The sequence below is a fragment of the Levilactobacillus tujiorum genome (assembly GCF_012641185.1).
Classification (GTDB): domain Bacteria; phylum Bacillota; class Bacilli; order Lactobacillales; family Lactobacillaceae; genus Levilactobacillus; species Levilactobacillus tujiorum.
In genome coordinates, this window is record NZ_JAAXLK010000024.1 from 1 (window position 1) to 41,324 (window position 41,324).

The following is a 41,324-nucleotide window of genomic DNA, read 5'->3' on the forward strand; positions in this document are numbered from 1 at the left end:
ACCAGAGCTGAGGCTCTTTTTCTGCACTTAAAAGGTGAAAACGTAAAATTCCCATCAAGCACTTGAATCATGTGTTTGATGGGGATTTTGGAGTTTCTGGTGAATAATTCAGGCTAATAATCAAATGATAAGTCCAGTAAAAGTGTCAGTATTTTTACGAGTAAAAGGTTGTGGGAAGGCACATTGATCGTCACAAATAAATTGGTACTGACCAGCTGATTATTATACAATGAAAACGGATTCTAAATTGGAGGAAAGCAATCATGGAAATTACGCAAGAAGTTGCTGGGACTATCGCAGAACAACCCGTCACCAAGTACCTGTTAACTAATCAACAAGGGACGCGAGTGAGCGTTTTGACTTGGGGGGCCACTCTGCAAGAATTCAGTGTTGTTGAAGGCGATCGGCGCCAACAATTAGTGGTCGGTGAGTCGGATATTGCCGCTTACGACCACAATGGATACTGCTTGTGCCAAGCTTTAGGCCGGGGCGCTGGTCGAATTGCCGGTGCGCAGTTTGATCTCGATGGTCAGACGGTTCAGTTGGAAGCCAACGAGGGCAAGAATGCCATTCACGGGGGTTCCCACGGCTTTAGAAACGTGAACTGGTCCGGTGAAACCAAAAAGACGGCTGACACGGCTAGCGTTGTTCTGACCCATACGGTGACGCCAGCTGAGGATCGTTACCCGGGGACGTTAACCACCAGCATCACCTACACCTTGACGGCCGATAATCGGCTAGAAATCAGTTTTACGGGGAATAGTGATGCGGACACGCTGTTTAACCCGACGATTCACACCTACTTTAACGTGACCGATGATCAACGCAGTATTGATCAACAATGGTTGTTGCTGAGTGGCAATCAACGGCTGGAACTTAATGCGGATAAAACACCTAGCGGTAAAAAGTTGCCAACGGCTGGCACGGGTTATGACTTCAGCCAACCACGGACGATTGCGGATGGGTTAGCACAACTCAAGAAAGACGGTAAAGTCGAATACGATGACGCCTTTGTGGTCAAGCCAAGTGCCACCACGCCAATTGCCGCTATCGGGGATGCCGCGGGTCACCGCCGGGTTGCGGTATACTCTGATCGTGACGGCTTGGTCGTCTTCACGGCTAACCCCACGGATACTAAACGCGCAGAGGTCCGGGATTACAATGCGTTAGCCTTGGAGGCCCAAGCGTTGCCAGATGCAATTCATCACGCTGACTTCGGCGACATTGTTCTGCCCGCCAATCGCCCAGTCACCCACACGATTGCTTATCAATATTTGGCGGATAACAAGGATTAAATCAAGGCTTGGCGTCGTCCGTAGTGTGGCGCGATAATCGTTAAAGAAGACCCGGAATTTAGCGAGTAGCTGGGTTAAACTTCGGTCTGTCTGGTATAAAGTTTGCGTCGTTGCTGGTATAGTAGTGATGTTGATTCTTAATTTCCAGTTCACATCGGGGAGTGGCTCAAATGATGTGCTAACTGGCGATGGTGTCTGGGTTCACGCTAAGCTGCCTAGTGAGGCAGTATCATAGCCACCCAGATAAAACGTTAAGTAAAAAGGAGAGGTTTAGATGAGTTGGCAAGATAATTATCGAGTTTGGCAACAACAACCCACGATGATTCCTTACATCAAGCGGGAATTAGACGCAATCGCGGATGATCCTAAGGCATTGGAGGCGGCTTTTAGTGGTCCCATGAGCTTTGGAACCGCTGGGATGCGTGGCGTCATGGGCCCTGGAATTGGGCAGATGAACGTGTACACGGTACGGCAAGCAACTGAAGGGGTTGCCCGTTATCTGGATACCTTGGATGAAGCAACCAAGCAACGCGGGGTTGCCATTAGTTTTGATTCCCGGTACCATTCAACGGAGTTTGCCCATGAAGCGGCTCACGTTTTGGGAGCACACAATATCCCTAGCTTTGTGTTTGATGATCTCCGGCCTACGCCAGAATTGTCGTTTGCCGTTCGGCATTTACATACAGCGATGGGCATCATGATTACCGCGAGCCACAATCCGAAGCAATACAACGGCTATAAAATCTACGGGCCAGATGGCGGGCAAATGCCACCTAAGGCGTCCGACATGATCACGGATTTTGTCCGATCAGCTAAGGATGTCTTTGACATTAAAGTAGCCGACGAACAACAGCTGCGAGCTGACAAGACGATGCAGATCATTGGTGAAAACGTCGATCAACCTTACCTGAAAAACGTCGAAAGCGTGACGATCAACCCCGATTTAATTCAATCCGTGGGGAAAACGATGAAACTGATCTACACGCCACTTCATGGGACGGGGAAAGTCATCGGCGAACGGGCTTTACGGGGCGCCGGGTTTGAGAACTTCACCATGGTTCCAGAACAAGCCATTGCCGATCCTGAATTTCCAACGGTGCCATTCCCTAATCCGGAATTTGCCCAAGCCTTTGACATGGCGATTGCGTTGGGGAAAAAGGAAGGCGCTGACCTCTTGGTTGCGACCGACCCCGATGCAGACCGGTTAGGGGCCGCGGTACGGGAACCTAGTGGTGATTACCAATTGTTGACCGGGAACCAAATCGCCTCAATCTTACTGGCCTACATCCTAAAGGCACGCAAGGCGGCGGGGCAGTTGCCAGCCAACTCACGGGTCGTGAAGTCGATTGTATCAACTGAACTGGCCACGAAGATTGCGGCGGCTTATGGCGTTGAGATGAAGAATGTTCTGACGGGCTTCAAGTTTATCGCCGAACAGATTCATCAGTATGAGACCAACCATGACCACACCTTCCTATTTGGTTTTGAAGAAAGTTACGGTTACCTGATCAAGCCATTCGTCCGGGATAAGGATGCTATTCAATCCACCGTTCTATTGGCAGAAGTCGCCGCTGACTACAAGCAACGGGGGATGACCCTGTACGATGGAATTCAGGAACTGTACGCGACCTACGGCTACTTTGCTGAGAAGACCACGTTTGAAGAGTTCCCTGGTGTCGATGGCGCCGATCAAATGGCCCACTTGATGAGTGAATTCCGCGAAAATGCACCGAAGTCCTTCGGTGACAGCGCGATCACGACGGTTGAAGACTTCTCGACTAGCACCAAGACTGAAGTAGATGGCACGACCAGCAAGATTGATCTGCCACAGTCCAACGTCTTGAAGTACTGGCTAGACGACGGCACTTGGATTTGCATTCGGCCTTCTGGGACGGAACCTAAAGTTAAGTTCTATATTGGAACCAGCGATCAGACCGATAAAGCAGCGCAAAAGCGGCTTGCCGGCTACGAAGCGGCATTGAAGCAGTACGTCGATTCAGTGAAGTAGGTCATCACAGTTGGTCTAAAACTGTGTTTTCTTCGCCTTACCGGTCGGCAGATATGGGCTGGAACGGTGCGAACACAACTTGAAGCCTCGAAAATACCGAGTCTCCAAGCTTGGTTTTCTACTAGCCAGTAAGCAATTCACTTACTGACTAAGTAGAACGACGCGCCTGAGCCCATATCTGCCGACCTCTCGGCTGACACAGTGTTTTCAGACGACTGAGATACAACTATCATGTTCGTTATCGAGTGAAGCGAGATTAGTAAGTTCTAAACATGAGAGCAGTTAGTCCGTTGGGGCTAGCTGTTTTTTATTCCAGAAAAGTTGGTGATTTTTGGGCAAACGGTTGTTGATCAGCCACACCAGCCTTTCACTTGCTTTCATCGGATTAAAAAGAGTTTCAGCGAGCATCGACCATAAGTAAGCGCTTTACTAATTGCTTTACTAAAGTTTTTATCAAAATTAGACAACCGGTTGCAACTGGTCAACGTTGCTCAATCACACGATACTATGAATATTTTTCACAATAAAAGTGGTTGCATTAAGCCCCCTAAGTGCCTAGAATAAGGACCGTAAAGCGCTTTCATTTTAGTTAAATGCAAGTGTCTCTTTTACCGCTAGAATTAGTCTCATATATTTTGGAAAATAGAGGTGTGTCAAGATGGCTAAGAATGACAAGATTACGTTGAATCCAGAGAAGTTTGCTGCGGCTGTTTTGGGCGGGAATACCCAGTATCCAGATGAAGAAAATAAGCTGTACATTAAGCGACAGCTGACCCTTTACCTGGAAGCCACGTTACTCGCGCAAGACTTTAACAAGTTGGAAGAAACTCGATTTGATATGGCTAAAGCACAGCAACGGGAAGATGTTTTGTCAAAGATCATTGAACATCGGTATCACTAAGCTAGTGCGGCCGTTGGTGATTAGAAATAAGTCGATCGTTGAAAGGTGAGGAAAGAGCAATGGTTAAGCAATATCTCTCATATGCTTTAGGGGCGTTTGGACACGATGCCTTCTACGCAACACTTAATACTTATTTTGCTATCTTTGTAACCAGTGCCTTGTTTGTTGGAAAAGGTTCCGCTGCTGAAGCCGGTATTGTGACGACGATGGTGGTGGTCATTCGGTTAATTGAAATTGCTTTTGACCCTATGATCGGTGGGATGGTTGATAATACCGACACCAAAATAGGGAAATTCAAGCCATGGCTGTTAGCCGGGGCCATTGTCAGTTCAGTGGGACTGATTCTGATGTTCTCCAGTCTGTTTGGCTTGGCGGATTCGAATACCTCGCTTTACTTTCTGGTATTCGGGATTGTCTTTGTGATCATGGATATCTTCTACTCATTCAAAGACATTTCGTTCTGGTCCATGTTGCCTGCCTTGAGTGTGGATACTAAGATTCGTAACCGGTTTGGGACAGTTGGCCGTTTCGGGTCGACCTTAGGTTCCCAAGGGGTCATTATTGTAATTATGCCGCTGGTTATTTACTTTTCACAGAAGTTCTCCGGCACGCATGGTGATACGCAGACCCGTGCTGGTTGGTTAGGTTTTGCCATCGTTATTGGCCTGGTTTCACTGTTAGGGGCCTTGGCTACCTTCTTTGGGACGAAAGAGACCAAGAGCTTAATTCGGCAGAATACGGAACGGACGCGTTTCCGGGACGTCTTCAAAGTGATTGGTGAAAATGACCAATTGATGTGGTTAGGCTTTTCTTACCTGCTCTTCGCATTGAGCTACGTGGTCACGAATTCACTGTTGATCTACTACTTCCGTTATGTCATTGGCAATTCAAATGCTTATAGTGTCATCGGCGGTGTGACGGCTATCTTAGGAATCGTTTCCGTTCCCCTGTTTCCAATCATCGTTGCCAAGATCACGCGGCGTGGGGTTTACGTCGGCGGTATCTGCATGATGTTAGTGGGCTACCTGCTGTTCAACTTTGCCGGCACTAGTGCGATCATGATGTACATTGCGGATGCGATCTTCTTCTTCCCATACCCAATGATCTTCTTAGCAGCGCTAATGACCATTACCGATAGTGTGGAATATGGACAATGGAAGAATGGGACGCGGAACGAATCCGTAACGTTGTCCGTGCGGCCTTTGATTGATAAGTTAGCCGGGGCCTTCTCGACGGGAATTGTAGTTATCGCTGCGGTTCAAGCAGGGATGACGGGTAATACCAAGCCCAGTGAAATTACGGCTCACGGCATGTTCATCTTCCATTCCTTTATCTTCTACATGCCAATGATTTTATTGGTGGTATCGGCATTGATCTACCAGTTCAAGGTCACCTTATCCGAAAAGAAGCATGCGGAAATCGTGAAGAAGTTGGAAAAGAAAATTAAGACTGAAAATGCTGAAGAAGCGGCTGATAAGAAAGCTGAATTGAATAATTAGTTAAAATGTGGAGAACCTCAGAATAAGTATCTGGGGTTTTTCTGTAGAACTATGAAGGTAAGATGATTGGCATATTGATTGAGGGGCCAATGCCAAGCCATTCGTGGTTAGTGTTAACAAAAAAAAGAAAGCGCTTTAAAAATTAATTGACAATGTTATTAAAAGCGACTATGCTAATAACAGTAAAGTTTTACTAAAAATTTATAAGGAGTTAATCGCCATGGATTTCACCAGCTTAGCAACTGAATACCAAGAAAAGTTTAACGTCGCACCACAGCGGGTGTTCTTCTCTCCCGGCCGTATCAATTTGATCGGTGAATACACTGATTTCAACGGGGGACACGTTTTCCCAGCTGCGATCAGTATGGGAACCTACGCTGCTTACTCCGATCGAGATGATCGACAGTTCCGGGTTTATTCAGCTAACGTGCCGGACGCGGGGATGCTGACTTTCTCCCTCGACAATTTAGCGTTTGATAAGGCTGACAATTGGGCCAACTACCTGAAAGGGATGTTGTTCGAGTTAGCTAAGCAAAATTTGACGATTGACCACGGATTTGATTTGTTTGTCCACGGTAATTTGCCAGATGCTTCGGGCCTATCATCGTCCGCGTCAATGGAAATGTTGATGGGGGAGATCCTGCACGCCGCTTATGGCATGAAGTTGGATGAAGTTGAAATGGTCAAGGTGGGCCAACAAGTTGAAAATGACTACTTTGGCTTAAACACCGGGATCATGGATCAATTTGCCATCGGGATGGGGAAGAAGGATCAAGCCATCCTGCTGGATACCAATACGATGGCCTACGAATATGCGCCCCTCAACTTGGGTGACAACGTCGTGGTGATCATGAACACGAAGAAGCGTCGGGAGTTGACGGATTCTAAGTACAACGAACGCCGGGCGCAGTGTGAAGAAGCCTTGCGCCGGTTGCAAACTAAGTTAGATATTAAGACGTTAGGCGACTTGGACGAAGATCAATTTGACCAAAATGCTTATCTGATTAACGATGACACGTTGATTAAACGGGCCCGGCATGCGGTGTTTGAAAATCAACGGACCCTGAAGGCCTTTAAGGCGTTGCAAGACAATGACCTGGTGAGCTTCGGCCACTTGATTAATGCCTCGCACGTTTCCCTTAATTACGACTTTGCCGTAACCGGGAAGGAACTGGACACGTTGGTTGAGACCGCTTGGCAACAACCTGGCGTCTTGGGTGCGCGGATGACGGGTGCCGGCTTCGGCGGTTGTGCGATTGCCATCGTCAAGAAAGCCAACGTCAAGGACTTTGAGGCTAAAGTCGGCCAAGTCTACGAAGCAACGATCGGTCATCCAGCCGAATTCTACGTCGCAGAGATTGCGGATGGTCCTAAGGAATTGCAAAAGTAAACAGGAATCTTTGGCGATTGGACTTAATTAAAATTGAGAGTCAGGTTAAAATAAAGTTAGCTAACGACAGACATAATTGAGGAGGAATTGATCAATGACAGTTTTAGTTTTAGGTGGCGCCGGTTACATCGGGTCACACGCCGTAGATCGTTTAGTAGAAAAAGGTTACGATGTTGCTGTTGTCGATAATTTGGTAACGGGACACCGGGCCGCAGTTAACCCCCAAGCTCGGTTCTACGAAGGGGACGTGCGGGACCAAAAGTTCCTGAATGATGTGTTCGATAAGGAAGATATCGAAGGCGTCATGCACTTTGCCGCGTTCTCAATCGTTCCGGAATCTATGGAAAAGCCGTTGAAGTACTTTGATAACAACACGACGGGGATGGTTTCCTTACTTGAAGTGATGCACCGGCATAACGTTAAACGCATTATCTTCTCCTCGACGGCGGCGACTTATGGTGAACCTAAGCAGATTCCAATTAAGGAAACGGACCCACAAGTGCCAACCAATCCATATGGTGAAAGTAAGCTAATGATGGAAAAGATTATGCGGTGGGCTGACGAAGCTTACGGCATCAAGTTCATCGCGCTGCGGTACTTCAACGTGGCTGGTGCCAAGGAAGACGGGAGCATTGGTGAAGATCACCATCCCGAAACCCACTTAATCCCTATCATTCTGCAAGTCGCTGCGGGCGAACGCAAAGAATTGTCGATCTTCGGTGGCGATTACCCTACTAAAGACGGGACTAACATCCGCGACTATGTTCACGTCGTTGATTTAGTTGATGCGCATATTTTAGCGCTGGAATATCTCAAGGCAGGTCACGACAGCGATGCCTTTAACTTGGGCTCTTCTACTGGCTTCTCCAACAAAGAAATGCTGGAAGCGGCACGTAAAGTTACCGGGAAGGAAATTCCTGCCAAGATGGCCCCACGGCGGGCTGGTGATCCTAGCACGTTGATCGCTGCGAGTGATAAGGCGCGGAAGATCTTGAATTGGCAACCACAATTTGACAACGTTGAAGACATCATCCGGACGGCTTGGAATTGGAAGCAGAAGCATCCAGCTGGCTATGATGATCAAAACGAGGCGGTTAAGTAATGGCACAGGATACAATTCAAACGTTTATTGACGCAATCGTGAGTTCACCAGCGCCCTATACAGAGCTAGATCGGCAGTACGTGACCAACCGGATCTTTGCCTTGATTGGTGACGGGACAGCGCGAGCGGCAGTGAGTGCCGATCCCATTGATTTGGTCGCCGCGATGGTTGATACGGCCGTGGCGAATGGCAAGATTGAAGATGCGCCGAGCCCACGAGAAATCCTGGAATCACAATTAATGGATTTGATGACGCCGCTACCTTCAGCGGTCAACCGGGGTTTTTGGGATCGGTATCAACAGAGTCCCAGTGCGGCAACTGACTGGTTCTACCAACTGAGTCAGGCCAACAATTATATTAAAACCCGGAACATTGCCCGCAACGTGGTCTTCCCCGCAAAGACGCCAGCTGGTGAGCTAGAGATCACCATTAACCTGTCGAAACCGGAAAAGGATCCGAAGGCCATTGCGGCTGCTCAAACGCAAAAGCAGGTAAGTTACCCGTTGGACCAGCTATGCATGACCAACGAAGGGTATTTAGGCCGCTTAGGTTATCCGGCACGAAGTAACCACCGGATTATTCGGATGATGTTAGGTGGTGAAACCTGGGGCTTCCAATACTCCCCGTATGCCTACTTCGCTGAACATGCGATCTTCTTGGCTAAACAACATCGGCCAATGGTCATTAATCAACATACGTTTACCAACTTGTTAGAAATTGTCCGGCAGCTGCCGACTTACTTCGTGGGCAGCAATGCTGATTTGCCGATCGTGGGTGGGTCTATGTTGACCCATGATCACTATCAGGGGGGCAAGCATACCTTCCCAATGATGAAGGCACCGTTGGATCGGTCGATTGACGTTAACGTCGCTGGTGTGACAGCTGGGATCGTGCAGTGGCCGATGACGGATATTCGGCTGCGCGGCGAACAACCAGAGCCCTTGATTACGGCGGCAACGAAGATTCTGAAGAGCTGGATTGATTACTCCGATGAGAGCGTTGACGTTCGCGCCTACACAGACGGTACTCGCCATCATACGATTACCCCAATTGCTTACCGTGATGGGGACGATTATGTGTTAGACTTGGTCTTGCGTGATAATCAGACGTCGGCTCAGTATCCCGACGGTATTTTCCATCCGCATCAGGATGTTCAGCACATTAAGCGTGAAAATATTGGGTTAATCGAAGTGATGGGACGGGCCATTCTACCTGCTCGATTGAAGTCAGAAATGGCAGAGGTCAGCAAGTACCTGCTGGACCAGCCCAACCAGATTGCCCCAATGCACCAAGCTTGGGCTGATCAGTTGAAACGCCAACAGACCATTACTGCAGATAACGTGACGGCCGTTGTGCATCAAGCGATTGGCAATACGTTTGCTCGGGTATTAGCTGATGCAGGGGTCTTCAAACGGGATGCTCAGGGACAAGCGGCCCTAGATAAATTTATCGCGCAACTCTAAACATGATCAGGAGATGATGGCGATCGCAGCCACGTTAAAAGATATTGCGAATACAGTCGGGGTGTCACTAGCAACCGTGTCGCGGGTCTTGAATTATGACCGGACGTTATCGGTGAGTGAAACGACCAGAAACCAAATTTTCGAGGTCGCCGAGAACCTGAATTACACGAAGTCCAAGCGTCGGGCCAATGCACCAGTTAAGCAGCTGCGGGTTGCCATTGTCCAGTGGTATTCAAAGTCTAAAGAATTGGATGACCTGTACTACATGGCGATCCGGTTGGGCTTAGAGAAGCGGTGTGAGCAGCTCAATATGCTGGCTACGCGGACGTTCCAAAATAATCTACAGGCGATTGATCCAGACGTCGATGCCGTGATTGCGATTGGTAAATTCAGTGACGAGCAGGTGACGACGCTGTCCCAGCTAACGGCTAACTTGGTCTTTGTCGATCAAGATCAGCTGGCCCACGGCTATGATAGCGTGGTGACAGACTTTGACATCGCTGTGCAGCAGGTCGTTGATTTCTTCTGGCAGCATGATCAGCGAGAGATTGGGTTGATCTGTGGGAGCGAATCGACCACCGATGATCAATTGGCGGTGATCGACCCACGGTACACGGCCTATTGCCAGGAGATGCAGTCCCGCGGGGTGTTTGATCCCAAGCTGGTTTTCACTGGCGACTACACGTCTGAGTCGGGCTACGAGCAAATGCAGGCAGCGATCACACGCTTGGGTAAGCATTTGCCACGGGCATTCTTCGTGACAAACGACCCCATGGCGGCCGGAGCGTTGAAGGCTTTACGTGAAAATGGCATCACGGTGCCAGAACAAGTAAGTCTCTTCAGCTTTAACGACACGACCATTGCCAAGTATGTCTTTCCAGAATTAAGTAGCGTCCACGTGAATACGGAGATGCTGGGCGCAGAAGCCGCTGATTTGGTGGCTGACCGCTTACAGTCGGGCCGTAGTACACCGCAACGGGTGACAATTGGCACGAAGCTGATTGAGCGTGAGAGCACGCTACCGACAGTTAAATAAGCTAGTGATGAGGTCGAGCGTGTCTCGACCTCATTTTTTATACGACGAACTGCAGTAGAACCGATTAAGATTGGGCAACGTGGTGGTTCCTTACGACTTACCGGTCGACAGATATGGGCTGGAACGGCACGAACGCAACTTGAAGCCTCGAAAGTACCGAGTCTCCAAGCTTGGTTTTCTACTAAGCCAGCGAGAAGTCCGCTCACTGCTAAGTAGGACGACGCGCCTGAGCCCATATCTACCGACCTTGCGGCTAACACGGATACTCTTAGACAACTGAGGTAGTAGCCGTTATGATCGTTATTGGTCGAGCTGAAAATGTTAGGTAACCACGCTTCTTAACGATTGTCGTGGAAAACCACAATCAGAGCCGGAGGAGGCCAGGGATGGAGCCGGCCGTGAAAGTGGTGTTAGCTGGCGATTTTAACCAGCTTTACAGCACGGGCGACTTTGAAGACACGCATTTTTCGTGGCTTCAAATCGAGCGAGAAGACTGGTGTTCTTCCAGTCTGAAGCGTCCCCACAGCAGGCGGAATCCCTGGCAGCCGGAGTGTGACTGGTTTAGATGACAAAAAACGGATAAGATATCTCATTCATGCACGAGGTGTCTTATCCGTTATATTTATAAGTTATTGCGATTTTAAGTGATCAGGCAACTACCAAATCTTTACCCGATCAGCTGGTGCCAAGTACATGGCGTCTTCTGGTTGCACGTTGAATGTGCTGTAGAAGTCGGCCAAGTTTTTGACTTGCACGTTGGCCCGTAGCTTAGCGGGGGCGTGGACATCAATTGACAATAGGAGCTGCATGTATTCCTTAGTCGCTTTCATCCGCCAAATGTTGCCCCAGTTGATGAAGAAGGCCCGTAGATCAACGTCGTCTTCGGACTTGGCAGCTTCCAGCGCACAGCTCAAGCCACCTGCATCGGCAATGTTTTCGGAGACCGTCAGTTTACCGTTAACCTTTTGACCGGCAAATGGGATGCCATCGAACTCATTGATCATGGCCTTTGCCAGATCCTTGAAGTGGGCGAGATCAGCCTCAGTCCACCAGTTGTTTAGGTTCCCAAATTCATCGAATTGCGCCCCGTTGTTATCGAACGCGTGGGAAATTTCGTGCGCGATTACGGCCCCAATTCCGCCATAGTTGGCGCTACTGGATTGGTCGAGACTGTAGAATGGTTTCTGCAAGATTGCGGCAGGGAAGACGATCTCGTTGTTGGTTGGTGAATAGTAAGCGTTGACGGTGCTAGCGCTCATTTCCCACTTGTCACGATCAACCGGCTTGCCCCAGTGCGCGAAGTGATCGGCTAGGATAATCTCGCTGAAGTCTTGCAAATTATCGAAGAGGGATTTCGTGGTGTCGACCTTGAACTTGGCGTACAGGGGATCGATCTTGTCAGGGTAACCAACTTTGATCGTGAGCTTTTGCAACTTGACGATGGCTTTCTCACGTGTGGCCTTGCTGAGCCAATCGTTGGTCTTGAGCCGGTTCTGGTAAACGCTGGCCATCTTGACCACCATGTCATGGACGTCGCGCTTAGCAGTTTCACCAAAGTATTTCCGACCGTAATAGTCACCAACAACTTGGGAGAAGCTGCCCATAGCGAGGTAGTAAGCGGCCTTTTCTTGTGAACGGGCTTCCTTTTTACCGGACAGGGCACGACTGTAGGTACCGCCCACTTGCCGGTACTCCTCGGTCAATAGACCCGTTGCGTCAAAGGCAGTGTTCACCAGCATCCAACTCTTGATCGCCTCGAAGTTAGCGGGGGTAACGATGTCATCAACGGCATCGAAGAATTTAGGCTGTGGTAAGATCACCGTTTCTGGTGTGTCATGCAGCAAGTCAGTAATGGCACCCGTCAGATCGAGAGCGCTGACCTTAGCATCAACGTCTGCCAATTTCCGTGGATTGTAAACTTTGACGTAATCAGCAGCTTCTTCAGAGGATTTCACGTGCGGTGCAATCTGAGCATCGAAGGACTTAGCCTGTTCCACAATGGTTGTGGCCTTGACGTGCTCATACCCCAACATTTCAAGTAGTTTAGTAGCCGTTTGCGTGAAGATCGGCATTAACTGCTTGGCAGCGGGATTGTCCTTGCTGTAATAAGTCTTATCAGGCAAGAAGAGGTCGGGCGCATCCACGTAAAGGGCGTAGCGACTGGTATCCTTCATATCGGGCTCAACGCCGACGCCCACGGGAACGGGCAGGCCTAAACGGTGCCATTCCGCCAGATGGTCACTGAGATCGTCGAGGTCTTTTAAGGCTTCAATCTTAGCTAACCACGGTTTGAGTGGGGCGGTGCCCGTCTTTTCCCGTTGCGCGAAGTCACTGGTCATGCCGTAGAGTTTCTTGAACTCTGCCATTTCCGGATTAGCAGGGGTTAATTTACCGGCCAATAGGTCGCTGAAGTCGTGCATTAACGTGTGTTCAATGTTATCGGCTAAATCCATGAAGCCACCGGTCGAGGCGTGGTCACCGGGAATCGTGGCTTGAGCAGCCCACTTGCCGTTGACAGCATCGTAGAAGTCCTGAGTTAACAGGGATTCGTCAACTGGAAAGTCGGCAGCGGATGGTGCATCAGAAGCAAAATGATTAATACGCATAGGGAATCCTCCTTAAAAATAGTCATTAGTGACAGGTTAACCCTTTTGTAGATAAAAGGGAATTTTTTTGTCACAAGCATCGCGGGGGTTGAACCAAACGGCTCAGCCCCCGCGATCGTTGAAACTAACTTTAATGCTAATCACGTGACAGACTACTCAACGTTGCGTTTAGCATTGAGAATGGGCCGCTGAAATTTTGGCCGGTTCCGATCCCAAACCGCAATGTTTTGCTGATACTGAGTGAAGAACTCGGTGATGTCCGCAGCGGTTAGGCTGGTTGGAATCTGATTCCAAGTCTCCGCGCTCTGTAAAAATGCCTGATGGATATCGTGTTCGACAGCTGTCCCCTTGTCAGTTAACCGCAAATACTTTACCCGTCGGTCGTCCATCTTGGCTTCCTGCTCCACAAAGCCATCTAACAACAATGCCCGTAACTTTCGGGCAGCGGCTGAACGAGTGGTACGCGTGGAATCGGCCAATTCACTGAGCGTAATATTGCGTTGCTCATGAATTTGCTTCAACAGAAGATATTGCTCGAAGCTCACTGAATACTGTCCAGTAAGTTGTTCGGCCGCGTTGATCAATACTCGAAAAATCTCCCGATACTGCCGCAGAAAATTTTCAAATACTCTTTCTTCGTTTTGCATAATAACTCCCCCTTGAAAACGAATCTAGCCGGTTTGGCAAATATTGATGTGCTGAATTGCCGTCTCTATTCACCACCTCAGCATACCGTTATTATGCCGCCTGATTGCTAGGGATAAAAATGATTACCCTTGGAGAGGGTGGGTTAGGGCAATTCAGTTTGTTATCTGGTTTAGGGTATGCGCTAACTAGGGGGAATTCGAGTGTTTGCCAACATAAAGAGAGTGGAGCAAAAGGCGGTTAGTCAATGAGCATGAACGGCGCTTCGATAGCCGAATAATCCCGGGCTTGGATTGTTTGGCTATCGGGGTTAAGCGGAGTTGACTGCCTTTGGTTCCACGTTTCGGCCATATACGTTCGGAGCACAAAAAGAGTCTGGGTGTTTTGTCCCAGACTCTAGTCGCTGAATTACTTCGTCATGTAAATGTAGAGATCGTCGGTAGAGAAGCCGGTGTTGAACCGGATGCCATTAGACTCGATCGTCTTAGTCGTGGTCGACGTACTCTTCTTCTTGGCGTCCTTCAAGACCTTCTCAAACTTGTTGATCACATACTTGGGTTTGGCCTTTAGAGTGGTTCCCAATAAGGCAAACGTCGTCCCAAATTGTTTCTGACCGGTCTTGGTCTTCATTTGCTTGGTCGGGGTGATCATGGCTAATCCCATGAGCTTCCCGTCCTGAACGTTGGCCCGTACCGTGGTGTACTTGGTGGCGGTCAGGTTCTTTACGCCATCTTTGGTTGTGGTCGGTAAAAGCTGATCCTTCGCCTTTTTCTTAGCGGTAGCCATCTGCGTTTGCAGTTGCTTGGCCGCAGCTTGTTGCTGTTGCATAGCGGCTGCAGCGGCGGCTGGATCAGTCTTAGCTAAGGCGGTCAGTTTCTTCTTAGTGGCTGCCTGAGTCTTTTGCGCGTCCTGTAATTGTTTTTGCACCTTGGTTGGCAGGTAAGAAGCGACCACCATTTGGTTATACTTGGCAGCGAGCGTCTTGTAGTTGCCTAGCGCCCGGACTTTTTTGACCGTGATAGTCTTCTTAGCGCTGCCGGCGGAGATCTTTACGGTTTGATCCTTAGTGGCGGCGGGAACTTGGAAGAAATAAGCACCGCTATGCACCTTAACGGATTGCTTTGGCCCCTGATCAATTTGGTAGGTGACCCGTTTGACGCTAGCATTCCCTTTAACCACGGCGGTCAGGGCGGTCGGGTGGTAGCTGGTCTTCTTGGTGGTAAGTTGGTTGTTTGAGCAGCCGGCCAGAGTTAAGGCAAGTAACCCTAGGGTACCCAGTAAAAGCTTTTTCATGATTTTTGAAACCATCCTTCTAATTCAGTCATTTGATTTATCTTACCACAAACGGGAAATAATGCGAGAATGAGAATCGGCTAAACATTTGCGCGAAACCCTAAAAATCTCGTGAAAATTTGTGCATTTACCTTTCAACTAGGCTTATTTATTGCTATGATAAAGGTGTTGAAAGCGATACCACATTGATGGTTTAATATGGAAAGGACGGGATATGATGTATGAACGGATCTTAGTACCAATGGATGGGAGTAAGAATGCCCACAAAGCACTGGTGGAGGCAACCAAATTGGCCCAAAAGCTGGGATCAAAGCTGTTCATCGTTTCCGTCGCTAGTGATCAGACCTATGCCCACTACGGCGCGGAATTTGGCAGTGAAATTGTGACCCACTTCAAGGAAGCCGCATCGAAATTCTTGGATAGCGCCGTTGAAGAGGTTAAGGAGTCGGGGGTTCCCGTGGAAACGCGGTTCAAGACCGGCTTACCAAAGCCAACGATCGCGGTGACGCTGCCAGAAGAACTCAATACTGATTTAACGGTAATTGGGCGTTCTGGGGCTCACGGGCTAGGTCGAGCTATCATGGGATCCACCACGAGTTATGTGGTTCATAATTCAAAGACGAGTGTATTAGTAGTTGATTAATTTTTGTGGACTGAGCGGATGCTTGGTCCTTTTTTGTTGCTAAAATCATAGTAAAAATGGACCATTTTTCATTGATAAGGTGTGTCAGATATCGCTCAGCATTTTCGAATTTTTTGGTGACTTAACTTTTAAATAGGTGATTAGTCAGCTGTTAAGGGAAAGTTCATTATAATTAGCCTGCAGTTTCCAGATTAGCTGTTGAGAGGCGTGAGGAAAATGAATTTTACTTTTAATAAGCACTTTTATAAAACGGCGGGGTTTTGGTTTGGCTTGGGTCTGATTGTGTTAATACTGTGGCCTATATTTAGAGGCGAGCCACTTCAATTGACAGTATCAAATTGGATTCTTTTAGGAATTGGCGTGATGGGCACACTGAATAGTCTGAGGGAAACTAAAAGGAAAAAATAAGCGCTCATGACACCTGCTTAGGGATCAGGAAGACTAAGCCTAGTAGGGTGCCGACCACCAGCTTAAAGTTTGCTGATCAAGACGTATTGAAAAAAGGCAAAATAAAACGCACCGACAATAAATTGTCAGTGCGTTTTATGGTATAGGCGTCAGATTTACTTCTTGTTCTTTAACCAACGTTGTAAATCTGAAATTTCGTCGCGCCGCTTCCGGTCCTTTTTACGGTTGACCTTCCGACGGCCTTGAACGCCATTTGGATGTGCTTTTCTCATTGTAAAAACCCTCGCTTAATTAAAATAACAATCGGGTATCATTCTATCGTTTATCTTCGCAAATTGCAAGTACTGCCGGGGATTATCCAATAATTCACCCCCTGGTAGAGTTGTTAGAACGGCGATTCCTGTGATTTGGTTAAAATTTTTGCTGGCCGCTGGGGTGGGCCACGGAAAGTGGTATATTGAATTTGATGTGGTAGAAGTTAGAAGGGATTGGGAATATGCAGGACTTACGCAAGAAGAGAAAGGTGACGCTGACAATGTGGCTGTTGGCCATCGTTGTCGGCGGCCTATTAGTCTGGGGAACGCAGCACAATGCGGGACTCTACCAAGATCCCATCATGCAAGTAACCAGCGTCCAAACGGGGCAGACCAGCCAGGAGGAGGACGACTTTCACAATGTTGACCGCCAAACGCAGCAGGTCTTACACGGTCGGATTCTCAATGGTCAGTATAAAGGGCAACGGCTGACGGTCACCAATACTTATTCATTGTCGGGTGCCATGGATCAGCATTATCACCAGGGAAGTCAGCTCTTTGTGAACCTGCATCGTCATCAAGCGGGGCAGCTCACGGCTACGGTCAAAGATGCTAAACGCGATGGGCCACTAGTATTGATGCTGTGGCTAGTGATCGGTTTGCTCCTATTAATTATGCAATTCAGTGGCTTCATGGCTTTTCTCAGCGTGGCGGTAAACGGGGTCTTATTCCTGATGGCGATTATGCTCAACGGCTCAACCCAGGGGGCGCGGGTGCTCTGGATCTTTGGGAGTCTCGCGGTCGTTTTCGCGACGCTGACGTTGTGGTTAGTGTTGGGGGCCAATCGTCAAATGGTGATTACGTTAGCAACCACGCTAGGTGGGACGGCGCTGTCCATTATTGTTGCGCTGCTAGTCTTTCACTTTACCCATGAAAAGGGAATGTACTATGAGTCTATGCAGTACGTCACCCAGCTACCCCGGCCCTTGTTCTTGGCCGAAACGTTGCTAGGTTCCTTGGGAGCGGTGATGGACGAATCGACAGATATTATTTCCTCGCTGTTTGCGTTAAAACGGGAACGCCCAGAGCTGTCGGCGGGACAAGTCTTCAAGTCCGGTCGCCAGATTGGCAGTACGATTATGGGACCGTTGATTAACGTCTTGTTCTTCATCTTTGTGGCGGATACCTTCCCGATGGTGATGCTGTATCTCAAAAATGGCAATAGCTGGGGCTACACGTTCTCGATGAACATGTCGATGGGCGTCGTACAAAGCCTGATCAGTGGGATTGGGATTGTCCTGGCCGTACCACTGGCGAGTTACTTGGCGAGTCGATTCATGGAAAAGAAGGTGCGCGTATGAGTACTATTAATGTATTAGGACTCATTCTCCTGGTGCTGATGATTTTGGTGGGCGGCAAGGCGGGTCTCCAGTCGTTTTTAGCTTTACTACTAAATTTTGGGCTGTTATTTATGGCCATTGTCTTGGTGGCCTTTCATTTTCCACCGTTACCAGTGACCTTGGTGGTGGGCCTGCTGGTCTTAGCGCTAACCATCTTCATGAGTAGCGGGGATGATCTCTCGAGTACGGTGGCCTTTTTGGCTTCGGCGGCGGTACTGGTGATCTTAGTGATCCTGATTGTTCCGGTGGAGCACTGGGCATTGGTTCAAGGATTTGGTCCAGAAGATAGTGAAGATTTGGAAGGTCTGTCCGTGTTAGTCGGTATTAGCTTTATTCAGGTGTCGACGGCGACAGCCATCCTTAGCACGCTAGGAGCCATTGCGGAGGCCGCTATGGCCATTGCAGCCGGCCTTAGTGAAATCCTCGAGCAACACCCCAAAGTGACGATGAGAGCGCTACTAGGCGACGGTATCGCCGTCGGTAAGCAGATCATTGGAACCACGTTTAATACGCTCTTCTTCGGTTTCTTTGGTGGATTCTTGGCGCTATTTATCTGGTTTACCGGAGTTCACTATTCATTTGGGGAGATCCTGAATGATAAGATTTTTGTTGCCGAGATTTTAATGATTCTCTTTGCCATGGTGAGTGTGATCCTGACCGTACCGATTACGGCCTGGGTTATGACCCGAGCTGTGGCAGGTCAACGCCGGCGTAAAGCGAATCAGACGGATCAATAAGTTGGGTCACTTACGGCTGCCAACGATTCCGGCTGCTATGGGGACCGCCTGCGGCCTGAGAAGCGGCCCTCCGGCTCGGTTGGCAGCCTGACCAAGATCGTCAGTCTCCCAATGCGTCCCACGCTGTAAACCGAGTGAGAAGCCTCGGTCAACAGCGTCGACACAGCTGCCTCCATCATTGGCCTCCTCCGGTTACGTGACTGTTTTCTTAAGTGTCAGGCGCGCAATGACTGTTCTGATAACTGTTTGTTGACTGCCAATGTAGCCGTGAGTGAGTCAAGTTTGGGTTCAGCCGTGGGATTTACCAAGTGACTTGCTTGGTAAATGGCGTCTTTGAGACGTGTTTCTCGGCTCAAAGCGAGGTCAGAGACCGCTCTGTGGCTCTGGCCGTCCTGCCCACAGCGTTCCAGCCCAAACTTGGCGAACGGTAAGGCGGCTGATTAACGCCCAGCTTTAGGGGTAATTCAAAATAGCTCCCACTGATTCGCGTAGTTGGTGGGAGCTGTTTTAGTTACTCTGTGAGTATGGGTGAGGCTTTTTCAGCGCAACAAAAAACCGGTTAGGACAGGGCCTAACCGGTTTTGATGAGTCACTGTTTAGTTGCTGCTAGAACTTGAGCTGGCGTCACTAGCAGATGATGCGGAGGCAGAATCAACGTTAGCACTCGTTGCAGTTGCTTCCGTTTGGACATCCTTGATGTTCGTCAAGTTGCCGGAATAGACCCAGTAACGGGTCTTGCTAGTCGTGTTCTTAGAAGGCTTGATCCGGTACCAAGTGGTGCTACCAGTCTTCTTAGCGACCATGTCGATGTAGTACGTCTTCCCAACCTTAGGGGAAATCTTAGACCAACTTTGACGCTTGGCGTTCTTGTTGGCACCCTTAACGTGGTTGTAGAGGTAGTACTTCTTGTACTTGCTGCTCAATTTAGCTTGTTGATTAACCGACTTGTAAGTGGCACTAACTAATTTGGTGTGCTTAACGTTCATCGCGTTGTAGTACTTCTTCACCATCTGGTAGAAGGCGGCCATGGTGTACTTTTGACCGAAGTACCGCTTACCTGTGCTAGAGTAGTAGCCAACTGGATCGGTATGTGAAGAGCCACCCAGGTGCTTAGCAACGGATCCGTGGGACCAAACAGTTCCCTTACCGTCGTAAGCGGCATCGTTAGGTTTCAAGTTATACTTGTTCAATAGGTAAGCAGTGTACCACGCAGCGTTGGCCACTTCATGGGCGAAGGCTGACTTGCTGTGGACTTCAACTTGTTCAAATTGAACGAAGCGTGCGTTACCAGGGAAACCAACACCCCAAGACAAGTAGTCCGTGTTGGCAATGTTAATGATCCGGGAACCATCAACGAAACTGTGGACGAAGGCGTTGTTGTAATTACGCTTCATGTAGGCAATTTCGTTGTAGATCGTTGAAGATGGATTGGCCGTTTCGTGAATCACAACCCCTTCAGGCTTGCCCTTGCCGTGACGATACTTATTCTTTGGAAAACCATTCCAAACGGATTTAGTAATCTTAGCCGGCTTGATATTTTTGTCATTAATGTAATTGTTCACCTTAGAACTTGCATCAGCTGTGGTGGCGTTGGTCATTCCGAGAATGCCGACAACGCCCAAGGCAGCCAGTGCAGTCAATACTACTTTGTGCATCTTCACCCTGATCATCCCTCAAATCTTTTTAATTATCTAACAGTCTTTCAAGACCGTTCAGTCGATATTCTTCGTAATCAACTATATACATTATCGGTAGCCACGACAACCGGTAGCATCGGCCTTATCCGTAATATTACGAGGATAATAACGATACTATCGGGATTTAGTTGGTGTGTTTGCAAATACATTAAAAGTTCACGACACCTGTAATGTGGCTGTAATATTGCTATGACAACGGTTTCCGGGGTTCCGTTGTCCAATTTCGCCGACTAGAATCAATGTGCAATTTTTGCTGGCACTCTGGGCACAGGCCATAAACTTCCACGTGATTACTCGTGATGAGGTAGCCGGTCTGTTCCGCGGCTTCGTCGTTAAGTTGCCGCTCGATCTGTGGGAAGTCAGGGGCAAAAACGTCCGTGATTTTACCGCAGTTTTCACAGATAACGTGGTAGTGCGGTCGTCCATAGAAGTCGTAGCGCAGCCCACCGTTGTCGTTAGGCAACTCGATCACAACTCCCAGATCAACCAGTAAGTTGAGTGTGTTATAAACGGTGGCCATGCTCAGGTTAGGCAACTGATCGGCCAACGCATTAAAAATCGTATCCACTGAGGGATGATTGTGATGCGTGACCAGGTAGGTCAAAATAATTTGTCGCTGGGGCGTGACCCGTACGTGGTGGTCTTTCAGCGTTTGCAAGGCTTGTTGTAAGAGCTGTTGTTGGTTAGCCAAAATAATCCCTCCTTAATTTCAGATTTGTCTCGGTCGGATAAGCCACTTAGTTTATCTGTTTAAATTATAATCAATCTAGTCTGCCTCTATTAAACCATATTCTGCTGATACTTCCAGTTAAACGCCTCGAGACGAAATGACCTGAAAATAAACTAGAAATTTCGGCACTTGGGCGTTTACTTTTAGCAGCAAGATGAGTACAATGGATTTGTTGTTAGGTAATAATGATTCTAAATTAGTAATTTAACTTCAACGATTTAATGCGCTGACACAGGATTAAAGCATACCATATTTACGAGTTAATCAGCAGACTTTTACCAGTCGTGGGGGAGAGAAATGACGAGGAGCGCGGATTAATAAGGCATCAAAACATGGATAAAATGCACGAGGTTTCACTATTTAGTTTGTGTCACCTAACTTTTATTTATAAGAGTGTTAAGATAAGAAGCGGACATTACTGGGGGTAGATATTGATGAAAAAAGAGAAGAAAAAGGCAACGTTGGCCCAACGCATCAACGTTTTGCGGGCAAGCGTGATGGGGGCTAACGATGGGATTCTTTCTGTAGCGGGGATCGTTGTCGGGGTTGCCGGTGCCGCAACGAGTAGTTTCGCCATCTTTATTTCCGGGATTGCGGGGATGATCGCCGGTACGGTGTCAATGGCGATGGGGGAGTACGTCTCCGTTAACGCGGAGAAGGATGCCCAACGCAAGGCGATTGAAACGCAAACGGTGGCTTTAGATAATGATTATGACGGTGAGTTTGCCTTTGTTCGGGACAAATACTTAGCGAGTGGCATTCGGCCGGAGCTGGCTGATCAGGCGGCTCGGGAAATGATGAGTGAAGATCCCCTTAAGACGACGGTGCGGGAACGCTTCGGGTTTAACGTGGGCGAATATACCAATCCGTATTCGGCGGCAATTGCCTCAATGATTTCGTTTCCCACCGGGTCCATCTTGCCGCTAGTCTCGATTACCTTATTGCCAGAACAGTGGCGGGTGCCGGGCACTTTCGTCGCAGTGATCATTGCCCTTTCAATTACGGGGTACATCGCGGCAGTCTTGGGGAATGCCAACCGACGTAACGGGACGACGCGGAACGTGATTGCTGGGATTCTAACGATGCTGGTCACTTACGGCATCGGGAGCTTATTCGCTTAGGGGGACAACTTTATGGCAGCAAACGAAGAAGTACAAGTTAAAAAGCAAAAAAAAGAACAGACGATGAGTGAAAAGTTAAATACGCTGCGGGCCGGTGTGCTGGGCTCAAACGATGGGATTCTAACGGTAGTTGGGGTGCTGTTCAGTGTGGCCGCCGCCACTAACAATCAATTTACAATCTTCATCGCCGGATTGTCAGACTTACTGGCCTGTGCCTTCTCGATGGCTTCGGGGGAGTACGCCTCGGTCAGCACGCAGAAGGATACTGAAAAAGCGGCAGTTGATCGGGAAGAAGCCCTATTGAAGAGTCATTACGCGGATCAGGAAGCGGCCGTGCAGAAATTTTACGAAGAACGTGGGGTTTCCGCCGAGACGTCTTTAGCGATCGCACAGGATTTAATGCATAAGGATGCGCTGGCAACGGTGGTTAACGTTAAGGAAGACATTCAGTTGGGTCATTACATGAATCCGTGGAATGCGGCCTTTTCTTCTCTGATCGCGGCCTCACTGGGGGGCGCCTTTCCCCTGATTGCGATGAGCCTCTTCTCAACGGCTTGGCAATGGCCCGCCACAATTATTGCGGTGTTATTGTCAGTGACTTTGACCGGGTTTCTGAGTGCTAAATTAGGACACGGTTTAGTCCGCACGGCGATTATCAGAAACGTCATTGTCGGGATTATTACGATGTTAATTCACTACTATGTTGGGCAACTCTTCTAAGTGAAATATCGCTGCTTTCTTAGCACATTGCCAGATTCCTAGTGTACAATGGGCCAATATCTTTTTTGAAAGTGAGGAATTTGGTTGAAGCGCAAGATGAGTTTGTTTTCACTAGTCATGCTAACGCTGAGTGCCATCATTGGCTCAGGTTGGTTGTTTGGTGCGGGAATGGCCGCACAAATCGCCGGCCCGGCCGCTATCCTATCTTGGATTTTGGGGGCCGTGGTTATCGGCCTGATTGCATTGAATTATATTGAATTAGGAACTATGTTTCCGACCAGCGGGGGGATGAGCCAGTATGCGGCCTTCTCCCATGGTCCCTTGTTGGGATTCGTTGCAGGGTGGTCCAATTGGCTCTCACTGCTGACGATTATTCCAATCGAAGCGGTGGCAGCGGTCCAGTATATGAGTTCGTGGCCTTGGGCCTGGGCGAACTGGACTAAGGGATTCTTGAAGAATGGTAATATTACCAATCAAGGATTAGTCGTTGTTTTTCTATTTATTTTGGCTTTTACATTGTTGAATTTTTGGTCAGTGAAGCTGTTGACGAGATTTACCAGTTTCATTTCGATCTTTAAATTAGGGATTCCGACGTTGACGATTATTGTTCTGTTAGCGACGGGGTTTGATTCTGGTAACTTCAGTCACGCGGCGGGTTTTATGCCCAATGGGAGTGCGGCGATCTTCTCAGCCACTACGGCGGCCGGGATTATCTTCTCGTATAACGCCTTTCAGACGACCATTAATATGGGAAATGAGATTAAACACCCTGAACGCAACATTCTCTGGGGGATTGTCATTTCTTTTGGGATCAGTACGGTCATTTACACGCTCCTGCAGGTCGCCTTTATTGGGGCGGTACCGGCTGGAAATCTGCTGCACGGGTGGCAAGGGGTTAACTTCCAATCGCCATTTGCGGATATTGCGATCCTGTTGAATTTAGGCTGGCTGTCGACGCTATTGTACTTGGATGCCTTTGTTTCCCCGTTTGGGACTGGGGTTTCCTTTGTGGCCACGACGAGTCGCGCATTGGCCGCTATGACGGGAACGAAGCACGTCCCGACTAGATTGGGCGAAATTAATCGGAAATACCAAACGCCACGACGTGCCATGGTGGTAGACATGCTGCTAGGTGTGCTCTTGGTGGCTAGCTTTCGGAATTGGAGCGCGTTATCTAACGTGATTTCCACGTCCACTTTAATTGCGTACCTGACGGGGCCCGTGACGGTGGTTGCGCTGCGAAACCGCGGTCGTGATTTTGTCCGACCATTTCGGTTACACGGCGTTCACCTGTGGGCACCGTTAGCGTATGTGCTAGCTAGTTTAGCCATCTACTGGGCGAAGTGGCCGACGACGGTTGAAGTCTTCGGGGTTATCGCCTTAGGCTTACTATGCTATATCTATTATGAAATCCGACAACCAGCAGGCTGGCGATCCTTACGGGCGAGCCTCAGGGGAAGTCGGTGGTTGTTAGCCGAGATGATTTGGCTAACCGTCATGTCTTACGCGGGTAGTCATCAATTCGGTGGGATTGGGCAAATTGCCTATCCACTGGATTTCCTAGTGGTCGCACTGGGGAGTCTGGCTTGTTACTATCTCGGGGTACACGATGCTTATCGGAGTGATTCTTTTGATATTGCACGGGAATTGAATCAACGTGTGACGGAAGAAAATTAGGGAGTAGTGATCGTTGCGGTCACTACTGAATTAAAAAGCCTTTGGACGACCACGGTTAGTGGCGGTCCAAAGGCTTTTATTCGTTGAAGGTTCAAAACCATGGGAGACTGGGATTAGGCAACTGAAGGTGTTGCTTTCGCCTTACCGTTCGTCCAATTTGAGCTGGAACGCTGTGGGGAGGACGGTTCGAGCCATAGGGCGGTCTCGAACCTCACCTTGAGCCGGAGATCACGTCTCAAGGGTGCCATTTACCAAGCAGACCACTTGGCAAATCCCACGGCTGAGCTCAAATTTGACTCACTCACGGCTGACACAGATTGAGATATTGAGTTCCATGGATCTATCATACTGGAAATACTAGGTAGCCACGATTCCCAGCTATTGTTCTGGTAGAACGCAATCAGAGCCGGAGGCGGAATCTCTGGCAGCCGGAGTGCGGCCAATTTAGCCTAAGTTAAATATTTTGAATTTGAACCAGCAGTGGCTATCTGAGCTTCCAGGTCCAGTCCTTGCCGGTGTCATCGGCCGTGAAGCCGGCTGCGGTGAGGACGGCTTCGTCCAAGTGGGCGGACGGCGTTAATTTGAGTGCCGTCAGCTGCAGTTCGTCACGGCCAAAGCTGACTAGCCGGTCGACGATTTCCTGTTGCTCACTGGCTGGCAGTCGCTTGCCGGCTAGTCCAGCGTGACCAGTGTGGGCTGGTAGATCTAGCGCTAGGAAGCCGCCCCAGCCAACCAGTTTGTGGGTCTGCCGGCGCTCGATTCCCCAGGTTAGGGTAGTCCGTTTCATCGTTGCACGCATCGTGTCGTTGATCCAGTCCGCAGTTTCCGCGAGATCGCGGCCGGTGAGTTCAGCGACATTTTTTAATTTAAAGCGGGTAAGCCAGTCAAACCGAAACTTTGGTGTGAGTAACGGGTGGTAACCCTCGAAGCTTGACATGTTTGGTGATTCCTTTCTTAAAACGATTTATTCCTATTGTACCGGTAAATTCAATTGGTTGCCAGTGACTTCACAAGTGTTGTCCGCTGAGCTGTGCTATACTTAAAATAGATATTGGTAAGTTGAAAGGGGTAGCACATATGACGGAAGATTTTTATATTGGGACCTACACCAAGCGGATTAGTCGCGGTATTTACCGGGTAAGTCTGGACACGAAGACGCCTAAGCTAACGGATTGTGAATGGTTAGCATCGGCTGGAAGCCCAACTTACATTGCTAAGGCGGCAGAAAAGCGCCTGTACGTCATCAACAAGAAGGAAACGGATGGTCAAACCCAGGGTGGGTTAATCATCTATGATGTTTCTGAAGAAAAGCCACGTGCCATTCAACAGGTGTTGGAACACGGGGCTTCACCGGCTTACGTCGCGGTTGATGAAGATCGGCAACTGGTCTACACGGCTAATTACCACAAGGGCTTGGTTGATGTCTATGCTATCGCTGACGACGGAACCTTAACGGAAACGGACGAAGTACATGATGACGATCCTGTTGGGCCAGCGCCAGAACAAGCGGATGGTGCGCACCCACATTTCGCCAATCTGACACCAGATAAGCGGTTAGTCGTTTGTGATCTAGGGACGGACAAGGTCTATATCTATGATGTTTCAGCGGCTGGAAAATTAACGCCAGTCAGCCAGGTTGCCTTACCTGCCGGCTATGGCCCACGGCATATCGTGTTTGACGACAAAAAGGGTGTCGCCTACTTGGTCGGTGAATTGAGTAGTAACGTGGCTACGTTGGACTACGATGCAGCGGCCGGTAAGCTGACGGTTAAGCAGATTAGCCACACGATTCCTGATGACTGGACGGCCCACAACGGGTCTGCCGCTATTCGCTTGAGTCAGGATGGGCGCTTCGTTTACGTTTCTAATCGTGGTCACAACTCCATTACCGTCTTTGCGGCGGATGACGAAGGTAAGTTGACTACGGTTCAACGAATCTCAACGGAAGGTGACTTCCCACGCGACTTCAACTTGAACGCAGATGAAAGTTGTCTGATTGTGGTTAACCAAAATTCTGATAATGCGACGCTATACACGCGGGATGCCACGAGTGGTAAGCTCACGATGGTTCAAAAGGACTTTATGGTCCCCGAAGGCGTTTGCGTCGTCCCGGTTAAATAGAACTGGGCACAAGTTTAACGAACACGTGATGATAACAGCAAAAAATGAGCTTGGATCGAAAGGTCTAAGCTCATTTTTGCGTGGGAAAATGGATTTTGAAGTAAGCCGCCATGAGTTGGAGGTGGTGTTCAAGACTTAGCCGCTTGACGACCCCCAAGCCCGGAAAATGGTGCTGGTCATGGTAGGCGGCCAATTGTTCAGCCGCTGGTGTTCGCGTGGCTACGGGCTGTTGGGGCAACCATTCGGCTAGTTGGGCGACTGCTTGGAAAAATTTTTCTTTAGGGTGGCGAAAATCCGTCCGGTCGGTGGAGACAAACCGATGAATCCGTAGCTGATCGCCGCGAAAATAGGTCAGGTGCAGGGTGACTGCCTTGGCGGGATAGCCGTGTTCGCTGTAATGACTGCCCCCGATGGTGTAGTCGCTGAAACCAGCGTATCCGTTCAGTTCTGCGAGTTGCCAGTCGTTACTGAAGAAGCCGTCGGTAATGTCGGCATAGCTTCGGTCGTGCTCTGGTACCCACGCGTGGTCAAAGAGGCTGATGGTCGGCCGCGTCAACAGCTGACGGATGCGGGCCTCTGGTGGAACCAGCACGTAATCAGGATGGGTGAGCCACCCCGCCGCTTGGGCAACTTTCAATTCGTCATATTGGCGGGCAATCAAGAGAGTGGTTTGATCCGGTGTTGCCAGAATCTCAGTGGGAATCAACGTGGGGGTCAGAACGTGGCCTACGATGAGCTGCGGGCTGTCGCGGTACGCTTGCCAGTCGTAAAGTTTTTGCTGGGTTAACGCATAATCACTGACAGTCGGATTGGCGATGACCACCACGGGATGATCGTGATTGATAAACGCGCTGATCGTTTGCGGCAGCCCCCGAATATCACGGACGGGTTCAATGATGGGAATGATGTTAGCCGGCAAGATCTGTTGTTCCGCAAGGGCTTTGAGCGCTTGGAGGTCATATTGACGCCCCCGAAAGTAAGGAAAGTAAATCATGATGGGTTACTCCTTTAGCCGGCGTTGCAGCTGATAGACTTCCAAGTTTAAGGCATCAACTTCGGTCTGCAAGGCGGTCACGGCGGTGGACTGCGTATCATCAATGAATTGATCGTAAAAGTTGCGGTCGGGATCGTAAATATCGTAGTGTTGATGGCGTTTCTTAAGTTCTTGGTAGAGCCGCTCCGTACTGTACTGTTGCAGGCCAGTGGCCATTTGCTTGGCTTTGTTGACTTCACGTCCTTGAGAGGCGATGAAGCGCGAAATTAACTGCTGCTCCGGCACTTGTAACGCTTGTCGCCGCGGTGGACGGGCAACCGTCAGGTATCCGGGCGCCACCGGGGGCTCCGTGGCGGTCGCGAGCATTTCTTTGGCGAATGGCCGGTAGATCAAGACACCAATACCAGCAGGAATCTCAGTCGCGACCGCCTGATAGAGCTTGAAGGGCAGTACAAAATAATTGTAGTGACCAACAAAGGAGAGCTTGGCCTTAGAGTGAAAATCAGACTTAGTCACTTTCAGTTCGTAGCAGCGCCATTCCACGGAATGGTCGGGTAACTCCTGATAGCTCAGTGTATCGACGATGCCAGCATCATCGGGCATGGTCACTTCCTCCACCGGCGTGGCGCCGTTCTCCCGACAATAATAGTAGAGTGTCTGTTCCAACGCTAACGTTAATTTAGTCTTCATGAGGCGCCTCCTGTTGCCAAAATTGCTGGACTGCTGCAGTGAGCTGTTCGGGACGATAGAGCCGCCGAAAATGCTGCCAATGTTGAGGATAAAGGTGCGCGTAACGGGGGCTCGCAAACCGTTGATCCATCAGGAGAATGATGCCGACGTCTTGCGCACCGCGAATGAGCCGGCCGGCAGCTTGGAAGACATTGTTAAGGCCAGGAAGCTGATAGGCGAAGGCGAACCCTTGATGTGATTGCTCATCGAAGTAATCGCGAATCAGATTGGTCTCAGGGTTGATGCCAGGCAGGCCAACGCTGACCACCCCCACGCCAATGAGGCGATCGGCTTTCAGGTCAATGCCTTCCGCAAAAATTCCGCCAAGTAACGCAAAGCCCACGAGGGTCGTGTCCGGGTGAGGTTGAAAATTGGCTAGAAAGGCCGTGCGATCCGTTTCCGCCATCTGGGCTTGCTGGACCACGGTCTTGACGTGAGGATAGGCCATTTGAAAGGCTTGTGTGACATCGAGTAGGTAGCTATAAGACGGCAAAAAGATGAGATAATTGCCCACTTTGCCGTCAATTAGCGTTTTAATGGCCAGTAAGATGTTGGCTAGGTTGGCATTGCGCTGTTTATAGGTCGTTTGGATATAGTTAGTGACCAAAATCGCCTGATGTTCGGGTTCAAACGGCGAGTTTAAGCGATAAGCGAGGCTTTCGTTATCACCGCCCAGGACCGTTTGATAGTAGCTCATAGGCGATAGGGTTGCGGAAAACAGCACGGCGCCGTGGCCGAGCGCCAGACTATCAGCGAGAAAGGCGCTGGGGTCCAAACACAGTTGTTTAATCGTGATATTGCCGTCCTCAATGGTTAGCCGCATGCGGTAAGTGTCGTCATAGTATTCGCCGATGCGTTGGTAGCTGATCGCCGCAAAGTAATAGTCGAGAATACTCTGGGTGAAGGGCGTCTGCGGTTGGTCGACTAGCCAATCGTGAATTGCCTCGACTAGGCGTCCAAGGTCGTGGTTGAAATCTTCTGGCGGCGTGAGAAAGGTGCTGTCTGTCTGGCCGTCGTCGAGTAAGGGGGCGACGATGTCGTCGAAGGTTGCCCGCAGATCTTGAAGACGGCGGCGGAGCTTAGGTGTGGCCTGCTCAAGGTCTCTGCTCTGGTCAATTAACCGATCTAGGGGTCGACTGGTCAGTGCCGCAGAATACATATCACGCGAGCGGCTAACGAGGTTGTGCGCTTCATCAATCAAAAAGAAGTTGTCGGGATCTTCCGCGGTAAAGAACCGTTGGAGGTGAACCTGAGGGTCAAAGAGGTAATTGTAATCCCCAATGACGACATCACAAAAGAGGCTCGCATCCAGCTGAAATTCAAAGGGATCGAGGGTGTGTTTGCGCGCGTATTTTTCGATGACGGGCCGGGTGAGCTGGTCATTGTTTTGAATCAGGTCCAGTAATGCTGGCTTCAGGCGATCGTAATACCCCAGCATGTAGGGATTCTCATCGGGCGTCAGATCGGCTTCTTCGGGAAATTGGATTTTCTCTTTGGCCGTAAGCGTGATGCTTTTAAGCTTGAGCCCCTGCTGAGCCATCAGACTAATGGCTTCCTCGGCAACCGTACGGGTACTTTGTTTGGCCGTCAAATAGAAGATCCGTTGAATGAGACCTTCGCCAATCGCCTTGATGGTTGGAAACAGGGTTGAGATGGTCTTGCCGGTACCAGTTGGGGCTTCCGCAAAGAGGCGTTTGCTGGTCAGAATCGTCTTGTAAACGGCGACAGCGAGTTCTCGTTGACCAGGACGGTAGTGACCGAAGGGGAAGGTAAGCTTTTGTATCGTCGGGTCCCGCCGATCGCGTAAATCGGAACGGAACTTTAGCCAGGCGACGTACTCGGCGATGACTTGATCGAAGAAATCCTGGGCAGCTTGCCGGGTAATGACTTGATCGGTCTGCGTCGTGGTCTCCGTGTTGGTTTGAAAGTAAGTCAGGGTCAGCGTAACCGCGTTTAACTCAGGCTGCTGGTCCATTAACAGGTAGGCGTAGAGCTTGACCTGCCCCCAGTAAAGCGTGAGGGTATTGTCGCTGAGTTGGTCGAAGACGGTTTCGGACGTTTTGATTTCTTCAATAGTTGCGGCATCGTCCGTGAGGGTCACGCCGTCTGCCCGGCCGTGTAGGAGGTAGTCGACGCCGTTAAGGGTTAAGGCTTTGTCGAGATAATATTCTTTTTGGTAGTTGGCATCACGTTGTTTTTGTAGACGACGGTGAATGCGTGCGCCTAATAAAGCCGTATTCTGGCTGTTACTGGTGCTACCTAGGTCACCGGTACGTAAGGTGAATTCGACTAATTCACGCACGCCTAATTTGATTGGCAAACCCACATCGCCTCCATTTCTGGCAATAAGCATACCATACTTTGACTTAATTTTGAACGCGTGTTCGCGGGGAGATCAGACTTTGTGAAAAAAGGTGAAAAGTGTTGGCTTTCGTAATGTAATCGCTTACAATAGAAACTAAGAGGTGATCACGATGAAGACAATTGGATTCCCATTATTTGAAGAGATGCCAACCGTTGACGAGGCCCCAGCATTTGAAAAGATTTGTCGAAAGCATGCTAGCAAGGCGACCATTAAGATTCGTGATATCGAAATTGATCCGAGCCAGCAAGATGAAGTTGTTGATCTGACAGACTACGCTGGACACTATGTTCGGATTGTCGCGGAAGGACCGGACGAAGCATTACTAGCGGGGGCTTTACACCAGCAGTTGGCGGCGGATAAGTGCTGCTACTAGTCACTTGACGTTGTCCCGAGGATTCGCTAAGCTCGAGTTAATTCGATTTTGAGGAGACTTAGCGGTGAGTGAAGAACAGGTAGCAAGATTATGTGAAATTGCCCCCAAGTACGGCTTGTATCTGGAGCATACGGGGGTGGTCATCACCAAGGTCAACGACCAGCAAACGACGTTGGACACGACCAAATACATGCCCGATCAATTCATTGATCTGTTGACCCAAATTATCGGTACCAATATGAAGGCAGATTTGTGGGATTGGAAATAGTAAAAGAGTGCGCCACAAGACGTTTAGATCCTGAGCATTAACGTCATTAAGAGAAAAATCCCGAACTTGGATTTTTTCTTAATGGGGTTAAGCGCAGGGATCTGTCTAGTGGCGCACGTTTCGGCTATGTGAGATGGAAGCGTAACTCTCGAGCATTAACGTTATTAAGAGAAAAATCCCGGGTTTGGATTTTTTCTTAATAGCGTTAAGCGGAGCTGGCTGCCTCTTGGCGCACGTTTCGGCTATGTAGAATAAGAAGGCAAAGTGGCCGCAAAAGTAGCCAGCTAATAATAGGCTGAGTTTATAGCTATTGAAATCAAGCGTTAAGGTCAACCATCAATGATTCTCCCAAACAAATCTGGGGATGCAGAAAAAATATCGTTAGTTCAGCGACTAAAAGTCAGTGAACTAACGATATTTGCGTTTAAGCTTCTTCCCAACGGTTAAATTCCTTGGGATGACTGCTCAGATAATTAATGGCTTCTTGAGCTAACGCCTGTGTGGCTGCGTCGATGTCGGTTGACGCGTCTTTATCTTCGGCGTCTGCTTCGTCTCGTAAGAATCCGGAGGCGAGGTCCAGGTACTTGGTACGTCGGCCCACACCGTTGTCCTTAAACAGATCGTCCAAGCCGTTCAGATTGTCTTTGCCAGCAGTTGCGACTTGTTGCGCTAAATCTGGTTTTTCACCTAGCTTGGTTGCCGCATAGTCCATCAGAAAATCATTCATATCAACGATGATGGCGTGCCGCGCCTTTTTTTCACTTTTGTTTGCCACTTCTGGTCACCTCTTATCTTAATTCTAGTCATTTTCGTAAGAGGGTGCAATTAACGTCCCATAATTAATTGAATAATCGTGTTTGGGGGTTAACTACCGTAATATAAAAGAATTTGTTTGGATTTTGGCAACATTTACCGAAAATTTACACGATTGCTACGAATAATATATATTCATCGCTTAGAATCAGGGTTGTAAGTTACGGGGAGGCATTTTGGAAAAGTTAAGTACATTTTCCAGAGTGGTTCTACTACCTTTAAAGACATGGAGTGACAGAGATGAATAAGGGATCAAAGTTAGCAATGGGGATTGCAGCAATTAGCTTATTGTTAGTAGGCTGTGGTAAAGCCACGAGTTCAACTAGTAGTAAGGGAAGTAGCGAAGCACTTTCTGGTAAAGTAACTGCCGTCGGTTCAACTGCTTTACAACCACTGGCAGCTAAGGCGGGGTCTAACTTTACCGCTAAGAACAGCAAGGTTAACTTGACCGTCCAAGGTGGGGGCTCAGGAACTGGGTTAAGCCAAGTCCAAGCCGGCGCAGTTTCAATTGGTGACTCTGATATTTTTGCTGAAGAAAAGGCTGGTATCAAGGCTGACAAGTTGACTGACCACAAGGTGGCCGTCGTAGGGATGGCCCCAGTTGTCAACAAGGATGCTGGTATCAAGAACTTGAAGATGGCACAAGTTAAGCAAATCTTCACGGGTAAGATTACGAACTGGAAAGAAGTCGGTGGTAAGGATCAAAAGATCGTCATCATCAACCGGGCTCAAGGAAGTGGGACACGGGCAACCTTTGAAAATGCTGTACTGAAGGGTGCTACGGCTGTGAAGTCACAAGAACAAGACTCCAACGGTGCCGTTCAAAAGATTGTTTCCACGACGCCAGGTGCCATCAGCTACTTAGCCTTCTCATACTTCACGAACAAGTTACAAGCCGTTTCAATCGACAATGTAACGCCAACTGATAATAACGTTCAAACGAACAAGTGGAAGATCTGGTCTTACGAACACATGTACACTAAGGGCAAGCCTACTGGTGCTACTGCGGCTTTCTTGAAGTTCATGAACTCCAAAGATGTTCAAAACAGTTTAGTTAAGGATATGGGTTACATCAGTATTCATGATATGAAGGTTACTAAAGATGCTAAGGGTGTTGTTACCCAAAACTAGGCGCTAAACCTTCAATCGGTAGTTGTCACAGAGTGAAGGTGCGATCATAGCACCTTCACTTTTTTTAAGGGGGAGTCACTTAATGGAACAAACTAATTTTCAACTAAAAAAACAAGATGCACAATCAGATGAGTGGGAAGCGCAGTTACATCACGCGACGAAAGCCACTCGTGAAGATTGGATTGGCCGCGGGATCAGTTATTTCTGTATTGGAATTATCATCCTCGTGGTGGCATCGATGCTGTGGTTTATCACCTCTAAAGGGATTGCCACGTTTACCCAAAATCACGTCAGTCTGTGGAAGTTCCTATCGGGCACCAACTGGGCACCTGATCAGGGACAGACGGGTGCTCTGCCAATGATCTTAGGATCGTTTGCGGTGACCTTTGCCGCTGCAATCGTTGCAACCCCGTTTGCAGTGGGAACGGCCATCTTCATGACTGAAATCTCACCGAATAAAGGCCGGAAATTTCTCCAACCAGTGATTGAATTACTAGTGGGAATTCCATCCGTGGTCTATGGATTCATTGGATTAGCAGTCATCGTGCCGTTCATGCGCCATTTAGTTGGTGGGTCCGGATTTGGTATTATTTCTGCCACTTTTGTCTTGTTCGTGATGGTCTTGCCGACGATTACGTCAATGACCGTGGACAGCTTGCGGGCAGTACCACGCTTTTACAAGGAAGCTTCTCTAGCCTTGGGTGCCACCCGTTGGCAGACCGTTTCCCGGGTAATCTTACGTTCGGCTACCTCCGGGATTCTAACCGCCATTATTTTCGGAATGGCACGCGCCTTTGGTGAAGCGCTGGCCGTACAAATGGTGATTGGTAACGCCGCAATTATGCCGAAAAACTTGATCTCACCAGCGTCAACGCTGACGAGTCAGTTAACGACGGGAATCGGGGACACGATTGATGGGACATTGCCTAATAACGCCCTGTGGTCCTTAGCCCTGATTCTGCTATTGATGTCACTGGTTTTCAACGCCTTAGTGCGGATTATTGCTAAGAGGGGGCAACTCAAACATGAACGCTAAACGGACGGATCTGCTCGCAACGATCTTGATTGACTTGATTGTTGCCTCAGTTGTTGGAATCTTATTCTTCTTACTGGCCTACATCTTGACGGCTGGGTTACCACACGTTAGCTGGTCATTTCTGACGGGGGCTACCGATGCCTTTAGTGGGGCTGGTGGGATTGGTGTCCAGCTGTTTAACTCCTTTTACTTATTAGTCCTGACCATGTTGATTTCTGTGCCGATTTCGTTAGGCGCGGGGATCTACTTGGCGGAATACGCCAAGGACAATTGGCGGACTAGTCTGATTCGTTCGGCCATCGAAGTGCTGAGTTCGTTACCATCCGTGGTGGTAGGGCTCTTCGGTTTCTTACTCTTCGTGGTTAAATTTAAGATTGGTTTCTCTGTCATTTCTGGGGCCATTGCGTTGACGTTCTTCAATCTACCACTGTTAACGCGGAACATTGAAGAGTCACTGAGTGCGGTGTCTCGTAGCCAACGGGAAGCCGGCTTGTCACTCGGCCTGTCTAAGTGGAAGACCGAAATTGGTATTATCTTACCAGTGGCTTTGCCTGGGATTGTGACGGGAATCGTGTTGAGCGCGGGCCGGGTCTTCGGGGAAGCCGCAGCGTTGATTTACACGGCTGGTCAAAGTGCGCCCGTTACGAACTTTGCGGATTGGAATCCGATGGATGCGGCGAGTCCGCTCAATCCATTGCGACCGGCAGAAACACTGGCGGTGCACATTTGGAAGGTCAACACGGAAGGTCTAGCCAGCAATGCCGCGGCGTTATCGGCGGCGGCTTCGGCGGTGCTGATCATTGCCGTATTACTGTTCAACTTGGGTGCGCGGTTGTTAGGAACGTACCTGTATCGCCGTGTAACGGCTAGCAAATAGGGGGAGGTACTATGTTAAAACAATACTCATTTGAGAAAACGGCCGTTCAAACTTTCGATGACAAGACCTCACTGGCGATCAAGACAGAAGATCTGCAAGTATTTTATGGTCAAAATCACGCGATGTTTGACGCCAACCTCGCCTTTCCTAAGAACCAAATCACGGCGTTGATCGGGGCATCGGGTTCCGGGAAGTCAACGTACCTGCGTTCATTGAATCGCATGAATGATGGCATCGCCACGGTGACTGGTAAGATCTGGTATCATGGCGTGAACATCAATGAACCGGGCGTCAACATTTACGAAATTCGCCGTCACATCGGGATGGTTTTCCAACGGCCCAATCCGTTTGCAAAGTCAATTCGGGAGAACATTGTGTACGCGTTACGTGCCAATGGACTCAAGAAAAAGGCCGAGCTGGAAGAACGGGTTGAACAAAGTCTCAAGGGCGCGGCCCTGTGGGATGAAGTGAAGGATAATCTGGATAAGAGTGCCTTATCCCTTTCCGGTGGTCAGCAACAACGGTTGTGTATTGCCCGTTCGATTGCGATGGCGCCAGACGTGCTCCTGCTTGATGAACCTTGTAGCGCACTCGATCCGATTTCCACGGTGAAAGTCGAAGAAACGCTGCTAGAATTGCAAAAAAAGTACTCAATCATTATTGTGACGCATAACATGCAACAGGCGTCACGAATTAGTAGTCAATGTGCATTCTTCCACTTAGGTCACGTGATGGAATACGTGCCAACGGGAACGATGTTTAGCAATCCCCAAATCCCAGTCACTCAAGATTATATTGCCGGTAGCTTTGGCTAACGACAATTGAAAAGCCCCGCAACGCTGGACGTTGCGGGGCTTTTAGGCCACTAATGATGCATTTTAAATTCGAGATAAAGGTCGTTGTATAGTTCAACTTTGGCAGGGGAGAGGTCGCGATAGACTTCTAGGCGCCGCAGTGTGGCGGCTGGCGGATAGAATTGTTGGTCATGACGATCAGCGGCGGGTAATAGCGCCTTGGCTGCCCGATTAGGCGTGGCATAGCCTACATATTCTGCGTTTTGGGCGGCATTCTGTGGCTCTGACATGAAGTTTAGGAAAGCATAGATGGCGTTGTAGTGTTGGGCCGTCTTAGGAATAACCAAGTTGTCAATCCACAGATTACTCCCCTCACTGGGAACCACGTAGTGCAGGTGCGAGTTATTAGCTAACATTTCGGCAGCTTCACCCGACCAGTCCACGGCCAGCGGAGCTTCATTTTGGGTCATGTACATCTTGATCTCGTCCGCGACAGTTGCCTTCACGTTAGGCGCTAAACGGGTTAACTTTTGTTCCGCCGCACGTAAAGTCGTAGGGTTGGTGGTGTTCATCGACTGTCCCTGGGAGACGAGCGCCATGCCCATAATGTCTCGCGCGGAGTCGATTAGCATGATTTTATCGCGGTACTTGACGGACCAGAGATCATTCCAGTGACGAATAGTGCCCGGCTGGATAAACTTGTCATTATAAATGATCCCTAACGTTCCCCAGAAATAGGGCAGAGAATAGCGATTGTGGGGATCGAAGGACTGGTGCAGGAACTGCTGATCGTAGTTGTGCAGGCCGGTCAGCCGATGGTGGTCGAGCGGCTGCAGTAAGTGGGCGCGCTTCATCTTAGCCACCATGTATTCGCTAGGAATGGCTAGATCGTAGTGGGTGCCCCCCTGATTAATCTTGGTGTACATGGCCTCGTTGCTGTCGAAAGTTTCGACGTTGACGTGATAGCCCGTCTCTTGTTGAAATTTGGTCAGGAGATGCGGATCAATGTAGTCGCCCCAGTTGTAGAGGTTGAGTACCTTGCTGCCAGTACTGCCACTGGAAGCCTGAAGTTGGTGACTGGAAAAGGCGAGTAAGCCACAGATAGCCAATAGACTAATAATCAGACTAATGAGACGTTTCATGAGGCCACCTCCCGCTTGCGTTGTCGGCGTTTATGACTAGCTTGCTGAATCCAGTAATAACCCCCGACCAGTAGTAAGGAGAAGAGGAACATGACGCCGGATAGCGCGTTGATTTCCAAATTAATTCCTTGGCGTGCGCGTGAGTAAATTTCAACGGACAGGGTTGAGAAGCCGTTACCAGTGACGAAGAAGGTGACGGCAAAGTCGTCCAGTGAGTAGGTCAGCGCCATAAAGAATCCCGCGAAGATCCCTGGGGAAATGAAGGGGATGATCACCTGCGTGAGGAGTTGCCGCGTGGTTGCGCCGAGGTCTTGGGCGGCATCGAGCAGTGACGCGGACATTTCCCGTAAGCGGGGCAACACCATGAGAACTACGATGGGAATCTCAAAGGCGATGTGACTCATCAGAACGGTGCCGAAGCCCAAGGGAATCTTCAACATGGTGAAGAAGATTAGAAAGCTAGCGCCGATAATAACGTCCGGCGAGACCATCAACACGTTGTTCAAAGCTAACAGTGATTCACGGGTGACGCGCTTAGTGGTTCGGGTAATGCTGAGGGCGCCCAACGTGCCGATTAACGTGGCGATTAAGGCCGATAGCAGGGCCACTAACAGGGTGTTCGCGACGATCGCCAGCATGCGAGAATCGCTGAAGAGGGTCTGGTAGTGCCGCCAGGTGAAGCCGTGAAAATTAGTCATAGTTTCGCCCTGACTGAACGAGTAAGCGATCAAGAAGATGATCGGGGCGTAAAGAATAAGAAAGACTAAGATCAGGTAAACGTTAGCGAATTTATGCTTCATCGTGGCGTCCCTCCTTTAGACTTCTGGTCGCCGGTCAGCAGCATCACGATAATCATCGCGATGATCAAGACGACGCCGATGGTCGAGCCCATCCCCCAGTTCATGGTGGTGAGGAAATGCTCCTCGATCGCGGTTCCGAGGGTGATGACTTTGTTGCCGCCAATGAGGCGCGTCAACATGAAGAGGGAGAGCGAGGGGATGAAGACGGCCTGCACGCCCGCTTTAACACCAGGCAGGGTTAGCGGAAAGATCACGTGCCGGAAAGTCTGCCAGTTGCTGGCACCGAGGTCCCGACTGGCGTTGACGAAGGCCGGATTAAGGTCATCGAGGGCGTTGTAGATGGGAAGGATCATGAAGGGAATCTGGATGTACGTTGCTACGAAGATGAAGCTGGCGTTGGTAAATAAGATCTGTTGAGGACCAATCCCAATGAACGTCAGAAATTGATTGGCCAGACCGGCTTGGCTAAAGATCCCGATGAAGGCGTAGGCCTTGAGTAGGATATTGATCCAAGTCGGCAGGATAACCAGCAATAACCAGAATTGGCGGTGCTTAAGTTGGTGAATGAAGTAGGCTGTCGGGTAGCTAATCAGGCCGGTGAACAGCGTAATTAAGAACGCATACCAAACGGAGTTGGCCGTCATTTTTAAGTAAGTCGCGGATTGAAAATAAGTGCTGTAATTGCTAAACGTGAAGTGGTGGCCGAGATCAAAGAAGGATTGGTAGACGATGAGGGCCACTGGCGCAATGACAAATAACGCCAGCCACAGTCCATAGGGGAGAAAGTACGTCCAGGTTCTACGTTTCGTCAACGTCATCATCCTCCAATTCTTCATAGGTTTCGAGCCGCGCGTCGAATTCGGCTTCCTTCTCGCCGAAACGCATCACGTGCAGGTCTTGTGGACGGAAGGTGATCCCGATCGTCTCGCCATCTTCGGCGGGATTGACGGAATGAATGAGCCAGGCGTTGCCGAGGTTATCGGTCGCCGCAATTTCGTAGTAGTCCCCGCGGAAAAGTTGGGTGTCGATGGTGACGGTGAGCTTGGCCTGGTCGAGAGTCGTTAGCGTCAAGTCTTCGGGACGGATGACCACTTCAACCGGTTCGTTGTCGGGGATACCGGCGTCGGCACACTCAAATTGGTGACCACCAAAGGCGACTTGAAAGTCGGCAATCATCTTGGCGGGGAGAATATTACTTTCACCGATGAAGTTCGCGACAAAGTGGTTAATAGGTTCGTCGTAAATGTCGACGGGGGACCCACTCTGCAAGATTTCGCCTTGGTTCATGACGAAGATTTCATCGCTCATTGCCAGGGCTTCTTCTTGGTCGTGCGTCACGAAGAGAAAGGTAATCCCTAACCGTTGTTGCAGGTCCCGGAGTTCGTACTGCATTTGACGGCGGAGCTTTGCGTCTAGTGCGGAGAGCGGTTCGTCGAGTAATAAGACTTTGGGCGCCATTACGATGGCTCTGGCGATGGCGATCCGTTGTTGTTGGCCGCCGGAAAGTTCGCTGATAGCCCGGTCGCCGTAATCGGCCAGTTGGACCAGTTTTAGGGCTTGGGCTACGCGCTGGGCGATTTCGTCCTTGGCGACTTTTTTCAGGGTTAGCCCAAAGGCCACGTTTTCCGCCACCGTCATGTGGGGAAAGAGCGCGTAGTCTTGAAAGACGGTGTTGACGTTGCGTTTGTTAGCGGGGACTTCGTTGATGCGTTTCCCGGCGAAAAGAACATCGCCTTCAGAAACTTGCATGAAGCCGGCAATTGCCCGTAGAATCGTGGTCTTGCCGCAGCCCGATGGTCCGAGCAACGTGTAAAATTTGCCGGACTCGAGCGTCAGATTAATATTTTTTAAAATAGTGTGGGAATCGTAACGCTTGGTGACGTTGCGTAGCGTAATAATAGGTTCTGTCATCAGGCTACCTCCTCAATTAGTTGGATTTTATTAGGTTGGAAACTAGTTCAACTCTACTGATTATAGCGGGTTTAGCGATAAAAGGGAACGAAAAAAGATGGTGGTTAGGCGTGATTATTAGGGGAGATAAGTAACGTCTAAATTTGAGTGGGTTTTTATTAGATTGGTGGCACTCGGCGGCGGAATGAGCTCTACGATAATCCGAAGGTAGGCTAATAACATGGCGTAATAGACAATGCATTTGAACGTAGCGATTTTTGCGGCGATCCAAGCGGAAGCAAGACGATTGAGGTACGGTCTCAACGATCCTAAGCGTCAGGTATTAGCGGTGGGGGATGTACTGACGTTTGTCAGTTTAGCCGATGCCAACCAGAAGGTGACGACGCGAGTGGTAAGCCTGCACGCGTTTAGCACGTTTGCCCAACTTTACCAATATTATTCACATGAGGCCGTGGGTAGCTTAGCGAAGGTGGTAGCGGAAACGTACGTAACCTTCACGCCGGCATGTGAACAACGCTGCGGTGCTTTAGCGATTGGGGTGCAGGTGCTTTAGCTGTTGGTAGGTTGACGTGGACTAAAATATCCTAATAGGGCGTGAACTGATTTCCTCAGCTCACGCCCTATTAGGATATAATCATGCAAGAATTGAGCACAATACACCAGCCCTCTGAATTGTACTCACGTTGCAGTGGATAGACAAAGATGAAGACACCTACTCTTGTAAAACCAAGTTGATTTTTTCCTGCAAGTTATGACTAAGTTATTTAGAAATGTTAAAAGGTCGGGGCGCAATCTGTATTAATGGTGTGGGTGATGCTTGATGGTTTAAGCATACTGTATAATGCCTATAAATGCTAATAAACAGGACTTATAAGAATTATTGGGGACATGTGGAAAAGGTTGCAGATTTGAATTTAGAGGCACATTCATAGTTGTGCTTATTCAGGAGATGCAAAGAGATTGATTTTATTACTTAATTGAGACATGAAACAACTAAAGGAAAAGATAAAATAACATGGATAATTATTTTAAAGTGGTTGAGTTGCTGGTATATCTTTCAGCGATACTGTGATTAATTTTAGGAGCTATGATATGAAAATTGACGAAGTAGTTACAGAGAACAATTTTGGGATGTCTGATGACGACTTAATTATGATCAGGTGTTATAGTCTATTTAATGTAAAATTAGGAGGACTATTATGGGAAAATACTATGGATATATATATAAAACGACTAGGGACTGTCTGAAAACTAAAAATTCAGGTATAATCTGAGGAAAAACGAATCGAGGCATTCCGATGACAACACCTAAACGATACGAACTGGAAGATGCTCAGTGGGACCG

36 protein-coding genes are annotated in these 41,324 nt (G+C 49.1%); 22 read left to right on the top strand and 14 right to left on the bottom strand.

Annotated elements, in window-relative coordinates; genetic code table 11:
* The first annotated feature begins 263 nt into the window (after positions 1–263).
* The 8 genes from HF569_RS10595 (at position 264) to HF569_RS10630 (ending at position 10,694) form a co-directional block, all read left to right on the top strand.
* The gene (locus HF569_RS10595; protein WP_168902402.1) at positions 264–1,295 is read left to right on the top strand and encodes an aldose epimerase family protein; all 1,032 of its coding nucleotides are present in this window, start codon (positions 264–266) and stop codon (positions 1,293–1,295) included.
* A 274-nt stretch (positions 1,296–1,569) separates the two neighbouring features.
* A complete protein-coding gene (locus HF569_RS10600) occupies positions 1,570–3,303 on the top strand; it encodes a phospho-sugar mutase (RefSeq protein ID WP_168902403.1) in 1,734 nt (577 codons plus the stop codon).
* A gap of 658 nt (positions 3,304–3,961) precedes the next feature.
* Positions 3,962–4,204, top strand: a complete 243-nt coding sequence (locus tag HF569_RS10605) for a hypothetical protein (protein ID WP_057735164.1) — start codon at positions 3,962–3,964, stop codon at positions 4,202–4,204.
* A gap of 59 nt (positions 4,205–4,263) precedes the next feature.
* Positions 4,264–5,703, top strand: a complete 1,440-nt coding sequence (locus tag HF569_RS10610) for a glycoside-pentoside-hexuronide (GPH):cation symporter (RefSeq protein WP_168902404.1) — start codon at positions 4,264–4,266, stop codon at positions 5,701–5,703.
* A 220-nt stretch (positions 5,704–5,923) separates the two neighbouring features.
* Positions 5,924–7,093 (top strand): galactokinase, encoded by a 1,170-nt coding sequence (locus HF569_RS10615; RefSeq protein WP_168902405.1) that lies wholly within the window; start codon positions 5,924–5,926, stop codon positions 7,091–7,093.
* A 94-nt stretch (positions 7,094–7,187) separates the two neighbouring features.
* Entirely contained in the window at positions 7,188–8,195 is a 1,008-nt protein-coding gene (gene galE, locus HF569_RS10620; protein WP_168902406.1) for a UDP-glucose 4-epimerase GalE, read from the top strand.
* The gene (locus HF569_RS10625; protein ID WP_168849762.1) at positions 8,195–9,658 is read left to right on the top strand and encodes a UDP-glucose--hexose-1-phosphate uridylyltransferase; all 1,464 of its coding nucleotides are present in this window, start codon (positions 8,195–8,197) and stop codon (positions 9,656–9,658) included. Before galE ends, HF569_RS10625 begins: the two co-directional genes overlap by 1 nt.
* A gap of 22 nt (positions 9,659–9,680) precedes the next feature.
* Positions 9,681–10,694 (top strand): LacI family DNA-binding transcriptional regulator, encoded by a 1,014-nt coding sequence (locus HF569_RS10630; protein ID WP_168902425.1) that lies wholly within the window; start codon positions 9,681–9,683, stop codon positions 10,692–10,694.
* Positions 10,695–11,350: 656 nt separating this feature from the next.
* Here the strand turns inward: HF569_RS10630 and HF569_RS10635 are convergent.
* The 3 genes from HF569_RS10635 to HF569_RS10645 all read right to left on the bottom strand — a co-directional run bounded on the left by HF569_RS10635 (position 11,351) and on the right by HF569_RS10645 (position 15,238).
* Positions 11,351–13,300 carry a M13 family metallopeptidase gene (locus HF569_RS10635; RefSeq protein ID WP_168902407.1) on the bottom strand — a complete coding sequence of 650 codons (1,950 nt, stop codon included), beginning with the start codon at positions 13,298–13,300 and terminating at the stop codon, positions 11,351–11,353.
* A 152-nt stretch (positions 13,301–13,452) separates the two neighbouring features.
* Positions 13,453–13,947 carry a MarR family transcriptional regulator gene (locus tag HF569_RS10640; protein ID WP_168849764.1) on the bottom strand — a complete coding sequence of 165 codons (495 nt, stop codon included), beginning with the start codon at positions 13,945–13,947 and terminating at the stop codon, positions 13,453–13,455.
* 406 nt (positions 13,948–14,353) lie between these two features.
* The gene (locus tag HF569_RS10645; RefSeq protein WP_168902408.1) at positions 14,354–15,238 is read right to left on the bottom strand and encodes a hypothetical protein; all 885 of its coding nucleotides are present in this window, start codon (positions 15,236–15,238) and stop codon (positions 14,354–14,356) included.
* A gap of 217 nt (positions 15,239–15,455) precedes the next feature.
* Here HF569_RS10645 and HF569_RS10650 point away from each other — a divergent pair, with 217 nt between their 5' ends.
* The 3 genes from HF569_RS10650 to HF569_RS10660 all read left to right on the top strand — a co-directional run bounded on the left by HF569_RS10650 (position 15,456) and on the right by HF569_RS10660 (position 18,680).
* The gene (locus HF569_RS10650; RefSeq protein WP_168849766.1) at positions 15,456–15,881 is read left to right on the top strand and encodes a universal stress protein; all 426 of its coding nucleotides are present in this window, start codon (positions 15,456–15,458) and stop codon (positions 15,879–15,881) included.
* A gap of 904 nt (positions 15,882–16,785) precedes the next feature.
* Positions 16,786–17,904 (top strand): YibE/F family protein, encoded by a 1,119-nt coding sequence (locus tag HF569_RS10655; protein WP_168902409.1) that lies wholly within the window; start codon positions 16,786–16,788, stop codon positions 17,902–17,904.
* Positions 17,901–18,680 (top strand): YibE/F family protein, encoded by a 780-nt coding sequence (locus tag HF569_RS10660; protein WP_168902410.1) that lies wholly within the window; start codon positions 17,901–17,903, stop codon positions 18,678–18,680. Before HF569_RS10655 ends, HF569_RS10660 begins: the two co-directional genes overlap by 4 nt.
* Positions 18,681–19,276: 596 nt before the next feature.
* Here the strand turns inward: HF569_RS10660 and HF569_RS10665 are convergent.
* Both HF569_RS10665 and HF569_RS10670 read right to left on the bottom strand, forming a co-directional pair.
* On the bottom strand, positions 19,277–20,335 hold the full coding sequence (locus tag HF569_RS10665) for a peptidoglycan recognition protein family protein (protein ID WP_168902411.1): 1,059 nt from the start codon (positions 20,333–20,335) through the stop codon (positions 19,277–19,279).
* A 229-nt stretch (positions 20,336–20,564) separates the two neighbouring features.
* Positions 20,565–21,068 (bottom strand): Fur family transcriptional regulator, encoded by a 504-nt coding sequence (locus HF569_RS10670; protein ID WP_168902412.1) that lies wholly within the window; start codon positions 21,066–21,068, stop codon positions 20,565–20,567.
* A gap of 473 nt (positions 21,069–21,541) precedes the next feature.
* Here HF569_RS10670 and HF569_RS10675 point away from each other — a divergent pair, with 473 nt between their 5' ends.
* From HF569_RS10675 to HF569_RS10685, 3 genes are all read left to right on the top strand, one after another.
* Entirely contained in the window at positions 21,542–22,228 is a 687-nt protein-coding gene (locus HF569_RS10675; RefSeq protein ID WP_168902413.1) for a VIT1/CCC1 transporter family protein, read from the top strand.
* 12 nt (positions 22,229–22,240) lie between these two features.
* Positions 22,241–22,948 carry a VIT1/CCC1 transporter family protein gene (locus HF569_RS10680; RefSeq protein ID WP_168849771.1) on the top strand — a complete coding sequence of 236 codons (708 nt, stop codon included), beginning with the start codon at positions 22,241–22,243 and terminating at the stop codon, positions 22,946–22,948.
* Between the two features lie 84 nt (positions 22,949–23,032).
* On the top strand, positions 23,033–24,625 hold the full coding sequence (locus HF569_RS10685; RefSeq protein WP_168902414.1) for an APC family permease: 1,593 nt from the start codon (positions 23,033–23,035) through the stop codon (positions 24,623–24,625).
* 484 nt (positions 24,626–25,109) lie between these two features.
* Here the strand turns inward: HF569_RS10685 and HF569_RS10690 are convergent, their stop codons facing one another.
* Positions 25,110–25,562 (bottom strand): GNAT family N-acetyltransferase, encoded by a 453-nt coding sequence (locus HF569_RS10690; protein WP_168902415.1) that lies wholly within the window; start codon positions 25,560–25,562, stop codon positions 25,110–25,112.
* Between the two features lie 140 nt (positions 25,563–25,702).
* Between HF569_RS10690 and HF569_RS10695 the strand changes: the two genes are divergently transcribed.
* Positions 25,703–26,746, top strand: a complete 1,044-nt coding sequence (locus HF569_RS10695) for a lactonase family protein (protein ID WP_168849774.1) — start codon at positions 25,703–25,705, stop codon at positions 26,744–26,746.
* Positions 26,747–26,816: 70 nt separating this feature from the next.
* Here HF569_RS10695 and HF569_RS10700 read toward each other — a convergent pair whose 3' ends face one another.
* From HF569_RS10700 to HF569_RS10710, 3 genes are read right to left on the bottom strand one after another with little or no spacing between them, the layout of a single operon-like run.
* On the bottom strand, positions 26,817–27,740 hold the full coding sequence (locus HF569_RS10700; RefSeq protein WP_168902416.1) for a sce7725 family protein: 924 nt from the start codon (positions 27,738–27,740) through the stop codon (positions 26,817–26,819).
* A 6-nt stretch (positions 27,741–27,746) separates the two neighbouring features.
* Positions 27,747–28,430: a hypothetical protein gene (locus HF569_RS10705; RefSeq protein ID WP_168902417.1), complete on the bottom strand. Its 684-nt coding sequence runs from the start codon at positions 28,428–28,430 to the stop codon at positions 27,747–27,749.
* A complete protein-coding gene (locus tag HF569_RS10710) occupies positions 28,420–30,789 on the bottom strand; it encodes an ATP-dependent DNA helicase (protein ID WP_168902418.1) in 2,370 nt (789 codons plus the stop codon). Before HF569_RS10710 ends, HF569_RS10705 begins: the two co-directional genes overlap by 11 nt.
* Positions 30,790–30,943: 154 nt before the next feature.
* On the opposite strand from HF569_RS10710, the gene HF569_RS10715 reads away from it, so the two are divergent.
* Positions 30,944–31,207 (top strand): PTS sugar transporter, encoded by a 264-nt coding sequence (locus HF569_RS10715; RefSeq protein WP_168849778.1) that lies wholly within the window; start codon positions 30,944–30,946, stop codon positions 31,205–31,207.
* Positions 31,208–31,271: 64 nt separating this feature from the next.
* Positions 31,272–31,475 (top strand): hypothetical protein, encoded by a 204-nt coding sequence (locus HF569_RS10720; protein ID WP_168849779.1) that lies wholly within the window; start codon positions 31,272–31,274, stop codon positions 31,473–31,475.
* A gap of 424 nt (positions 31,476–31,899) precedes the next feature.
* Here HF569_RS10720 and HF569_RS10725 read toward each other — a convergent pair whose 3' ends face one another.
* The gene (locus tag HF569_RS10725) at positions 31,900–32,250 is read right to left on the bottom strand and encodes a hypothetical protein (RefSeq protein ID WP_168849780.1); all 351 of its coding nucleotides are present in this window, start codon (positions 32,248–32,250) and stop codon (positions 31,900–31,902) included.
* Between the two features lie 278 nt (positions 32,251–32,528).
* On the opposite strand from HF569_RS10725, the gene HF569_RS10730 reads away from it, so the two are divergent.
* The 4 genes from HF569_RS10730 (at position 32,529) to pstB (ending at position 36,147) form a co-directional block, all read left to right on the top strand.
* Complete coding sequence (locus tag HF569_RS10730) at positions 32,529–33,419, top strand: phosphate ABC transporter substrate-binding protein PstS family protein (protein WP_168849781.1); 891 nt, start codon at positions 32,529–32,531, stop codon at positions 33,417–33,419.
* An 82-nt stretch (positions 33,420–33,501) separates the two neighbouring features.
* Positions 33,502–34,455 carry a phosphate ABC transporter permease subunit PstC gene (pstC, locus tag HF569_RS10735; RefSeq protein WP_168902419.1) on the top strand — a complete coding sequence of 318 codons (954 nt, stop codon included), beginning with the start codon at positions 33,502–33,504 and terminating at the stop codon, positions 34,453–34,455.
* The gene (pstA, locus tag HF569_RS10740; protein ID WP_168902420.1) at positions 34,445–35,332 is read left to right on the top strand and encodes a phosphate ABC transporter permease PstA; all 888 of its coding nucleotides are present in this window, start codon (positions 34,445–34,447) and stop codon (positions 35,330–35,332) included. The genes pstC and pstA overlap by 11 nt, the downstream gene beginning before the upstream one ends.
* 11 nt (positions 35,333–35,343) lie before the next feature.
* Complete coding sequence (gene pstB / locus HF569_RS10745) at positions 35,344–36,147, top strand: phosphate ABC transporter ATP-binding protein PstB (RefSeq protein WP_168849784.1); 804 nt, start codon at positions 35,344–35,346, stop codon at positions 36,145–36,147.
* A 50-nt stretch (positions 36,148–36,197) separates the two neighbouring features.
* On the opposite strand, the gene HF569_RS10750 is transcribed toward pstB, so the two are convergent.
* The 4 genes from HF569_RS10750 to HF569_RS10765 are packed head-to-tail and all read right to left on the bottom strand — an operon-like array spanning position 36,198 to position 39,979.
* On the bottom strand, positions 36,198–37,268 hold the full coding sequence (locus HF569_RS10750) for an ABC transporter substrate-binding protein (RefSeq protein ID WP_168902421.1): 1,071 nt from the start codon (positions 37,266–37,268) through the stop codon (positions 36,198–36,200).
* Positions 37,265–38,068, bottom strand: coding sequence for an ABC transporter permease (locus HF569_RS10755; protein ID WP_168902422.1), 804 nt, complete (start codon positions 38,066–38,068; stop codon positions 37,265–37,267). Before HF569_RS10755 ends, HF569_RS10750 begins: the two co-directional genes overlap by 4 nt.
* A complete protein-coding gene (locus tag HF569_RS10760; protein ID WP_168849787.1) occupies positions 38,065–38,889 on the bottom strand; it encodes an ABC transporter permease in 825 nt (274 codons plus the stop codon). The genes HF569_RS10755 and HF569_RS10760 overlap by 4 nt, the downstream gene beginning before the upstream one ends.
* Positions 38,867–39,979 carry an ABC transporter ATP-binding protein gene (locus HF569_RS10765; RefSeq protein ID WP_168902423.1) on the bottom strand — a complete coding sequence of 371 codons (1,113 nt, stop codon included), beginning with the start codon at positions 39,977–39,979 and terminating at the stop codon, positions 38,867–38,869. The genes HF569_RS10760 and HF569_RS10765 overlap by 23 nt, the downstream gene beginning before the upstream one ends.
* 235 nt (positions 39,980–40,214) lie before the next feature.
* Between HF569_RS10765 and HF569_RS10770 the strand changes: the two genes are divergently transcribed.
* Entirely contained in the window at positions 40,215–40,532 is a 318-nt protein-coding gene (locus HF569_RS10770; RefSeq protein WP_168902424.1) for an ASCH domain-containing protein, read from the top strand.
* Positions 40,533–41,324 lie beyond the last annotated feature (792 nt).

Excerpts from the sequence above, each read along its gene's own strand:
- HF569_RS10700 (WP_168902416.1), bottom strand. The coding sequence starts at position 27,740 with ATGATTTACTTTCCTTACTTTCGGGGGCGTCAATATGACCTCCAAGCG.
- HF569_RS10625 (WP_168849762.1), top strand. The coding sequence starts at position 8,195 with ATGGCACAGGATACAATTCAAACGTTTATTGACGCAATCGTGAGTTCA.
- pstB (WP_168849784.1), top strand. The coding sequence starts at position 35,344 with ATGTTAAAACAATACTCATTTGAGAAAACGGCCGTTCAAACTTTCGAT.
- galE (WP_168902406.1), top strand. The coding sequence starts at position 7,188 with ATGACAGTTTTAGTTTTAGGTGGCGCCGGTTACATCGGGTCACACGCC.
- HF569_RS10635 (WP_168902407.1), bottom strand. The coding sequence starts at position 13,300 with ATGCGTATTAATCATTTTGCTTCTGATGCACCATCCGCTGCCGACTTT.
- HF569_RS10705 (WP_168902417.1), bottom strand. The coding sequence starts at position 28,430 with ATGAAGACTAAATTAACGTTAGCGTTGGAACAGACACTCTACTATTAT.
- HF569_RS10645 (WP_168902408.1), bottom strand. The coding sequence starts at position 15,238 with ATGAAAAAGCTTTTACTGGGTACCCTAGGGTTACTTGCCTTAACTCTG.
- HF569_RS10660 (WP_168902410.1), top strand. The coding sequence starts at position 17,901 with ATGAGTACTATTAATGTATTAGGACTCATTCTCCTGGTGCTGATGATT.
- pstC (WP_168902419.1), top strand. The coding sequence starts at position 33,502 with ATGGAACAAACTAATTTTCAACTAAAAAAACAAGATGCACAATCAGAT.
- pstA (WP_168902420.1), top strand. The coding sequence starts at position 34,445 with ATGAACGCTAAACGGACGGATCTGCTCGCAACGATCTTGATTGACTTG.
- HF569_RS10765 (WP_168902423.1), bottom strand. The coding sequence starts at position 39,979 with ATGACAGAACCTATTATTACGCTACGCAACGTCACCAAGCGTTACGAT.
- HF569_RS10665 (WP_168902411.1), bottom strand. The coding sequence starts at position 20,335 with ATGCACAAAGTAGTATTGACTGCACTGGCTGCCTTGGGCGTTGTCGGC.
- HF569_RS10605 (WP_057735164.1), top strand. The coding sequence starts at position 3,962 with ATGGCTAAGAATGACAAGATTACGTTGAATCCAGAGAAGTTTGCTGCG.
- HF569_RS10675 (WP_168902413.1), top strand. The coding sequence starts at position 21,542 with ATGAAAAAAGAGAAGAAAAAGGCAACGTTGGCCCAACGCATCAACGTT.
- HF569_RS10655 (WP_168902409.1), top strand. The coding sequence starts at position 16,786 with ATGCAGGACTTACGCAAGAAGAGAAAGGTGACGCTGACAATGTGGCTG.
- HF569_RS10650 (WP_168849766.1), top strand. The coding sequence starts at position 15,456 with ATGTATGAACGGATCTTAGTACCAATGGATGGGAGTAAGAATGCCCAC.
- HF569_RS10770 (WP_168902424.1), top strand. The coding sequence starts at position 40,215 with ATGCATTTGAACGTAGCGATTTTTGCGGCGATCCAAGCGGAAGCAAGA.
- HF569_RS10690 (WP_168902415.1), bottom strand. The coding sequence starts at position 25,562 with ATGTCAAGCTTCGAGGGTTACCACCCGTTACTCACACCAAAGTTTCGG.
- HF569_RS10595 (WP_168902402.1), top strand. The coding sequence starts at position 264 with ATGGAAATTACGCAAGAAGTTGCTGGGACTATCGCAGAACAACCCGTC.
- HF569_RS10615 (WP_168902405.1), top strand. The coding sequence starts at position 5,924 with ATGGATTTCACCAGCTTAGCAACTGAATACCAAGAAAAGTTTAACGTC.
- HF569_RS10610 (WP_168902404.1), top strand. The coding sequence starts at position 4,264 with ATGGTTAAGCAATATCTCTCATATGCTTTAGGGGCGTTTGGACACGAT.
- HF569_RS10695 (WP_168849774.1), top strand. The coding sequence starts at position 25,703 with ATGACGGAAGATTTTTATATTGGGACCTACACCAAGCGGATTAGTCGC.
- HF569_RS10680 (WP_168849771.1), top strand. The coding sequence starts at position 22,241 with ATGGCAGCAAACGAAGAAGTACAAGTTAAAAAGCAAAAAAAAGAACAG.
- HF569_RS10760 (WP_168849787.1), bottom strand. The coding sequence starts at position 38,889 with ATGATGACGTTGACGAAACGTAGAACCTGGACGTACTTTCTCCCCTAT.
- HF569_RS10640 (WP_168849764.1), bottom strand. The coding sequence starts at position 13,947 with ATGCAAAACGAAGAAAGAGTATTTGAAAATTTTCTGCGGCAGTATCGG.
- HF569_RS10750 (WP_168902421.1), bottom strand. The coding sequence starts at position 37,268 with ATGAAACGTCTCATTAGTCTGATTATTAGTCTATTGGCTATCTGTGGC.
- HF569_RS10755 (WP_168902422.1), bottom strand. The coding sequence starts at position 38,068 with ATGAAGCATAAATTCGCTAACGTTTACCTGATCTTAGTCTTTCTTATT.
- HF569_RS10600 (WP_168902403.1), top strand. The coding sequence starts at position 1,570 with ATGAGTTGGCAAGATAATTATCGAGTTTGGCAACAACAACCCACGATG.
- HF569_RS10715 (WP_168849778.1), top strand. The coding sequence starts at position 30,944 with ATGAAGACAATTGGATTCCCATTATTTGAAGAGATGCCAACCGTTGAC.
- HF569_RS10730 (WP_168849781.1), top strand. The coding sequence starts at position 32,529 with ATGAATAAGGGATCAAAGTTAGCAATGGGGATTGCAGCAATTAGCTTA.